44 protein-coding genes, 1 pseudogene and 1 other annotated feature are annotated in these 48,447 nt (G+C 71.1%); of the genes and pseudogenes, 19 read left to right on the top strand and 26 right to left on the bottom strand.

Annotated features, from left to right (window positions below; all coding sequences use genetic code 11):
• The 6 genes from HCU73_RS15320 to HCU73_RS15295 form a co-directional block, all read right to left on the bottom strand.
• Nucleotides 1-160, bottom strand: a 160-nt coding sequence (locus HCU73_RS15320; RefSeq protein WP_210730675.1) for a transposase, incomplete at its 3' end; no start/stop codon positions are given.
• A 74-nt stretch (nt 161-234) separates the two neighbouring features.
• Nucleotides 235-2,124 (bottom strand): bifunctional sugar phosphate isomerase/epimerase/4-hydroxyphenylpyruvate dioxygenase family protein, encoded by a 1,890-nt coding sequence (locus HCU73_RS15315; protein ID WP_168624332.1) that lies wholly within the window; start codon nt 2,122-2,124, stop codon nt 235-237.
• Between the two features lie 4 nt (nt 2,125-2,128).
• On the bottom strand, nt 2,129-3,403 hold the full coding sequence (locus tag HCU73_RS15310) for a TRAP transporter large permease (RefSeq protein WP_210730664.1): 1,275 nt from the start codon (nt 3,401-3,403) through the stop codon (nt 2,129-2,131).
• A gap of 4 nt (nt 3,404-3,407) precedes the next feature.
• Nucleotides 3,408-3,926 (bottom strand): TRAP transporter small permease, encoded by a 519-nt coding sequence (locus HCU73_RS15305; RefSeq protein ID WP_168624331.1) that lies wholly within the window; start codon nt 3,924-3,926, stop codon nt 3,408-3,410.
• A 71-nt stretch (nt 3,927-3,997) separates the two neighbouring features.
• Nucleotides 3,998-5,011, bottom strand: a complete 1,014-nt coding sequence (gene dctP, locus HCU73_RS15300) for a TRAP transporter substrate-binding protein DctP (protein ID WP_168624330.1) — start codon at nt 5,009-5,011, stop codon at nt 3,998-4,000.
• 52 nt (nt 5,012-5,063) lie between these two features.
• Entirely contained in the window at nt 5,064-5,927 is an 864-nt protein-coding gene (locus HCU73_RS15295; protein ID WP_168624329.1) for a shikimate dehydrogenase, read from the bottom strand.
• A gap of 150 nt (nt 5,928-6,077) precedes the next feature.
• On the opposite strand from HCU73_RS15295, the gene HCU73_RS15290 reads away from it, so the two are divergent.
• Nucleotides 6,078-6,749 carry a TetR/AcrR family transcriptional regulator gene (locus HCU73_RS15290; RefSeq protein WP_168624328.1) on the top strand — a complete coding sequence of 224 codons (672 nt, stop codon included), beginning with the start codon at nt 6,078-6,080 and terminating at the stop codon, nt 6,747-6,749.
• Nucleotides 6,750-7,020: 271 nt separating this feature from the next.
• Here the strand turns inward: HCU73_RS15290 and HCU73_RS15285 are convergent, their stop codons facing one another.
• Nucleotides 7,021-9,513: a glycosyltransferase gene (locus tag HCU73_RS15285; RefSeq protein WP_168624327.1), complete on the bottom strand. Its 2,493-nt coding sequence runs from the start codon at nt 9,511-9,513 to the stop codon at nt 7,021-7,023.
• Nucleotides 9,514-9,785: 272 nt separating this feature from the next.
• On the opposite strand from HCU73_RS15285, the gene HCU73_RS15280 reads away from it, so the two are divergent.
• Entirely contained in the window at nt 9,786-10,151 is a 366-nt protein-coding gene (locus HCU73_RS15280) for a hypothetical protein (RefSeq protein WP_168624326.1), read from the top strand.
• A gap of 33 nt (nt 10,152-10,184) precedes the next feature.
• Complete coding sequence (locus HCU73_RS15275; RefSeq protein ID WP_168624325.1) at nt 10,185-11,414, top strand: glycosyltransferase; 1,230 nt, start codon at nt 10,185-10,187, stop codon at nt 11,412-11,414.
• 397 nt (nt 11,415-11,811) lie between these two features.
• Here HCU73_RS15275 and HCU73_RS15270 read toward each other — a convergent pair whose 3' ends face one another.
• The 4 genes from HCU73_RS15270 to dctP (HCU73_RS15255) form a co-directional block, all read right to left on the bottom strand.
• The gene (locus HCU73_RS15270; RefSeq protein WP_168624324.1) at nt 11,812-12,588 is read right to left on the bottom strand and encodes an alpha/beta fold hydrolase; all 777 of its coding nucleotides are present in this window, start codon (nt 12,586-12,588) and stop codon (nt 11,812-11,814) included.
• The gene (locus HCU73_RS15265; protein WP_168624323.1) at nt 12,585-13,886 is read right to left on the bottom strand and encodes a TRAP transporter large permease; all 1,302 of its coding nucleotides are present in this window, start codon (nt 13,884-13,886) and stop codon (nt 12,585-12,587) included. Before HCU73_RS15265 ends, HCU73_RS15270 begins: the two co-directional genes overlap by 4 nt.
• 3 nt (nt 13,887-13,889) lie before the next feature.
• On the bottom strand, nt 13,890-14,390 hold the full coding sequence (locus HCU73_RS15260; protein ID WP_239025590.1) for a TRAP transporter small permease: 501 nt from the start codon (nt 14,388-14,390) through the stop codon (nt 13,890-13,892).
• Nucleotides 14,391-14,479: 89 nt separating this feature from the next.
• Nucleotides 14,480-15,469, bottom strand: a complete 990-nt coding sequence (gene dctP / locus HCU73_RS15255; RefSeq protein WP_168624322.1) for a TRAP transporter substrate-binding protein DctP — start codon at nt 15,467-15,469, stop codon at nt 14,480-14,482.
• A 211-nt stretch (nt 15,470-15,680) separates the two neighbouring features.
• Between dctP (HCU73_RS15255) and HCU73_RS15250 the strand changes: the two genes are divergently transcribed.
• On the top strand, nt 15,681-16,565 hold the full coding sequence (locus tag HCU73_RS15250; protein ID WP_168624321.1) for a LysR substrate-binding domain-containing protein: 885 nt from the start codon (nt 15,681-15,683) through the stop codon (nt 16,563-16,565).
• On the opposite strand, the gene HCU73_RS15245 is transcribed toward HCU73_RS15250, so the two are convergent.
• Nucleotides 16,548-17,441, bottom strand: a complete 894-nt coding sequence (locus tag HCU73_RS15245; protein WP_168624320.1) for a LysR family transcriptional regulator — start codon at nt 17,439-17,441, stop codon at nt 16,548-16,550. The two genes, HCU73_RS15250 and HCU73_RS15245, sit on opposite strands and share 18 nt — an antisense overlap.
• Nucleotides 17,442-17,552: 111 nt before the next feature.
• Between HCU73_RS15245 and cuyA the strand changes: the two genes are divergently transcribed.
• The 3 genes and pseudogenes from cuyA (at nt 17,553) to HCU73_RS15230 (ending at nt 20,669) form a co-directional block, all read left to right on the top strand.
• Complete coding sequence (gene cuyA / locus HCU73_RS15240; protein WP_168624319.1) at nt 17,553-18,554, top strand: D-cysteate sulfo-lyase; 1,002 nt, start codon at nt 17,553-17,555, stop codon at nt 18,552-18,554.
• Between the two features lie 60 nt (nt 18,555-18,614).
• Nucleotides 18,615-19,565 (top strand): YeiH family protein, encoded by a 951-nt coding sequence (locus HCU73_RS15235; protein WP_239025589.1) that lies wholly within the window; start codon nt 18,615-18,617, stop codon nt 19,563-19,565.
• A gap of 157 nt (nt 19,566-19,722) precedes the next feature.
• Nucleotides 19,723-20,669: pseudogene (locus HCU73_RS15230) on the top strand (DMT family transporter).
• A gap of 254 nt (nt 20,670-20,923) precedes the next feature.
• On the opposite strand, the gene HCU73_RS15225 reads toward HCU73_RS15230, so the two are convergent.
• The 3 genes from HCU73_RS15225 to HCU73_RS15215 form a co-directional block, all read right to left on the bottom strand.
• Nucleotides 20,924-21,700 (bottom strand): ATP-binding cassette domain-containing protein, encoded by a 777-nt coding sequence (locus HCU73_RS15225; RefSeq protein WP_168624318.1) that lies wholly within the window; start codon nt 21,698-21,700, stop codon nt 20,924-20,926.
• Nucleotides 21,697-22,773 carry an ABC transporter permease gene (locus tag HCU73_RS15220; protein ID WP_168624317.1) on the bottom strand — a complete coding sequence of 359 codons (1,077 nt, stop codon included), beginning with the start codon at nt 22,771-22,773 and terminating at the stop codon, nt 21,697-21,699. Before HCU73_RS15220 ends, HCU73_RS15225 begins: the two co-directional genes overlap by 4 nt.
• A 132-nt stretch (nt 22,774-22,905) precedes the next feature.
• Nucleotides 22,906-23,937: a substrate-binding domain-containing protein gene (locus HCU73_RS15215; protein ID WP_168624316.1), complete on the bottom strand. Its 1,032-nt coding sequence runs from the start codon at nt 23,935-23,937 to the stop codon at nt 22,906-22,908.
• A gap of 150 nt (nt 23,938-24,087) precedes the next feature.
• On the opposite strand from HCU73_RS15215, the gene HCU73_RS15210 reads away from it, so the two are divergent.
• From HCU73_RS15210 to HCU73_RS15200, 3 genes are all read left to right on the top strand, one after another.
• Nucleotides 24,088-25,290 (top strand): ROK family transcriptional regulator, encoded by a 1,203-nt coding sequence (locus tag HCU73_RS15210; RefSeq protein WP_168624315.1) that lies wholly within the window; start codon nt 24,088-24,090, stop codon nt 25,288-25,290.
• 382 nt (nt 25,291-25,672) lie between these two features.
• Entirely contained in the window at nt 25,673-27,697 is a 2,025-nt protein-coding gene (locus HCU73_RS15205; protein ID WP_168624314.1) for an OmpA family protein, read from the top strand.
• A gap of 319 nt (nt 27,698-28,016) precedes the next feature.
• Nucleotides 28,017-28,544 carry a LuxR C-terminal-related transcriptional regulator gene (locus tag HCU73_RS15200; RefSeq protein WP_168624313.1) on the top strand — a complete coding sequence of 176 codons (528 nt, stop codon included), beginning with the start codon at nt 28,017-28,019 and terminating at the stop codon, nt 28,542-28,544.
• 19 nt (nt 28,545-28,563) lie between these two features.
• Here HCU73_RS15200 and HCU73_RS15195 read toward each other — a convergent pair whose 3' ends face one another.
• The 10 genes from HCU73_RS15195 to HCU73_RS15150 form a co-directional block, all read right to left on the bottom strand.
• Entirely contained in the window at nt 28,564-30,342 is a 1,779-nt protein-coding gene (locus tag HCU73_RS15195) for a TadG family pilus assembly protein (protein ID WP_168624312.1), read from the bottom strand.
• Nucleotides 30,332-30,769: a TadE/TadG family type IV pilus assembly protein gene (locus HCU73_RS15190; protein ID WP_168624311.1), complete on the bottom strand. Its 438-nt coding sequence runs from the start codon at nt 30,767-30,769 to the stop codon at nt 30,332-30,334. Before HCU73_RS15190 ends, HCU73_RS15195 begins: the two co-directional genes overlap by 11 nt.
• Before the next feature lies 1 nt (nt 30,770).
• The gene (locus HCU73_RS15185; protein ID WP_168624310.1) at nt 30,771-31,781 is read right to left on the bottom strand and encodes a type II secretion system F family protein; all 1,011 of its coding nucleotides are present in this window, start codon (nt 31,779-31,781) and stop codon (nt 30,771-30,773) included.
• The gene (locus HCU73_RS15180; protein ID WP_168624309.1) at nt 31,774-32,751 is read right to left on the bottom strand and encodes a type II secretion system F family protein; all 978 of its coding nucleotides are present in this window, start codon (nt 32,749-32,751) and stop codon (nt 31,774-31,776) included. Before HCU73_RS15180 ends, HCU73_RS15185 begins: the two co-directional genes overlap by 8 nt.
• Nucleotides 32,752-32,754: 3 nt before the next feature.
• Nucleotides 32,755-34,287, bottom strand: coding sequence for a TadA family conjugal transfer-associated ATPase (locus HCU73_RS15175; RefSeq protein ID WP_239025588.1), 1,533 nt, complete (start codon nt 34,285-34,287; stop codon nt 32,755-32,757).
• Nucleotides 34,284-35,498: a CpaE/TadZ family protein gene (locus HCU73_RS15170; protein ID WP_168624308.1), complete on the bottom strand. Its 1,215-nt coding sequence runs from the start codon at nt 35,496-35,498 to the stop codon at nt 34,284-34,286. The genes HCU73_RS15175 and HCU73_RS15170 overlap by 4 nt, the downstream gene beginning before the upstream one ends.
• 89 nt (nt 35,499-35,587) lie before the next feature.
• Nucleotides 35,588-35,794, bottom strand: a complete 207-nt coding sequence (locus HCU73_RS15165; RefSeq protein ID WP_168624307.1) for a Flp family type IVb pilin — start codon at nt 35,792-35,794, stop codon at nt 35,588-35,590.
• Between the two features lie 452 nt (nt 35,795-36,246).
• Nucleotides 36,247-37,101 (bottom strand): universal stress protein, encoded by an 855-nt coding sequence (locus HCU73_RS15160; protein WP_168624306.1) that lies wholly within the window; start codon nt 37,099-37,101, stop codon nt 36,247-36,249.
• Nucleotides 37,102-37,115: 14 nt separating this feature from the next.
• A complete protein-coding gene (locus tag HCU73_RS15155) occupies nt 37,116-38,606 on the bottom strand; it encodes a SulP family inorganic anion transporter (RefSeq protein ID WP_168624305.1) in 1,491 nt (496 codons plus the stop codon).
• Nucleotides 38,607-38,675: 69 nt separating this feature from the next.
• Nucleotides 38,676-38,732: a sequence feature (sul1 is cis-regulatory element that is thought to sense ions involved in sulfur or methionine metabolism; They are found in Alphaproteobacteria), on the bottom strand.
• Nucleotides 38,733-38,864: 132 nt separating this feature from the next.
• Complete coding sequence (locus HCU73_RS15150; RefSeq protein WP_168624304.1) at nt 38,865-39,353, bottom strand: Lrp/AsnC family transcriptional regulator; 489 nt, start codon at nt 39,351-39,353, stop codon at nt 38,865-38,867.
• A gap of 172 nt (nt 39,354-39,525) precedes the next feature.
• On the opposite strand from HCU73_RS15150, the gene HCU73_RS15145 reads away from it, so the two are divergent.
• The 6 genes from HCU73_RS15145 (at nt 39,526) to HCU73_RS15120 (ending at nt 44,421) form a co-directional block, all read left to right on the top strand.
• The gene (locus HCU73_RS15145) at nt 39,526-39,993 is read left to right on the top strand and encodes an RrF2 family transcriptional regulator (protein ID WP_168624303.1); all 468 of its coding nucleotides are present in this window, start codon (nt 39,526-39,528) and stop codon (nt 39,991-39,993) included.
• A gap of 413 nt (nt 39,994-40,406) precedes the next feature.
• Nucleotides 40,407-41,360 (top strand): sulfate ABC transporter substrate-binding protein, encoded by a 954-nt coding sequence (locus tag HCU73_RS15140; protein ID WP_239025602.1) that lies wholly within the window; start codon nt 40,407-40,409, stop codon nt 41,358-41,360.
• A gap of 3 nt (nt 41,361-41,363) precedes the next feature.
• Nucleotides 41,364-42,203, top strand: a complete 840-nt coding sequence (cysT, locus tag HCU73_RS15135) for a sulfate ABC transporter permease subunit CysT (RefSeq protein WP_168624301.1) — start codon at nt 41,364-41,366, stop codon at nt 42,201-42,203.
• Nucleotides 42,196-43,059, top strand: coding sequence for a sulfate ABC transporter permease subunit CysW (gene cysW / locus HCU73_RS15130; RefSeq protein WP_168624300.1), 864 nt, complete (start codon nt 42,196-42,198; stop codon nt 43,057-43,059). Before cysT ends, cysW begins: the two co-directional genes overlap by 8 nt.
• A 13-nt stretch (nt 43,060-43,072) precedes the next feature.
• A complete protein-coding gene (locus HCU73_RS15125; protein ID WP_168624299.1) occupies nt 43,073-43,792 on the top strand; it encodes a sulfate/molybdate ABC transporter ATP-binding protein in 720 nt (239 codons plus the stop codon).
• 221 nt (nt 43,793-44,013) lie between these two features.
• Complete coding sequence (locus tag HCU73_RS15120; RefSeq protein WP_168624298.1) at nt 44,014-44,421, top strand: response regulator; 408 nt, start codon at nt 44,014-44,016, stop codon at nt 44,419-44,421.
• Between the two features lie 281 nt (nt 44,422-44,702).
• On the opposite strand, the gene HCU73_RS15115 is transcribed toward HCU73_RS15120, so the two are convergent.
• Nucleotides 44,703-44,861 carry a hypothetical protein gene (locus HCU73_RS15115; RefSeq protein ID WP_168624297.1) on the bottom strand — a complete coding sequence of 53 codons (159 nt, stop codon included), beginning with the start codon at nt 44,859-44,861 and terminating at the stop codon, nt 44,703-44,705.
• Nucleotides 44,862-45,352: 491 nt separating this feature from the next.
• On the opposite strand from HCU73_RS15115, the gene HCU73_RS15110 reads away from it, so the two are divergent.
• The 3 genes from HCU73_RS15110 to HCU73_RS15100 all read left to right on the top strand — a co-directional run bounded on the left by HCU73_RS15110 (nt 45,353) and on the right by HCU73_RS15100 (nt 48,445).
• The gene (locus HCU73_RS15110; RefSeq protein WP_168624296.1) at nt 45,353-46,123 is read left to right on the top strand and encodes a class I SAM-dependent methyltransferase; all 771 of its coding nucleotides are present in this window, start codon (nt 45,353-45,355) and stop codon (nt 46,121-46,123) included.
• A gap of 24 nt (nt 46,124-46,147) precedes the next feature.
• Nucleotides 46,148-46,837 carry an N-acyl amino acid synthase FeeM domain-containing protein gene (locus HCU73_RS15105; RefSeq protein ID WP_168624295.1) on the top strand — a complete coding sequence of 230 codons (690 nt, stop codon included), beginning with the start codon at nt 46,148-46,150 and terminating at the stop codon, nt 46,835-46,837.
• A gap of 198 nt (nt 46,838-47,035) precedes the next feature.
• Nucleotides 47,036-48,445: a sensor histidine kinase gene (locus HCU73_RS15100; RefSeq protein WP_168624294.1), complete on the top strand. Its 1,410-nt coding sequence runs from the start codon at nt 47,036-47,038 to the stop codon at nt 48,443-48,445.
• Nucleotides 48,446-48,447 lie beyond the last annotated feature (2 nt).

The following is a 48,447-nucleotide window of genomic DNA, read 5'->3' as shown; positions in this document are numbered from 1 at the left end:
GCGGGCAGTCCCGCCAACGCGCCCCGGATCGGAGCATGTGGACGATGCCCGAGATCACACGGCGGTCATCGACCCGACGGGCCCCCTTCCGTCCCCGTGGCAGAAGCGGCTCGATCCGGGCCCGTTCCGCGTCGCTCATCCAGTAGTGCCCCTTGCCCATGATCCCCCTCCCGGATGGTCGCGGACACTGAATCACCACAGGAGATACTTGGGAATCCCTATTGAGTACGGAGGCTAACCCCGCGGCATCCCCTTGGGTCGCATGAGACGCTTCTGCGCCGCGATGCGGAACGGGGCGTTCGGGGCGCCGTAGCCCCCGTAGGCCCCCTCGCGCTCGAGGATCTCGAAGAACATGCCGCCCGCGAAGGGCCGGGAGTAGAGCTGGAAGAACGCGCCGCGCTCGTCGCGGTCGTAGAGGATGTTCGCCGCCCGCATCCGGTCGAGCAGCCCCGCGTCGAGGTCGAAGCGCGCGGCGAGATCGGCGTAGTAGTTGCTCGGGATCGGCAGCGCCTCGAAGCCGCGGGCCGAGAGTGCCCCGGCGGTGGCGAAGATGTCGTCGGTGGCAAGGGCGATGTGCTGCACCGAGGCGCCGAAGCTCTCGGCGAGGAACCCTCCGGCCAGCGTCCGGTGGGTTTCCGCGCCGTTCAGCGTGATGCGGAAGCGGCCGTCGGGCGTCGACAGGGCCTGGCTGCGGACCAGCCCGTCGGGGTCGATCACGTCGACCATCGGCGTTTTCCGCATCTCGAACAGGGTCGTGTAGAACAGCGACCAGCTGAGCATCTCGTCGTAGCCCATCGTCTGCGCGACGTGGTCGACGCGCAAAAGGCCCACATCGCCGGGCGCGCCGTCCGGCATCGCCTCGAACTCCACCGACCAGACATCGGCGAGGCCCGAGGCGCGGTCGAGGAAGTGCAGCACGCTGCCGCCGAGGCCGCGGATCGCGGGGATGTCGAGCTGCCCGGGGCCGAGCGGCTGGCGGAAGCTTTCGGCCCCGAGCGCCTGCGCGCGGGCCAGCGTGCCGGCGGCGGAGGACACGTCGAGACCGAGGTCGCAGACCGTGGTGCCGCGCGCGACCCAGGCGCTGTGGGCGTGGCCCGTCGTCTCGGCGTTGACGACGATGCGGATCTCGCCCTGCGTCCAGAGCGCCAGCGACTTCGAGACGTGGCTCGCGGTGCGCCGGAACCCCAGGGTGGCGAGCAGTCCTTCCAGCGCGGTCTTGTCCTCGCCCTGCGCGGCGAACTCGAGGAAGGCCGTGCCCTGCACCTCGGTGCGCGCCGGGAAGGCGGGCAGGTCGACGCGGGCCTCGGGCTCGGCGCGGAGCACGTCGTCCATCAGGGCGACAAGCGAGCGGTAGCCATCCCGCGCGATGGTACGGCTCGGCCCGCCGCGGAACTGGTCGTTGAAGATCTCGAGGCTGATCGGTCCGGCATAGCCCGTCGCCATCACCGCCCGCATGAAGCCGGTGACGTCGAGGTCGCCCTCGCCGGGCATGTTGCGGAAGTGGCGCGACCAGTAGAGCAGGTCCATCTCGATGGCGGGGGCGTCGGCGAGCTGGACGAAGAAGATCCGGTCGCCCGGAATGCGGCGGATCGTGTCGGGGTCGATGCGGCGCGCCAGCGTGTGGAAGCTGTCGAGGATCAGGCCGACCGACGGGTGATCGGCGCGGCGCACGACCTCCCAGGCGTCGCGGTGGTCGTTGACGTGGCGGCCCCAGGCCAGCGCCTCGTAGCCCACGCGCAGGCCGCGCTTGGCCGCCCTCTCGCCCAGCTCCGCGAAATCCTGCGCGGCGCGGTCGATCCCGCCGAGCGCCTCGGGATGGACGCTGGAGCAGACGAGCACGAGGTCGCAGCCCAGCTCCTGCATGAGGTCGAACTTGCGCTCGGCCCGGCCGAAGGCACGGGCGCGCAGGGGCCCCGGCAGCCCCTCGAAATCCCGGAAGGGCTGGAACAGCATAAGCTCGAGCCCTGCGTCGCGGATCCGCGCGCCGACCTCGCGCGGGCTGCGCGCGTCGGCGATGAAATCCTGCTCGAAGATTTCGATGCCGGAGAACCCGGCGGCGGCGATCGCCTCGATCTTTTCCTCGAGGGTGCCCGAGATGGAGACGGTGGCGATCGACGTTTTCATGGCGTCAGAACCCTAACAGGCGCGGCAGGAAGGTCACGATCTGGGGCACGAAGGTGAGGATCACCAGCACCAGCACCTCGACGAGGAAGAAGGGCAGGATCGCGCGGGTCAGCCGCGCCATGCCGACCTTGGCGATGCCCTCGGCCACGAAGAGGCACAGGCCGAGCGGCGGGGTGATCAGGCCGATCATCAGGTTGAAGATCACGATGATCCCGAAATGCACCGGGTCCACGCCGAGCGAGACGGCGATGGGGTGCAGGATCGGCACCAGCACCAGCATCGCGGCGATCCCTTCCAGGAACAGGCCCACGAAGAGGAACAGGAGGATCACCGCGATCAGGAACATGGTCTGGCTGTCGACGGCACCCAGCACCCAGTCGGTCAGCATGTTGGGCACGCGGTTGTAGGTCAGCACCCAGTTCGCGGCGGCGACGGCGGCGATGATGACGAGGATCACCGCGCTGTCGCGCATCGCGTCGCCGAAGATGCGCGGCAGGCTGGCAAGCGTGATCTTGCGGTAGACGACCATCCCCAGCACCAGCGCGTAGGCGACGGCGAAGCTTGCGGCCTCGGTCGGGGTGACCACCCCGAGCAGGATGGACCCCACGACGAACACCGGCATCAGCAGCGGCAGGATGCCGCCCAGAAGCGCCTCGCGCGGGCTGGGGCCGGACAGGTCGGGGTCGGGGGTGATGTGCTCGACCTTCACGGTCAGCGCGACATAGGCCGACAGGAACACGGCCAGCATGAGCCCCGGAATGATGCCGGCGAGGAACAGCGCGGGCACCGACACGCCCGACACGATCAGCGCGTAGATGATCACCGGGATCGAGGGCGGGATGATCGGCCCGATCACCGAGGAGGCGGCCGTCAGCGCGGCGGCGAAGCTGCGGTCGTAGCCGTGCTTCTCCATCTCGGGGATGAAGACGCGACCGAGGGCCGAGGTGTCGGCCACGGCCGAGCCCGACAGCCCCGCGAAGATCACGGACGCCCAGATGTTGACGTGGGCGAGGCCCGCGCGGAGGCCGCCCACCAGCACGTTGGCGAAGGCGATGATGCGGCGGGTGATGCCGCTTTCGTTCATCAGCTCGCCCGCGAGGATGAACAGCGGGATGGCGAGCAGCGCATAGGAGCCGAGGCCCGAGAACATCTCGGTAGCAACGATGCGGATGTGATAGGGCGCCTCGCCCGTGGCCATGAACCACCCCATCGCCGCGAGGATTGCAAAGGCGATGGGCAGCCCGAGAAGGAGACCCGCGATCAGGATGAGGTAGACCAAGATCTCAGACCTCCCGCAGGCGCAGGGCGAAGCGGATCAGCGCCGCGACCACGAGGATGGCGCCGCCGACGGCGATGGCCGCCTGCCAGGTGCCCATCCGCCCCAGCCATTCGAGGGCGGGCAGGCCCGTGGCCTCGGCGAGATCCCGGGCCGAGCCGATCAGCCCCGAGGCGGTGCGGTCGGGGCGGCGCGCGGCGAAGGCGATGCCGGACCACAACAGCATCGCGCCCGTCGCCGCCGTGGCGAGGTCCATCGCCGCGAACAGGCGGCCGCGCAGCCGCTCGGTCACGAGGTCGGTCAGCACGGTGAAGCGGATGTGGCGGTCCTGCAGGTAGGCGAGGCCCGTGCCGAACATCACGCCGTAGATGGCGAGGTAGACCGGCGCCTCCTCGCCCCAGGGGATCGACTCGCCGGTCGTGTAGCGGCGTACCGAGTTCACGAAGATGATCAGGAACACGAGCGCCATCATGGTCGCCGCCGCGGCGGCGAGGACGGCTTGCGCGATCCGGTCGATCCTGGCCATGGGCGGCCTCCTGTGGCAACGCGCCGGGGGGGTGGGCAGGCGGCGCCACGGGGCGCCGCCTGCCGCGGGTCTTACTCGCTGGCGGAGGCGACGGCGGCCTCGAGGCGCTCGATCCAGACCGCCTCGTCGCCCAGTTCGCCGGCCAGCCACTCGCGCACGGCCGGCTGGGCCGCGTCACGGAACATCGCCAGTTCCTCGGAGGTCGGCGAATACACCTGCATGCCCTCGGCCTGCACCGCGTTCACGCCCTGCGCGGTCGACCACTGCTGGATCGATCGGCCCATGTTGCCGGCGATGATCGCGGCGCGGCTGACCACCTCCTGCTCGGCCGGGGTCAGCGACTGGAAGAAGTCCTCGTTGATGACGAGGAAGTCGGCGGCATACACGTGCCCGTCGAGGATCATGTATTGCTGCAGCTGGTGCAGACCGTTGTTGTAGATCACGCCGACCGGGTTTTCCTGCCCGTCGACCACGCCGGTGGCCAGCGCATTCGGCAGCTCGGTCCAGGCGATCGGGGTCGGCTCGCCCCCCAGCGCCTCGACCATCTCGACGTAGAGCGGGATCGGTTGCACGCGGAAGCGCAGGCCCGCCATGTCGGCCGGCGTGCGGATCTCGCGGACGCTGTTGGTGAAGTTGCGGAAGCCGGTCTCGCCATAGGCCAGCGTGCGCAGCCCGGTCTGCTCCAGGCAGTGCTCGGCCAGCGCCTCGCCGAAGGGCCCGTCCAGCACCTCCCACGCCACCGGCGCCGAGGGGAAGCTGTAGGGAATGTCGAGCACCGAGGCCGCCGCGCAGGCCCGCGACATGGCGCCCGAGACCATGACCACCTGGGTGATCCCGTCCTGCGCCTGCGCGACCAGGTCGTCCTCGTTGCCAAGCGCGCCGGCGGGGAAGATCTCGACCGTCAGGTCGGTCTCGCCCTCGACGATGGCGCGGAAGATCTCGGCCGCGGCGCCCTTCTTGGAGCTCTGCCAGTCGGCGGGGTCGACATGGGCGAAGCGGATGGTCTGCTGCGCCGAGGCGGCCGTCGCGGTCAGGGCTGCCGCCGTCGCGGCGGCGGTGGCCAGGGCCTTCAGTGTGATACGCATGGTGTCCTCCCTTTGCGTTCGGTCTTCTGGATCGGGTCAGCCCCCGGTGCGGTCATGGCCCGAGGGATTCGAAGGTCGCCCGCATCCGGTCGGGATCGGGCGCGAGGCCGGTGAGAAGCTCGAAGGCCCGCACGGCCTGGAACACGGCCATGCCGGAACCGGGCAGCACCCGGCAGCCGGCGGCGCGGGCGGCGGCCAGCAGCGCGGTTTCGAGCGGGAAATAGACGATGTCCGCGACCCAGAGATCGGGCCGCAGCAGGGCAGGGGGAAAGGCGCAGCCCGGCAGCTTGTCCATGCCCACGGGCGTGGCGTTCACGACGCCGTCAAGGCCGGGGGCAAGACCGGCGAGGTCGGGGGCGACCCGTGCCCGGCCGGCGCCGAAACGGGCCGCGAGGTCGCCGGCCAGCGCCTCGGCCCGGGCCCCGTCGGTGTCATGGATCCAGAGCGTCCCGGTGCCGACCGACATCAGCGCATGCCCGACCGCCATGCCGGCCCCACCCGCGCCAAGCAGCAGCACGTCGCCGGTGGGCGCGTCGGCCATGCCGCGGCGAAAGCTTTCGGCGAAGCCCCACATGTCGGTGTTGTGCCCGTGCCGCCGCCCGTCGCGGAACACGACCGTGTTCGCGGCGCCGAGCGCGCGGGCGTTGTCCGACAGCGCATCGAGCAGGCCGATCACCTCGACCTTGTAGGGGAAGGTCACGTTCAGCCCCGCGAACCCCTCGGCCTCCGCTTGCGCCAAGACCTCGGCCAGCGTGGCCGGCCGCTCGTCCATGTCGAAGCGCGTGTAGTCGTAGGCGATCCCCAGCGCGGCGCCCTCGGCCATGTGCATGGCCGGCGTGCGCGACCCGCCGATCCCGCGACCGACAAGCCCGGCCCGGACGACGCGCTGCCTCGGCGGCACGGGGTCGTGCTGCATGGGGTCCCTCCCGACGCGGCAGGGGCTCCTCTTCCCCGGCCGACTCATCCCTTGGGGGCGGATAATGTTCGTCGTGGTTAATTCGGTCAAGGAAATTGAACCGCCCGGTTAATTGTATAGGATCGGCCCTGCGACGAGGCGGGGACCCCGATGGAGAACGCAGCAAAGACCAAGGAAGACAGGCCGCGCCGCTCGGGCTGGAAACAGAACCCCGAGGCGGTGCAGGCCGATATCCTGCGCGTGGCGCTGGAGGTGTTCGCGCGCAACGGCCTGTCGGGCGCGCGGGTCGAGGAGATCGCGGCGCGGACCCGGACGTCCAAGCGGATGATCTACTACTACTTCGGCGACAAGGAGGGGCTGTACCTGCGCAGCCTCGAGGAAGCCTACCGCAGCGTCCGCGCGCAGGAGGCGGCGCTGGACCTCGAGGGGCTCGGCCCGGTGGATGCGCTCCGGCGGCTGGTCGAGTTCACCTTCGACCACCACCGCCAGAACGAGGATTTCATCCGCCTCGTCATGATCGAGAACATCCACAAGGCCCGGTTCCTCGAGAACTCCAAGGCGATCCGCGATCTCAACAAGGGCGTGATCGCCAGCCTCGAACGGGTCATCGCCCGCGGCAAGGCCGAGGGGCTGTTCCGCGCCGATGTCGACCCGCTGGCGGTGCACTGGCAGATCAGCGCGCTCAGCTTCTTCAACGTCTCGAACCGCTCCACCTTCACCAAGGTGTTCGGGGACCGGCTGTCCGACGATGCGGGGCAGGCGATGCTGAAGGAACAGGCCGTGCGGGCGGTGCTGGGGGCCGTGACGGTCGCGGAGCGGTAGACCCCGCGGCCCTGCCGGCAGGGGCCACGACCCTGCCGGGACCGGGGTGATGCCGGGCCCATGGGGCGTCGCCTGCAAACCGCCAAACACCCGCGCTGACTGGCGCCCATGCTGGTCTTAGACGGTCTCGCCTCGTTCGCGGATTTCCGGCAGGGGCGCGGGCCCCCCGTCGATGACCTGCCCAAGAAATGCCCTTCTGCCAATGCCGCGGTCCGGGGGCGTCGATGATCTGCGCCGCCAGTGCCGTCCCTGTGCCCGCGAAACCCCGGTGTCAGTTCGGGCTCCCGCCCGCCGCCCTGTCCGCCAGCCTTCGGGCCGCGAGGTCGCGGAACATCGCCGGCAGGGGCGTGCCGGCCGCCTCGTGCAGCCGGGCGAGGCGCGCGTGGGCCGCCGGCGTCGCGAGGCCGAGGGCGAGGGCCCGCCGTCCATGGGCGATGGCGAGGCGGGGTTGGTCCGCCGCCAGGGCCATTTCGGCGGCCAGGGTCCAATGGCTGCGGAAGCTTGGCGCGGCGAGCGCGGCCCGCTGCGCCTCGGCGAGCGCCGCGCATGGGCCTGCCCGGTCCCTGAGCGCGAGGACCAGCGCCTTGAGCGGCTTGCTTGCCCCCGGCGACAGGGCCAGCGCGTCGCGCCACGCCGTTTCCGCCCCGGGGTGGCCGGCGGCGGCGAGCAATTCCCCGAGGCGGTGCGCCTTGCGCCAGTCCTGCGGGTCGATCTGCGCGGCGGCGCGGGCGGCGGCAAGCGCGGCCCCGGGGTCGGTCGCGGCGAGCCGGTCGGCCTCCGCCAGCAGCGCGTCGGCGCGGGCAAGCTCGCCGAGCCTGCGCGCCGCCGCCCGGCGGTCGGAGATCCGGGCCAGGCCCTGCAACAGCTTGACCATGCGCCGGCGCAGGGGGCCCAGCGCCGGATCGCGGTCCACCGCGGCCCGGCCCGCGGCGGACCAGCGCGCCATCTCGGCCGCAATCGCCCGGTCCACGTCCGGCCGGCCGGCCATGGCCCGCAGCGGCGCGTGGTCGGCCCGGCGGCGGCCCCGCGCCCGCGCGTCGCGCCAGAGGCCGAGAAGCCCCGTCGGATCGACGTGCGCGGTGTGCACCTCGGGGGCCCAGACCGGCGCCGCGATCCGATCGACGCGGGTGTTGAACACGTCGTCCTCGGAGACCCGGAGACCGGGCGGAAAGTTGCCCGCCGCCCAGAACAGGCGGCGGTCGTAGGAGCGCCCGAAATGCAGCACGTCGGCCGGGTGGGTGCCGGGGCTGCGCGCCCAGTAGCGCATCCGGTTGACCGCGAGTGCCACGAGGTTCCCGCGGGCCAGCGGCAGCACCGGAGAGGAGACCGACAGCGCCCCGGCCCGGTGCCGCGCCAGCCGCCCCGCGACCCAGCCGGGCCCGGCCCGGCAATCGCCCGCAAGGAAGCCGACGATGCCCGCCCGCGAGGCATCGATCCCGATGTTGCGCGCGGCGCCCACCATCAGACGGTCGCGGACCTCGATCAGGCGGATCGCGTCGAGATGGGCCGCCAGCACCGCTTCGGCCCGCCCGCCGCCGGAATTGACGACGACGATCTCGGCGGCGTCCTCCTGCGCGCGCAGCGACGCGACGGCATCGGCCAGCTCGGCGGGGGCGCCGAGGCCGATGACGACGACCGCGAGATCGGAGCGGGCCACGCCGGCGCCTTCGCGGCAGGTGGCCGGGCCCGCGACCCGGCGCCGCCAGAGCGCATCGGGCGCGGTGAAGTCGGCCACGGGCCGCGCGATCTCGGCCGCCAGGTCCAGCGTGACGAGGCTGTCGGGCGCGATCCGCCGCAGATCCGCAAGATCGGCCCCGGCCGCGTCGCGCTGTCCGTCGAGCAACCGGGCCCGGGCCCTCAGCTCGATGGCCAGGAGATCGTCGCGGTCGCGGTCGATCAGCCGGGTGGTGATCGCCGTCACCGCGTCGTGCAGCCCCGCCTGCAGGGCGAGGGTCGCGGCGGCATGGGCCAGATCCGCGTCGCCGGGGCTTGCCGCGCAGAGGTCATCCAGAACGTGGTAGGCGGCCGCCGCGCCGCGGGATTGCGCCGACCTTGCGGCGAAGGCCAGCCGGGCCTCCATGGTGTCGGGGCGGACCTGACCGATGGCGGCCGGGTCGGGCGACCAGAGCCCGCCATCCTCCTCGAACGGCGGCGAGAACCGGCGCTGCTCGGGAACCGGCTCCAGCACGAGACCGCGCTCGTCGTCGAGGTAGTCGTATCCGATCTCCTGGTGCAGCCGGTCGGGGTCCGCCGCGGCGTAGAGCTCCCGCCGCAGGCGTCTGCGCGCGGGCAGCGCCATGCGGAAGTGGTAGATGTTGACGCGGGCGCGGCGCGCCGTGAAGCCGGAGGTGTCGGCGATCCAGTTTCCGTGCAGCGGCACGGTCAGGTCGGCCCCCACGGCCCGCATCGGAAACAGGCGCATGTGCGCCTTGCCGCCCCAGACGCCATCGCACCGGTAGCTGTCGGGCGTGAACATCTCGCGGATGTCGAAGTACCACAGGTTGCCATCGCCGGCCGCAAGCATCTCGGGCATCCGCTGCGCCAGCCGGTCCTCGAACCGCTCGTCGGGGTCGGCGGCCAGGATCCAGTCGGCGCCGAGCCGCCGCGCCTCGTCCAGCAGCAGGGTGCGCCGGGTGGTCTCGGCCGAGAGCGGAACCGTGGCGGCACGGTCGTCCCAGCCGACGAACCCATGCACGCAAGGAGACAGGTTCGCGATCAGGCCGGGGACCTGGGCCGCGTCGTGGCGATAGGAGAACAGCGCCAAAACCCGCGGCGCGCCGCGTTTCGGAGACCGGACAATCTGGCGTTCAAGCATCGCTGTCGGACCAGGTGGCGCCCGGTCGGCACGGCATCGCGCCTGCCCCGGACGCAGGCGGACGGTAGGGCCGCGCGCGCCCCACCGGCAAGTGGGTATTTCCCGCGTTGACAGCTTGGCGGGGCGCATGATTGCATCCCGGGCAGGGAGGTGACGCACCGCGCGCCACACCCGGCCCGGACCCGCCTCCGGCGGCGCCAGGCAACCTTGGTGCAAACGCCATGTCTGTCTCCACCGACTTCCGAAAAACCACTGCGCTCGTCGGCGTCATCCTCGTGGCAACGACGCTCGGGGCGGATGCCTACACCGTCTCGCGGTGCAGCGCCCTGCAGGACGGTGCCTACCGCACCGTGTTGCTGATCGAGGCGAACGGCCGGCAACACATGCATTTCGTCGGCCAGGACGGTCTCACCCGCAGCATCGCCTACGACGAGGGCCGCGCCCTGTCCTGGGCGGCGGAGCGCTACGGCGCCTCGTCCTCCTGGGCGATGGCCAGCGACTGCGTGCTGCGCGCGGTCCGCGGGCCCGCGGGGGCGGGCACCGATCTCGACGATGACGACAGCGGCTCGGGCTACATGGGCGGCTGACCGCCCCGGCCCGCCCCGAGAGGCCGCGCGACCGTGATCCACCCCCGGGTCCTCCTCGCCAACGAGGCCGGCGCCGGCCGCGGACATCTGCTCAAGCTGGCCGCGGTGGCGCGGGCCCTGGGGCCCGGCCCGGAGATCGTCGCCGCGATCGCGGACCTTCGGCACGCCGCAGCCCTCGGCGGCGTCGCGGCGCGGGTGCTGGCCGCTCCTCCGCTGCGCTATACCCGCGCCGCGCGCGAGGACCCGACGCTCGAGGGCAACGCCACCTGGGGCGACTACCTCGCCGGCATCGGCCTGGTGCGCGCGGACGTGGTGCGGCGCGGGCTGGCGTGGTGGCGCAAGGCGATCGTCGACGAGGATGCCTCGCTCCTGGTGGCCGATTACGCGCCGCTGGCGATCCTTGCGGCACAGGGCCTGAAGGCCGACGGCTGGCGGATCGAGATCGTCGCCGTCGGCACCGGCTACGGCACGCCCCCCGCAACGCTTGCGCGGTTCCCCCGCCTTCTCCCCGACTTCGCGCGCAGCCTGCATTCCGAGGAGGCGATCCTGTCCGTCGTGAACCGGGTCGCCGGCGAGACGGGCCTCGACCCGTTGCCGCGCCTGCCCGCAATCGGCGCCGCCGACCTGACGCTGCCGATGACCCTGCCGTTTCTCGACCCCTACGCCGGCGGCCGGGCGGCGGGCGAGTTGCTGGCGCCCCTCGTCGACATGCCGGGTCCGACCCTGCCGCCGGCCGGCGACGAGCTGTTCGTCTATGCCGCCGCCGGCGAGCTGAAGGCGGGGGGGCTTGTCGATGCCCTGTCCGCCCTGCCGATGCGACGGCGCGGGTTCCTGCCGGGGGTCTCTCCCGAGACCGCCGCACGGCTCGTCGCGTCCGGAATGGTCCTCGAACCCGCGCCGCTCGCGGCCGAGGTCATCGCCCGCCGCACGCGGCTGTGGTTGCACGCCGCCCAGCACGGGTCGCTGTGCACGGCCGCGGTCTGGGGCATCCCGCAGGTCGCGATCCCCCAGCAGCTCGAACAACTCTGTCACGGCCGGCGGATGGAGGCCGCCGGCGGTCTGCACCTGCTGCCCCTGCGGGAATCGACGCCCGAGGCGATCCGGGCCGCGGTGTTGACCGCGTGGTCGGACGGGGCGCTTGCAAGACAGGCCCGCGACTTGTCCCGCGCCCTCCGTGCGGCTCAGCCCGCCCGGCCGATGGACCAGCTCGCGGAGCGGCTCGCCCCGGTCCTCGCCCGCATCCACGCCGACCCGTCCCGATAGCGGGTGCCGCAGGACGGCCCGCGCCTTCCGCGTCCCGGGCCGCAGGCCCGGCGTAGGACGGCCGTGCCGGCAGCAGCGTGAACGAAGGTCCCATCATCATCGCCGTCAGTCCGGGAGTTTGATACATGCAGTCCGGGCAGCCTCAGACCGATCAACGGGTCTCACCCTGCCCAGAATCCCTGAACACCAGCTCGGGCACCACCACCTCCCATTCGTCCCGCTGGAGAAGCGGGCGATAGACCTCGTCGCTGTCCTCTGCCCGCCAGCCCAGGATCGCCGCGACCCGACCCTCCCGGACCGCGGCGCCCTCCGGCGGTTGGAACGCCCGCGACATGCGGCCGAGGGTCTTGCCTGTCTGGATCCGGGAGCGAGCGGCCCATCGCCATCGCGTGCGAGATCAGGCCAAGAGGAAATCCTCAAGGATCAGCCGGAAGATCTGTGGCTTCTCCGCATGTGCAGCATGTGAGGCGCCGGGGATCACCGCGAGGGATGCGGCGGGCAGGTTCGTCCACAGCTGCTCGACCTGTGCCCATCTGTAGGATCGGTCCCGGTCACCCCAGATCACCAGCGACGGCATCGTCAGCATCGGCAGCCCGGCGCGACCGTCCCAGGCGGCCATCGCCGTCAGCGCGGTCTGCGCGGCCCAGGGGTCGGCCTGGGCCCCGATCGCCGACAGGGTTGCGAAAGCAGGGTGGGCCTCGCCGTGCAGGAGCCAGGTGGCCGCGATGCGACGGGCGGTCACGGCAACGCCGTCCTGCAGAAGCCGGTCGAGCGAGACGCCGATTGGCTCGAACCGGTCCGGCATCGACCCGATCGGGCCGGTGCCGTAGAGCACCAGCCGGCCGATGCGGGGGGCGATGCGGCGGGCGATCTCCTGCGCGATCATGCCGCCCATGGAATGGCCAACAAGGTTGAACCGGTCGATGCCCATCGCGTCCAGATCCGCGATCACGTGCTCCGCGAAGCCTTCGATCGACGTCGGCGGCGAGATCCGGCTGGCGCGGCCGAAACCGGGCAGGTCGATCGCCACGGTGCGAAAGCGCCCGGCGAGAGCCGCCTCGAGGTCGGACCATTGTGCCGATCCGCCGAGATAGCCGTGGACCAGAACCACCGGCAGGGCCTCGGCCCCCGACGTGGCGGCCGGACGCAGGTGAACGTCACGCGACACGGTCATTGCATCTGCTCGGGCAGCCACAGCGCCAGTTGCGGGAAGGCGACCAGGAGCCCGATCAGCAGTACCAGCGCCCCGATGAAGGGCAGGCAGCCGCGGATCACCTGGCCGATGCTGACCTGCCCCCGGCTGATCCCCTGGATCACGTAAAGGTTGAGACCCACCGGAGGCGTCAGCACCGCGATTTCCATGGTCACCGTGTAGACCACGCCGAACCAGATCAGGTCGAACCCCGCCGCCGCCATCAGCGGGAAGATCGTGGGCAGGGTGATGAAGGTCATCGAGACCGGCTCGAGGAACATCCCCAGCACAATATAGAACAGCAGCACGATGGCCAGCACCGTGTAGGGCGACAGGTCGAAGCTGAGGAACAGCTCGGTGAATTCCTGCGGCACCCGGTAGTAGGTCAGCACGAAGCCGAACAGCGTGCCCGCCGACAGGAGCAGCCCGAGGTAGCCCATTGTGCGCATCGTCGAGAACAGGGCCTCCTTGAAGCCCTCCCAACGCAGGCCCCCGACGCCGAAGGCGAGGATCACGGTCAGAAGCGCCGCAACCGCCGCTGCCTCGGTCGGCGTGGCGATGCCGCCGTAGATCGCCACCACGATGACGAGACCGATGAGCGCGATGGGCCCGACGGTCGCCGCGATCTGGAACAGGGTCATGCGCGCGGCCTGCTCGCTGTCGGGGATGTCGTCGGGGTGGATGACGCCCCAGATCATCACCACGACCGAGAACAGGGTGGCCAGCAGCAAACCGGGAATGACGCCCGCGATGAACAGGTCGCCGATGCTCTGGTCGGTGACGATGCCATAGAACAGCAGGATCAGGCTGGGCGGCAGCAGCACCGACAGGGTGCCCCCCGCCGCCAGCACGCCCGAGGACAGTTCCTTGCCGTAGCCCAGCCGCAGCATCTCGGGCAGGGCGACGCCGCCGATGGTGAGCGAGCCCACCATGGACGAGCCCGAGACCGCGCCGAAGCCCGCGCAGGCGCCGATCGAGCCGTATGCCGCCGAGCCGCGCACCCGCACGCCCTGGTGCAGGAACTGGTAGAGCCGCGGACCGATGTGGGACCGCCCGATCAGTTCGCCGAGGAACACGAACAACGGTACGGCGAGCAGGATGTAGTTGATCCAGACGCTCCACAGCTTCAGCTGCGAGGACACCAGCGAGGTCTGGAAGCTCTGGATCTGCCACAGGAAGGGCAGGGAGGCCGCGGCCAGCGCGAAGGGGATGGGCAGGCCGATCCCGATCAGCAGCACCAGAAGGCCAAGGAGGCCGAGCCCGACTTCATACCATTCCATCGCTCAAAGCTCCCGCGACGGGGTCAGGGCGACCCGCGCGAGGCGCAGGGCGGCATAGACCGTGAACAACACCAGCGAGACGGCCCCCGGCGCCCAGAACACCCAGCGCGGCCAGAGCAGGATCTCGGACGAGGAGCCCGAGTTGAAGGCGCGGATCGTGGCGTTGACCGCCGCCATGGCGAAGAACAGCCCCACGCCCGTCATCAGCGCCAGGTTCAGCAGTGTGACCAGCTTGCGCCCCCGCGCCGGCAGCCGGTCGGTCAGCATGGTGACCCGCGGGTAGGCGTCCTCGCGCAACGCATAGGCGAGGCCTGCGAAGGCCACCGGGAACAGCAGCAGCGCCGTCGCCTCGGTGACCATGCGGTCGGGCGCGTTCAGCGCGTAGCGGGTGAAGACGCCGTAGCTGATCCACAGCATCTGCACGATGATGATACCGGCCCCGGCCGCGGCGAGCCAGACGACCAGTCTCTCGGTCTGGCGGATGAGCTTATCGAGATGTGCCAAGAGACCCTCCTGCGGGGGCTGTTCCGGGGTCGGATTGCAGGCGCCGCGGGGCCGGTCTGACCCCGCGGCGACGAAGGGTTGCCCCTGGTTTACGGGGCGTTGGCCGCGAAGAGCTCGAGGATCTGGCCGGCCAGCTCGGGGCCGCAGGCGGCCTCGACCTCGGCGTTCCAGGTCGCCTGAACGGTCTCCAGCAGCGCCGCGCGCTCCTCGACCGACAGGGACACGGCCGCGCCGCCGCCCGCCATCACGGCGTTGCCGACCCGCTGGTCGACCCACGCCTCGTAGCGCGGCTGCAGCCACGCCTCGGTGTCGGCCGCGGCCTGCATCACGATGGCCTGCTCCTCGGGGGTCAGCCGGTTGTAGGCGCCTTCGCTCATCATGTAGATGATATTGCCGTAGAACAGGCTTGCGTTGACCATGTAGGGCATCACGTCCCACAGCTGCCAGCTGGAATAGGTGGCCACGCCCATGTTGATCCCGTCGACCACGCCGCGCTCGGCCGACTGGAACACCTCGCTCGGGGCCACGAAGACCGGCGCGCCGCCCCAGGTCTCGATCATCATGCTGACCAGCGGGCCGATCGACCGCACCTGTCGGCCCTCGAGGTTGCCGAGGCTGTCGATCGGCTCCTCGAACCACCATTCCTGGTCGTAGGAATAGTTCGAGTTGAACAGGGGCACGAGGCCCACCTCGGCCGCCTCGGCGCGGATCAGGTCGGCATAGGCCGCGTCCATCGCCGTCTGGTTCTCGAGGTCGATCATGGCCGGGTAGAGCGACGTGACCCGGTAGCAGGGCAGGCGCTCGTCGGCGGGGATCCAGCTGATGTCCGACACGCCGCCCTGCAGCGCATCGACGCCCTCGGACCAGCCATGCAGGGTCGAGGACGGGAAGATCTGGATCTCCACGGTGCCGCCCGTGCGCTCGGCCACGAGGTCGGCGAAATGCTGGAAGCCTTCATGGCGGATGTCGATCTCGTTCACGTAGGTCGAAAGGCGGATGGTGGTTTCCGCCGCAGCCGGCAGGGCGAGGCCCGCCGTCAGGACCGTGGTCGAAAGCGCCGTCGTGATCGTCTTTTTCATCTGATGATCCCCGTTGTGATGGTTCGATGTCGCCCGAAATTCGCTCCCGGTGCCATGTCTTGGCCGCGCGCTGGGCGGGCTGATGGCTCGACGGTAGGCGAGTCGCTCGGCCCCGCGCCAATGCTTATCGTTCAATTAACTATTCCGATCTTGCATGACCGTTCCGGGGCCATAGACTGCGGCGCCGGGATCGACGCAGGAGAGATGCACGGTGGACATCAACTGGCTGATCGATTTCGTCTGCCTCGGCCGCACGCTGAACTTTTCCCGCGCGGCGGAGGAGCGGAACGTCACCCAGTCGGCCTTCAGCCGTCGCATCCGGTCGCTGGAATCCTGGGTCGGCACGACGTTGGTGGACCGATCGAGCTACCCCGTGCAGCTGACGCCGGCGGGCCGGCAATTCCTGTCCACGGCGCAGGTGACGCTGGCCCAGCTGACCGATGCGCGGCAGGCGATCCGGGCGGCCGAGCGCAACAAGCTCCCCCTTCAGCGGATCGCGGCGCTGCATGCGATCTCGGTGAATTTCCTGCAGCCCCGTCTCACCGAGTTTGCAAAGACGATGCCCGACCTTCGCACCCGCGTGGTGTCGGACACCATGGCCGCCTGCTGCCAGCTGCTGACCGATGGCGGCTGCGAGTTCCTGCTCTACTACCGCCACCAGCATGTCGAGCCGATCCTCGACGAGACCCGCTTCGCCCGCAAGGACATCTGCACCGAGGACCTTATCCCGGTGGCCCAGCAGGCGGCGGCGCTGCGCCACGGCTGGACGCTCGGGGGGCCCAGCCGCACGTCGGTGCCCTACCTCAGCTACGACCCCGACACCTTTCTCGGCAGCGTGGTCGACCGCACCATCGGCCAGCGCCAGACGCCGCTCGACATCCGTTACATGGACGCCCTGGCCGAGGCGCTAAAACGGCAGGCGGTGGCCGGCGCCGGCGTGGCGTGGCTACCCGCCTTTTCCATCGCCGAGGAACTGGCCGATGGGCGGCTGGTGCGCATGGGCGGGCCATCCTGGACCGCGCGGCTGACGATCTCGCTGTTCTGCTCGCCCGACCGGCTCGACAAGGTCGGCCGCGCCCTATGGGATGCCTTCTGAGACACACTTCAGGCTGGCCCGGATCACGTCCCAGCCCCGAAAGGCCCGTTCGCGCCCCGACCCGGCCAGCCGCAGCATCCGGATGTCGAGCGGCAGCTCCAGCCCTGCCTCCGCGACCCGCTGCAGCCGCCCGCCATCGAGATCGGGTTGCACGAGCGCCTGCGGCAGCCACGCCACGGCGAGCCCCTCCATCGCATAGCGATAGGCCGCCAGCGTCAGCGCGGTCTCGATCCGCCGATGCAGGGCGACGCCCTCGGGCAGGTTGCGCCACAGCCCGGCGACGAGGCCGCCGAAGAAGACGTCCGACGGGTAGGCCACGACGGGCAGGGCGCCGTCCACGCGCCGCTCCAGCCCCGGGGCGGCAACGGGGATCAGCCGGTCCTGCCCGATCCTGCAGTCCTCGAAGGCCGATCCGGTCTCGGGCACGGCCTCCGAGGCGGCGTAGCTGATCACGAGGTCGGCTGCGCCTGAGAGGAGCATCAGCAGGCATTCGTCCCGGTTGCCGGACCGGATGCGCACGGGGTCGAACCCTGCCCCGGACAGGGTGCGCACGATGCCCGGCGACACTGTCGCGCTGATCGCATGTTGGCAGGCCAGCGTGATCGCGCCGCCTCCGGCCGCGACCTCGGCCACCTCGCGCAGGAGGGTGGACTGCTGCTGCAGGCCGGCGCGCAGGGTCGGCTCCAGCGCATGGGCGGCCGGCAGGAGCGCGACGGGCTTGCGCCGCCGGTCGAACAAGGGGCCGCCCAGCTGCGCCTCGATCGCGTCGATGCGGCGAGTGAAGGCCGATTGAGTGATGTGGCGCGCCTCCGCGGCCCGCGCGAAGGAGCCCGTGTCGATCACGGCGAGGATGTCGGCGATCCAGTCATGGCGCATCGGCGCGGACCCCAAGTTGCGTGTTCTGCATGATACCATGCAAAGCATCCGTTGGTTTTTCAATGCCGGTCCTGCTAACTGGCGATTTGCTCAAATCAGGGAGACGCCGCCATGAACCTCGCCCGCTTTCCGCGCCATTTCCTCGCGCATCTGCCGACACCGCTGGAGCGGCTCGACCGGCTGTCGGCGGAACTCGGTGGTCCCGAGATCTGGATCAAGCGCGACGACTGCACCGGCCTGTCGACCGGCGGCAACAAGACCCGCAAGCTGGAATTCCTGATGGCCGAGGCGCTGCTGCAGGGCGCCGACATGGTGATGACGCAGGGCGCGACCCAGTCGAACCACGCCCGCCAGACCGCCGCCTTCGCCGCCAAGCTGGGGCTCGGCTGCCACCTGCTGCTCGAGGACCGGACCGGGTCGAACGATCCGAACTACAAGGGCAACGGCAATGTCCTGCTCGACCACCTGCACGGCGCGACCACCGAGACGCGGCCGGGCGGGGTCGACATGAACGCCGAGATGGAGGCCGTGGCCGACCGGTTCCGCGCCGAGGGCCGCAAGGTCTACACCATCCCCGGCGGCGGGTCGAACCCCACTGGCGCGCTCGGCTACGTCAACTGCGCCTTCGAGCTTCTCGGCCAGCTGAACGACCGGGCGCTGGTCGTCGACCACATCGTCACCGCCACCGGCAGCGCGGGCACGCAGGCCGGCCTGATCACCGGGCTCAAGGCCTGCAACGCGCAGATCCCGCTCCTCGGCATCGGCGTGCGCGCGCCGCAGCCGGTGCAGGAGGGCAACGTCTACGCACTGGCCTGCAAGACCGCTGAAAAGCTCGGCTGCCCCGGCATTGTCGCCCGCGAGGACGTGGTCGCGGACACCGGCTATGTCGGCGCGGGTTACGGCATTCCGACCGAGGGCGGGCTCGAGGCGATCCGCATGTTCGCCCAGCTCGAGGGCATCCTGCTCGACCCGGTCTATTCGGCCAAGGGCGCGGCGGGGATGATCGACCTGGTCCGCAAGGGCCGGTTCCGCAAGGGCGAGCGCATCGTGTTCCTGCACACCGGAGGCGCGGCGGCGCTGTTCGGGTACGACCAGGCCCTGGCCGCTGCCTGAGCGGTGCGGCTCGGCGCGCGCCTCTTGCCGGCGGGATCGGCCGGCGCGTGGGCCCCGGCGTTGCGCGGGCTCCTTCTGGCCGGGATGGTCGCGGCCGCCGCGACCTTCCTTGCCGACAGCTACGGCGCCCCGGTGATGCTGTTCGCGCTGCTCATCGGCATGGCCCTGCACGCGGTCGCCGAACAGCCGGCCTGTGCCAGCGGGGTCAGGATCGCGTCGCAGACCCTGCTGCGCTGGGGCGTGGCGCTGATGGGCCTGCGCCTCGGTCTCGAGGATGTCGCGGGGCTCGGTTGGCAACCGGTGGCGGGTGTCCTGCTGCTGGTGGGGGCGACGCTCGGGGCAGGGGTGTTCCTGTCCTACGCCTTCGGGCGGCAAAAGGCCTTCGGTCTCCTCGCGGGCGGCTCCGTCGCGATCTGCGGCGCCTCGGCGGCGCTGGCCATCGCCAGCGTCCTGCCCCGCCGCGAGGGGCGCGAGGCCGACACGCTCCTCGTGATCACCGCCGTGACCGTCCTGTCGACCTTCGCCATGGTGGCCTATCCCGTCCTCTTCCGGGCGCTGGGCTTCGGCCCGACCGAAACCGCCTTCCTGATCGGCGCCACCATCCACGACGTCGCACAGGTCGCGGGGGCGGGGCATTCCATCAGCGAGGAGGTCGGCGTGATGGCGACCTTCGTGAAGATGCTTCGCGTGGCGCTGCTGCCCGGGGTGCTGCTGCTCGTCGTCATCCTGATGCGGGAGCCCGGCGGCGGCCGGGCTGGGCTGCCCTGGTTCGTCGTGCTCTTCGTGGTCCTCGCGGTTGTCGGCAACGCGGGGGTCCTGCCGGAAGCGGCCGTTGCGCAGCTCGTGGCCCTGTCCCAGGGCTGCCTCGTGATGGCGATCGCCGCGCTCGGCCTGCGGACGAACCTCGGGCGCATCCTCGAGGTCGACCGCCGCTATACGGCGATGCTGGTGCTCCTGACGGTGTTCCTCCTCGGAGCGGCGCTGATTCTCGTGGTGGCGCTCGGGCTCTGATCCGTGCCCGACCCAACGCGGTCGCTTGGGGCTGGCGGGCGAGGATCTGCACGGGCATGCCCCGTCCCGTCCCCCCGGCGCGCGAAGTCGCTGCGGGGCCGGGTGCGTGGTCGCAAACGGGATGGACGCACGCGGTGTGACGGCCTACCGGAGCATCATGTCCACCGCAGCCTCCGCCTCCCCGTCGTCCGACCGCGTCCTTGCCGGCGTAGCCCTGATGCTGGGGTTCTGCGTGACCGCGCCCCTGCTGGACGTGGCGGCCAAGCTGGCGTCGGCCACCGTGCCGGTCGGACAGATCACGGCCGCCCGCTTCGTGGTCCAATGCGCGCTGATGGCGCCGCTGGTCTGGGCCATGGGGCTGTCGGTGCAGGTGCCGCGGGGGCAGTGGCTGGCGCTCATGGCGCGGGCGGTGTTCCTGCTGGTCTCGACCTTCTGCTTCATCGCCGCGCTGCGCGTGATGCCGCTGGCCGATACGCTGGCGATCGTGTTCGTGGCGCCCTTCATCGTGCTGCTGGTGGGCAAGTTCCACCTCGGCGAAGAGGTCGGCCCGCGCCGCGTCGGGGCGGCGATCGTGGGCTTCGTCGGGGTGCTCTTCGTGATCCAGCCCAGTTTCGCGGCCTTCGGCGCGGTGGCGTTCCTGCCGCTGGGCTCGGCGGTGGGGTTCGCCTTCTACATCCTGGTGACGCGATGCCTGTCGCGGCAGGTGCACCCCGTCATCCTGCAGTTCCACACCGGCCTTCTGGCCAGTCTCGTCTGCGTGCCGTTCTCGGGCTGGCCGAGGGCACGGGGTCGGGGCTCCTCGATCCGGTCTGGCCCGACGGCCTCGCCTGGGTCTGGCTGCTGGGGGTCGGCTTCTTCGCCGCGCTCAGCCACATGATGATGACCTACGCGCTGTCGATGGCGCCCTCGGCCACGCTGGCGCCGATGCAGTATCTCGAACTGCCTGTGGCGGCGCTGATGGGGTATCTCGTGTTCGGCGACTTCCCCAACGCGCTATCGCTGACCGGCATCTTCATCATCATCGCCGCGGGGCTCTACATGATCCACCGGGAACGGGTCACGGCCCGCCGTCTGATGACCGAACGCGCGGCCCCGCCGATCTGACGCCGGCGACGGCGAGCAGCGCGGACCGACCCCTTGCCGGCGCAGAGCCTGTCTGTTGCTCGCAGGCGTCGTCGCCGACGCTGACTGCGTCGAACGGGGCGGGCGGGACGAGGGAGGTGACGGCGACCGCGCCCCGGCGCGCCCGATCTCGATCGTGCCGTTCACGTTGGCGCCGCCGGCGCGTGGTAGGGCCGTCGGTCCTCCGGCACCGCGGCCGGTGGCGCGACCCGGCCGGGCCGCCACCGGCCGTGGTGTCAGGCGGCCGCGATGTCGTCGGGCCTCATGGCGCCGGTCATCAGGGCCACCGCGTCGGACATGCTGATGCTCTTGGGGTCAACCACGCACAGACGCCGGCCGAGTCGGTGGATGTGGATGCGGTCGGCCACCTCGAAGACATGCGGCATGTTGTGGCTGATGAGCACCACCGGCGTGCCGCGCCCGCGCACGTCCTGGATCAGGTCGAGCACCTTGCGGCTTTCCTTGACCCCGAGCGCCGCGGTGGGTTCGTCGAGGATGATGACCTTGGACCCGAAGGCCGCCGCGCGGGCGACCGCAACCCCCTGGCGTTGGCCGCCCGATAGGGTCTCGACCGGCTGGTTGATGTTCTGGATCGTCATCAGGCCGAGTTCCGAGAGCTTCTCGCGCGCGAATTTCTCCATCGCCTTCTGGTCGAGCATCCCGAACCACTTGCCGAGGAGGCCCGGTTTGCGCAGTTCCCGCCCGCAGAACATGTTGTCGGTGATCGACAGGGCAGGGCTCAGCGCAAGCGTCTGGTAGACGCATTCGATGCCGGCCTCGCGCGCCTGCAGCGGCGAGGCATAGCTGACCTCGCGGCCGTCCAGCGTGATTGTTCCCTCGTCGGGCAGCGTCGCGCCCGAGATCGCCTTGATGAGCGAGGACTTGCCCGCGCCGTTGTCGCCGATCACGGCCAGGATCTCGCCGGGCATCAGGTCGAAATCGGCGTGATCGAGGGCGGTGACGCGGCCATAGCGCTTGACCAGGCCGCGGGCCTTGAGAAGGGGCTCCGTCATGCCGACACCTTTCTGATCCATTGGTCGATGGCGACCGCGATAATGATGAGCCAGCCGATGGCGAAGACCTGCCAGAGCACGTCCACCCCGGCGAGCCGGAGGCCCGACTGGAAGACGCCCACGATCAGGGCGCCGAACAACGCGCCCATGATCGAGCCGCGCCCGCCGAAGAGCGAGATGCCCCCGATCACCACGGCCGTGATGCTTTCGAGGTTGCCCTCGTAGAAGCTCTGCGGCGAGATCGAGCCGACCCGTCCGATCGAGGCCCAGGCCGCCAGGGCGCAGATAAAGCCGGCCAGCATGTAGACCTGCCGCAGGGTACGGTCGGTCTGGATGCCGGCAAGTTCCGCGGCCTCCTTGTCGTCGCCGATCATGTAGACGTGGCGGCCCCAGGCGGTCTTGTTCAGGACATACCAGAGCACGACGAAGACCGCGATCATCAGAAGCGTCCCGTAGGTCAGCCGCGCCGACCCGATGGCGATGCTCTGGCCGAAGAATTTCAGGAGCGGCGCCACCTCGTCGATGTCCGAGCCGCGGATCGACTGCGCACCGGACAGGTAGAGGTTGAGCGCGAAGAACACGTTCCACGTGCCCAGCGTGGCGATGAAGGGCGGCAGTTTGACCCGTGTCACTAGCCAGCCGTTCAGGTAGCCCGCCGCGATGCCGCCGATGAAGCTGATCACGATGGCGATGGGGGCGGGCACGCCGAATTCGACGGCCAGCTTGCCCGAGATCACGCTCATCAGCACCATGATCGCGGCGACAGACAGGTCGATGCCTGCCGTCAGGATGATCAGCGTCTGCGCTGCGGCGAGGATGCCGATGATCGAGACCTGCTGCATGATCAGCGACAGGTTGAACGGGGTGAAGAAGCGCTCGCCGGCGACGACGCCGAACACGGCGATCGAGGCCAGCAGCACGATGACGGGCACGAAGGTTGGGTTGGCGTGCAGCACGTGCTGAATCGCGCCGACCATCCCGCGCGGGGCATGATCGAAATCCGCGACGGCGGTGTCGCTGTCCTTGAGGCGCGCCTCGAAGTCCTCGTTGCTGCGGGTGGGTGTGTCCGACATCTTGTGCGCTCCGTCCGACAGGATGGCGGGATGGCCCGGCAAACGGTGGTGCGGGTCATCCGGATGGGGATGTATGGTGCCGGGCGGCACGCGGACCGGGGTCGCGGCATGCCGCCCGGGATCGGGCAGGGTTCAGCCCCAGCAGAGCTCCAGCGCCTCGTCCGAGGTAATCGACTCGATGCCCTCGACCGGCTGGTCGGTGACCAGCATCACGCCGGTGTTGTAGAAATCCAGTCCCTCGGAGTTCTGCGGCATGGTGCCGTTGGTGGCATGGGCGACGATCGCCTCGATGCCCAGCGACGCCATGCGCAGCGGGAACTGCATCGAGGTCGCCCCGATGATTCCGGCGGCCACGTCCCGCACGCCGGGGCAGCCACCGTCGACCGACACGATCAGCGCCTGGTCGGCAAGCCCGAAGGCATTGAGCGCCTCGTAGGCCCCCGCGGCCGCGGGCTCGTTGATCGTATAGACCACGTTGATGCCCGGGTTGATCTGCAACAGGTTCTCCATCGCCGTGCGGCCGCCTTCGGCGTTGCCGTTGGTCACGTCGCTGCCGACGATGCGCGGATCGTCCTCGTCGCCGATGTCGGTCGGGTCGTTCACCTCGATGCCGAAGCCGGTCAGGAAACCCTGGTTGCGGAGGTAGTCGACCGAGACCTCCGACGCGTTCAGGTCGAGCGTCGCGATCAGGGCGTCCGCCGCCGCGTCGCCGAGCGTCGCCGCCGCCCAGGCGCCGATGAGGCGCCCGGCCTCGAAGTTGTCGGTGGCGAAGGTCGCATCGGCCGTGTCGGCGGGTTCGAAGGGGGTGTCGAGCGCGATGACGAGAAGCCCCGCCTCGCGGGCTTGGGTTATGACGGGGGCCAGCGCGCGGCTGTCGGACGGGGTGATGAGGATGCCCGAGGCACCTGCCGCGATGCAGGTCTCGACCGCCGCGACCTGGCTCTCGACATCGCCGTCGATGGCGCCGGCGTAGGTCTGCAGGGTGATTCCGGCGGCTTCGGCCGCGGCGACGGCCCCTTCGCGCATCTTCACGAAGAAGGGGTTGGTGTCGGTCTTGGTGATCAGGCACGCGGTGATGCCGCTGTGCGCGTCGGCATGGGCAAAGCCGGTGAAGGCCGCGATGGCGGCGCCGCTCAGCATGAGCGTCTTGAGTGTCTTGGTCATGGTTTCCTCCCAGATTGCGCTTGGGCGTTCTTGGCGCCCTCGCCCCACCAGCATGCGTCCGGCGGGGTACCGTGTCAATAAATAAATCACTTTGAATTATTAATTGACAGGCTTCTACGACCTGCCAAGATGGAGCATGGGAGGACGACGATGAGAGCGGCAATCGACACAGTCCGCAGCGGGGTGCCCTTGGAACCACTGGGAACGAACCAATCCGGCATGCGGGCGCATAACGAGCGTCTCGTCCTGACCCTGATCCGGCGCCACGGCGCCTTGCCCAAGTCCGAGATCGCGCGGCTGACCGGGCTGTCGGCCCAGACGGTGTCGGTCATCATGCGGGCGCTCGAGGAGGACGGGCTGATCCTGCGCGGCGAGCCGCAGCGCGGCCGCGTCGGCCAGCCGTCGGTGCCGATGCGTCTGAACCCCCGCGGGGCGTTTTTCCTCGGGCTCAAGATCGGGCGTCGATCGGTCGAGATGGTGCTGACCGATTTCATGGGCACGATCATCGCCCGGCAGATGCGCCTCCACCAGTACCCGGACTATGACGCCGTGCTCGACTTCGTGGTCGCGTCGGCGGCCCAGCATGTCGAGGCTCTCGCCCCGCGCGAGCGCGCCCGCCTCGCGGGGCTGGGGATCGCCATGCCCTTCCAGATCTGGGGCTGGGCGCCGGTGATCGGCATGGACCCCGCCCTGATGACCCCGTGGACACAGCGCGATATCCGCCAGGACCTTGCCGAGCGACTGACCTTGCCCGTGTTCCTGCAGAACGACGCCACCGCGGCCTGCAGCGCCGAACTGGTCTTCGGCCTGAACGAGCAGCCCGCGAACTACCTGCATTTCTACGTCGCCTTCTTCATCGGGGGCGGTGTCGTGCTCGAGGGGCGGCTGTTCCAGGGTCCGACTGGAAATGCCGGTGCGGTTGGGTCGATGCCCGTGCCCGACAGCGCCGGCCGCATACGTCAGCTGATCGACCTCGCCTCGCTGGCGACGCTTGAGGCGCGGCTCCGCGCGGCGGGTCTGGATTCGGACGGGTTGTGGACCTCCCCGGTGCACTGGGACCTGCCGCCGGACATCCTGTCGGCCTGGGTCGACGAGGCGGCCGATGCCATCGCCCACGCCATCCACGCCGCGCTCGCCGTGCTCGATTTCTCGGCGGTCAAGATCGATGGCTGGATGCCGGCGGCCTTGCGCAGGGACCTGACCCGCAGGATCGCAGCGCGCCTTGCGGAACGCGACCTGACCGGCCTCGACATGCCCGACGTGCAGGAGGGCAGCATCGGCCCCGACGCGCGCGCCCTCGGGGCGGCCAGCCAACCCCTGCTCGCGCGCTTCCTCGTGGGCTACGTGAGATGAGCGATCCGCGCACGGGGCGGGCCGGTCGCGCAGCGGCCCAAGGCCACCTGGCGTGGATAGACCCATAAGGTGATCGGGCAGGCGCTCGACGATACGGGCGTGAGCAGCGCGACGGACAGGCCCGGGACCGCCAACGGCGTCCGCGCGCTGTTTCGTCCATCGTAACGCAGAAGGCCCGTCGCGGACCGTCGCCGGCGCATCCCGGGGCAGGGGGGGCGCCTTGTCGGGCAGGCCCTTTTCCCCGGGGCCGCCAGCCCCTCCCGACCGATCCAAGGGGCGAGAGCCCGCCGGTTATCGGATAACAGGGGGCCTGCGATTGCGGGCTCGGGGGGCGAGGCGTATGTCCTTGTCCATTGCGTCGCCCCCAACTGGACCCGAACACATGCGCAGCACCCTCCGCACCTCCACCGCCCTGATCGCCAGCCTGTCGATCGCGCTCGGCCATGTGCCCGTCGCGGCGATCGCCCAGGAGTTCGACGCCACCCGCTGCGCCGCCGGCGAGGACGAGGCCGCGTGCCGCACCCGCCTGCTGGAGGAAGCGCTCGCCGCAGAGGCCGAGGCGGCCCGGATCGCCGCCGAGCAGGCCGCCGCAGCCGAGGCTGCCCGGATCGCGGCGGAGCAGGCCGCGGCGGAGGAGGCGGCGCGTCTCGCCGCTGAGCAGGCCGCGGCGGAGGAAGCGGCGCGTCTCGCCGCTGAGGAGGCTGCGCGCCTTGCCGCTGAGGAAGCTGCGCGCGTGGCGGCGGAGCAGGCCGCCGCGGACGAGGCGGCCCGGCTCGCTGCCGAAGCGGAGGCCGCGCGTCTGGCCGCGGAACAGGCCGCCGCCGAGGAAGCCGCCCGCATCGCCGCCGAGCAGGCTGCGGCGGATGACGCGGCCCGTATCGCCGCCGAACAGGCTGCGGCCGATGACGCGGCCCGGATCGCCTCGGAACAAGCCGCCGCAGAGGAGGCAGCGCGCCTCGCCGCGGAACAAGCCGCCGCGGAGGAGGCCGCGCGCCTTGCCGCGGAGCAAGCCGCCGCGGAGGCCGCCGCCGCCGCCGAAGGCGAGACGACCACCGAACCCGAGGCGCCCGCCACGGGCGAGACCGCGACAAGTGAACCCGTCAGCGACGAGGCCGCCCTTGCCGCTGCGCTGGCAGCCGCGGCCGCCGCGGCGGAGGGTGCGACGGAGACCTCGGGCGAGACCGCCGACACGGGCCTCGTCCAGCCTCTGCCCCCGGCCGAGGTTGACGCGGCCGCACTCGCCGCCGCGCAGGAGGCCGCCGACGCCGCCGAGCTGGCCGCGCCCGAGGACGTCGACCCCGTGGCGGAAACCGAGACCGAGATCGCCATCGCCGAGACCGAGGCCGTCGAAACCCTGCAGTCGCTCGCCCTGCAGGAGGAGGCCGCCCCCGTCGTCGTCGGCGTCGAGGAGGTCATCACCGAGGAGAGCGCCCGCCGCCCGGACGAGGATTTCGACCGGCTGCTGACCGCCACCACCGAGGGTTCGGCCCCGCCGCCGTCCAACCGGGGCGGGCTGAGCGGGACCGAGGGCCTGATCCTCGGCGCGCTGGCGGGCCTGGCCATCGGCACGGTCATCGCGGGCAACCGGCAGGTGGTGAACCGGGCCGACGACCGCATCGTCGTGCTGCGCCCCGAGGGCGATTACCAGGTGATCCGCGACGACGACACGCTGCTGCGCCGGCCCGGGTCGCGCGTGTTCACCGACCAGTTCGCCGACGGGTCCTCGCGCACCGTGATCGTGCAGCCGGACGGCACGCAGGTCATCACCGTGCGCGACCGTGACCTGCGCATCCTGCGCCGCACCGTGGTGGCGCCCGACGGCACGCGGACCGTGCTGATCGACGACATCGCGGTCTACCAGCCCGTCGTGGTGTCCGAGCTGCCGCAGGTGCGGCCCGGTTCGGCGCTGGTGACCGGGGCCGCCACCGGCGACACCGCCGCGCTGGCCCGCGCGCTCGAGGGGCAGGCGTCGGTGGACCGCGGCTTCAGCCTGGCGCAGATCCGGTCGATCCGGGCGGTGCGCGACCTTGCCCCGGCGGTGAACCTCGAAAGCGTCACCTTCGCCACCGGCTCGGCCGCGATCACGCCCGACCAGGCGGCGCAGCTCCTGGCGCTGGGCCGCTACATGTCCGACGCCATCGCCCGCAACCCGCGCGAGGTGTTCCTGATCGAGGGCCACACCGACGCCACCGGCAGCGCGTCGTTCAACCTCGGCCTGTCGGACCGCCGCGCCGAGACCGTGGCGCTGGCCCTGACCGAGTATTTCGGCGTGCCGGCGCAGAACATGGTGATCCAGGGCTATGGCGAGGAATTCCTGCTGATCCCCACGCTGGAGAACGAGCGGCTGAACCGCCGCGTCGCGGTGCGGCGGATCACCGACCTGCTGCGGGTCGCGGCGGCGCAGTGACGCGCGCCCCCCGGGCGGCCCCGCCACGGGCCCGCGCCACGCCCGAAGGTCGCCAAATACCCTCTCCGCCGGCCGCCCTGCGCCGGCGGAGATGCCGCATGTCCTGATGCGCGGCCGGAGGGTCGTCGCCGCGATGCCCCCCGGCCGGGCCGCCCCGCCCGTGCCCGGGACCGTGGCGCCGCCTGCGCAACGCGCCGTTTTCGCTTCATAGTTTTGCCCCACTCGCCCCCTAACCGAACCCAAGGGACAAAAACGCGAGGTAGGAACGATGAACAGGACCTGGGGTTTGGCCGCGGCCGGCGTCTTGGCGGTTGCGGCGGTGAAGACCGCTCTTGTCGTGCAGGTCCTGATGGACCCCGCGCAGGTGGATCCAGTGACCGTCTCGGGCCTTTTTGCCGGCTTCACGGTGATGACGGCCGGCGTCGCCTACGTCACCTTCACCCGCATCCGCGCCCATCTCGAGGCGCTGCGCCGGAGCCGCGTGGCGGCCGGGCTGGACGAGGGCGCCTCGAAGGAGACCGTCATCGCCCAACATGCCGTCGAGTGGGGCCTGTCGCAGGCCGAGACGGAGGTCGCGCTGTTCGTGGCCAAGGGCTTCTCCAACGCCGAGATCGCCTCCATGCGCGGCTGTGCCATCGCCACGGTGAAATCGCAGCTGGGCAGCATCTATCAGAAATCGGGCCTCGAAACCCGCTACCAGCTGATGGCCTTCGTCACCGACGAGGTCTGCGCGCTGGCCCAGGACACCACGGTTGCGGCCGACGCCGCGCCGGCCCGCGTCGCCCCGGCCGCGCAGCCGGTCGCCCCCTTCCGCCGCCTGCGCCAGTCGCTGCCGCCGGCGGCCTGACGCGCCCCGGCCCGGCGCGCTATTCGACCAGCGCCGGCGGCTCGCAGTGGCGCGCCAGCAGCGTCAGCGCGCCAGAGCCCGGCGTCAGCCCCGCCGCCGCCAGGCTCGCGTCCACCGCCGCGTCGAGCGGACCGGCCAGCGCCAGCATCAGCTGGTCGGGCAGCGCCGCCAGCAGGCCCGCCACGACCGGCGCGGCCGGGCCCGACACGAGGCCCTGGTGCTCCGGCTTCACCCGCAGTTCCAGCCCGCCCGGCCCCAGCGCCGTGGCGATGGCGCTGCCGATCAGCGCGTCCGACCCGAACGTCCGCCTGTGCGCGCCCCGCTGCCACTGGTCGAGCGTGAAGGCGACCTCGGCCCGGTCCGGCTGGCCGACCCGCGCCGCGCCACGCACCTGCAGGGTCAGCCGCTCGATCACCAGGTCCGGCAGCAGCGGCAGGTCGATGCGGATCGACACGTCCAGCAGATCGGCAAAGCCCAGGCTCGCGGGGTCGATCGGCCCCGCGGCGGCCCCGTCCGGCAGCGTGCCGATGTAGACGGCCGCCACGGCGCCGCCCGCCGCCGGCGCGAGGGGCGCGCGCGCCGTGGCGAAGCGGGCGACGATGTCGGCGGGGTCCCGCGCCGAGCAGGTCCGATCCAGAAGGGTAGCGGTCACCCCGCCCAGTTCCGCCGTGACGGGCAGGCGCAGCCGGGTCGCCACGACGGCGGCCCCGAGCGGCCCGAGGCGCGCGGGGTCGATCTCGATGGCGGCGGTCACGGTGCCGGCGGCGGCGTGGAGCGTGTCGCCGGGTTCCGCGACCCGGGCGACGGCGGTGGCCCCCGTCGCGGGGCCGAGGCGCAGGGCGGCATCGACCGCGAGGACGCCGGGGATCACGGTGTCGACCGCCAGGTCCACCTCGGCGGCGCGGGCCGCCGCGTCGGCCAGCGCCCCGAGGAGGCCCAGGACCGGCAGGCGCGTGTCGTCGAGAAAGCCCGTGAGCGTCAGGCCCAGGCCGGCATCGCCCGCCACGAGGCCGGCCACGGGCAGGCGCGGCAGGCCGGGCGGGTCCGGCAACCGGCCGAGGACCGGCCCGAGCGCGGTGGGCGCGACCGCCCGCAGCGCCCGCATCACCTGCGCGCCCGTCGCCTCCTGCACCAGCAGATCGGCCGGGTTCGCCCCGGAAAACCCGGTCTCGACCGCGAGCGCGGCGAGGAGGGCGCCCGCGTCGACCTCGGCCGAGGCAAGCAGGCCGTCCTCGGCCGGGGTGAGGGGCAGGGCGACGCCGAAGCCGGCCGACAGCGCCCGCGCCCGCGCCTGCGGCGACAGCCGCGCAAGCCGCGCCTCCAGCGAGAAACCGACAGCCTCGGTGCGGGTGGCCGTGGCCGCGCCGGCGATGCGCGTCGCCTCGGCCGCGGCGAGGACGCTGGCGAAGTAGAGCGGCGCCTCGGCGTCGAGGCGCAGCGCGACCGCGTTGATGCGGGGGTCGCCCGGGTCGAGCGGCGTGAAGCGCGCGTCCCGCGGCAGGGCCGGGTTGCGCAGGTAGCGGCCGTAGGTCACGTCGCCCACGGCCCCGGCCGGCAGCCCGTTGCGGTCGAGCATCACGGCCAGCCGCTCCTCGGGCGCCCGGAGCCCGGCGGCGACACCCAGCGCCACGAGATCGCTGCGCGCCTGCAGCTGCGCCCGTTCGCGCGCCAGCGCGGCGATGTCGACGCCGAGCGCCACGAAGCCGAACAGCACGGTCAGGCACAGGGCCACCACCACGGCGGCCGCGCCGTCCTCGGCGGCGCCGAACCGGCGCCGGGTCGCGGGATCAGTAGGCAAGATAGGCGCTCCCCTGCAGGGTGGTGACGTCGAGCCCGAGAAACCCGTTGGCGATGTCGAGAACCGAGCCGCGGGTGTCGTAGAGGATGCGGACGCTGATCGCCTCGGACGGGCTGTCCTCGAACAGGATCTCGGCCCGGATCATCGCGGGGTCCAGGAGCACGAAGCGGCCGTGCGCGGCGGCGACGTAGTCCTGGGCGATGGCGGCGCGTTCCGCCTCGGTGATGCCGCCCACGCTGGCGCGGGCGGTGCCGGCGGCCAGTTGCTGGACGGAATGGCTGAGCGCCATGGCGTAGCCCGCGCAGATGGTCCCGAACAGGAGCGAGATCAGCAGCGGCGCCAGAAGGACAGTCTCGACCGCCACGGCGCCGCTGTCGCAGCGGAGCCAGCGCCGGGCGAGGGGGGGCAGGCGGGTCGGGCGCGTCATCTCAGGCCCCCGTCAGGATGTTGTCGAGGATGCGCAGGACCGCCGGGCCGACCAGCACGATGAAGACCGAGGGCATGATGCAGAAGATCAGCGGCACGGTCATCAGGACCGGCAGGCGCGAGGCCTGTTCCTCGATCCGGTGCAGGCGGTCGCCGCGCAGCTCGGCGGTCAGGGTGCGCATGGCGCGCGAGAACGGCGTGCCGTAGGTGTCGGACTGGTGCAGCGCCTGCGTGAAGGTGGCGATCTCGGGCAGGGGCACGCGGTCGCACAGGTGGGCGTAGGCCGACTGCCGGTCGTTGGTGAGCCGGGTCTCCGAGACCATCTTGAGGATCTCGCGCGACAGGTCGGGGTGCGCGGGGGCCAGTTCGCGGGCGACGCGGTGCAGGGCGGGTTGGGGGCCGAGCCCGGCCTCGCTGGTGATGACGAGCAGCTCCAGCAGGTCCGGCAGGCCGCGGCGCAGCTGGTCGAGCCGGCGCTTGCGCAGCACGTCGAGCGCGATGTCGAGCCCCTTGGATACCGCCAGCGCCAGCGCCAGCACCGTGGCCGCGGGGATGGCGAGCCCGGCCCAGCCGCGCTCCGACCCCGTGGCGAGGATCGCGCCGGCGGCGACGATGGACACGGGCAGCACGGTCTTGAGGATGGCGTAGACCACCAGCGCGTCGCGGCCGTGGAACCCCGCCGCCTCGAGGTCGCGGGCGGTGGCCGCCCCCTCGCCGCCGAGCAGCACGTCGATCCGGTCGCCGATGCGCGCCAAGATCCGCGCCGTCGCCCGGGTGCCGGCCGCGGCCAGCGAGTGGCGGGGGGACAGCGGCGCCGCCCCGGGTCCGCCCGCCCCGAGACGGGACACCGCGCGCTGCAGCCGCAGCTGCCGCAGCTCCTGCATCCGCGCCTCGGCCAGCAGGCACAGCAGCGCCAGCAGCGCCAGCACGAGGCTTGCAAATCCGATCCAGACCATGGCGGTCTCGAACTCCGCCGTCAGCCATCCGGTCACGCGGTTCAGTATCTCAGACATCCAGCTTGCCCATCTTCGTCATCATCAGGATCCCGAGGCCGATCAGGGCCAGCCCGATGATCAGCATGGCGCGGCCGCGCGGGTCAGTCAGGAGCGGCTCGAGGTAGCCCGGGTTCAGCACCCACAGCACCACGCCCACCGCGAAGGGCAGCGCGGCCAGGATCGCGGCGCTGGCGCGGGCCTCGGCCGACAGGGCGCGGGCCTTCTGGCGCAGCTTGCGGCGGTCGCGCAGCTGCGCGGCGAGGTTCTCGGTCGTCTCGACGAGGTTGCCCCCCGTTTCGGCCTGCAGCGCGACGGCCACGCCGAAGAACCGGGCCTCGGGCGTCGGCATCCGGGCGGCCAGCTCGTCGAAGGCGGCGGTCAGGGTGGCGCCCATGCGGATCCGGTCGCGGCAGCGGGCCAGTTCCCCGCGCAGGGGGTCGCGGGCCGAGGCCACCACGATTCCCAGCCCGTCGGCCACGGGCCGCCCCGCCTTGAGGCTGCGCGCGAAGATGTCGAGCGCGTCGGGCAGGGCGGCGGTAAAGGCCGCCAGCCGGCGGCGGGTGGCGATGGCCAGCGCGGCGGCCAGCCCTGCCGGCGGCAGGGCCAGCGCCAGGGCCAGGGCGACGGCCGGCGAAAGCCCGATCGCCAGGGTACCCGCCGCGTAGACGCCAAGCGCCGCCAGCGACATCTGCACCGTCAGCTCGGCGCCGGACAGCTGCAGGCCGGCGCGGTCGATCCGCTGATCGAGCCAGGCCAGCGCCCGCGCCGCCGGACCCTGCCGCCCGAAGCGGCGCGCCCGGCGCAGGCCCCTGTCGCGCGCCGCGCCGGGCAGCGGCCGGTCGGCCGGCCGCGCCTCGGCCCCCGCCCGCCGCAGCCGCAGCCGGTGGCGCTGCAGGCCCCGGTCGCGCAGTACGAGGGCGATGCCGCCGAGGCCGCACAGGCCCGCGACGCCGCCGGCGAGGATCAGGATCTGGGGGTCGGGCAACATGGGTCAGGCTCCGAGAATGCGGTCGAGGTCGTCGGCGAGGCCGTAGTCGGCCGCCCGGGTGGCGAAGGCCGGCCGGTAGCCGGAATGGACGAAGCTGCCGCGCACGGTGTCGCGGGTGCTGTCGGGGCTGACGCGGAAGGTGAAGATGTCCTGCAGGGTGATCGCCTCGTCCGCGCGGCCCACGATCTCGGACACCGAGGTGACCCGACGGCGGCCGTCGCGCATCCGGCTGACCTGCACGACCAGCTGCACCGCGTCGGCCAGCTGCCGCCGCACCACCGCCGGTCCGGCGGCGAAGCCGGCCAGCGCGGCCATGTTCTCGATCCGGGTCAGGGCCTCGCGGGGGGAATTGGCGTGCAGCGTGGACATCGACCCGTCATGGCCGGTGTTCATCGCCTGCAGGAGATCGAGCACCTCCTCGCCGCGGATCTCGCCGATGATGATGCGGTCGGGGCGCATCCGCAGCGCGTTGCGCATCAGGGTGCGGATGGTGACCTCGCCGGTGCCCTCGACGTTGGGCGGGCGGGTCTCGAAGCGGACGACATGGGGCTGCAGCAGCCGCAGCTCGGCCGCGTCCTCGATGGTGACGACGCGCTCGTTCTGGGGAATGAACTCGGACAGCGCGTTCAGCAGCGTCGTCTTGCCCGAGCCGGTGCCGCCGGCGATCAGGATGTTGAGGCGCAGCACCGAGGCGAGGCCCAGGAACGCGGCCATCTGCGCCGACAGGCTGCCCTTTTCGACCAGCGTGTCCAGCCGCACGGGCGACTTGGGGAACTTGCGGATGGTGATGGCCGGCCCGTCGATGGCCAAGGGCGGCACCGCCACGTTCACGCGGCTGCCGTCCTTGAGGCGGGCGTCGACCATCGGCTGGGCCTCGTCGATGCGGCGCCCGACCTCGCCGACGATCCGGCTGGCCACGGCCATGACATGATCGTTGTCGCGGAACCGGACCGGGCAGAGCTCCAGCTTGCCGCCGCGCTCGACGTAGACCCGGTCGGCGCCGTTCACCATGATGTCGGTGATGCTGTCGTCGGCCATCAGCGCCTCGAGCGGGCCGAGGCCCAGCATGTCGGCCAGGATGGTCGCCACCAGCCCGTCGATCTCGGCGCGGTTGAGCTGCAGGCGGCGGGTCTCGCACAGGCCGTGGACCGCCTCGCGGATCGTGGTCTGCTGCTCGGCCGGCGACTGCGCGGCGAGGGCGGAGAAATCCAGCACCTGCGCCAGGTCGCGCGGGATGTCCTGCCAGGCGGGGCGGGCCGCCGGCTCCGGCGGCGGGGCGGCGTCGGCGGCGGGCGCGGGGTCGGCGTCGCGCGCCGGGGCCGGCGCTGGGGCGATGGCCAGGCTCTGGACCGCCGCCTCCAGCAGCTGGCGTTGCCGGTCCAGCGGCCAGGCGTGGCCGTCGCGTTCCAGCACGTAGGTCAGCGCGGCGTTCGCGCGGGACAGGGGCGTCATGCCGGCGGCGTCGATCCTCCGCGCCACGGCGACGATGCGCTGCACCGCCTGCGCGGCGGCTGTATCGGGCAGGGCGGCGGTCATCCCGCGCTCCGGCCGAGCAGGCCGCGCAGGAACCGCGCGCCGGGCTTGCCGCGCCGCGCCCCGGCGTCTGCCGGCGCCGACAGCTCGGCCCAGAGGCGCAGCACGGCGCGGGCGTAGGCCCCGTTCGGCGCCTGGGTGACGGCGGGCTGGCCGCGGCGGTGGGCGCGCATCAGCGCGGCATCGCTGCGCGGCAGGACGTGGCGGATGTCGATCTCGAGCGCGGCACTCAGGTCGGCGCGGGACAGGGCGGCGTCTGCCCTGAGCTCGGACAGGACCGGCACCACCTGCAGGTGCGGGGCGGCGTCCCGCAGATGGGCCAGCGCCCGCGCGGCGGCCTGCACGCCCGAATAGCCCGCCGGCACGACCAGCACGAGGCTGCGCAGCGCGGCGAGAAGGCCCGGCTGGTCGAACAGCAGCTCGCGCGGCAGGTCGACCACCGTGGTCTCGAAATGCTGGGCGACGCCGTGCACGACGCGTCCGATGCGTCCCTGCAGGGCCCGCACGTCGGCCAGGCCCGCGGCGGCGCTGGAATAGAGCGCCAGCCGGTCGCCGAGGTGGTCCATGGAATTGCGCAGGAAGGTCTCGTCGATCCGGTCGGGGGCGGACAGCGCCTCGATCAGTCCGCGGCTGTGGTCGCGGTTCAGGTCGCAGCCGATGCTGCCGAAACGCAGGTCGCCGTCGATCAGCGCGGTCTGCCGCCGGGTGCGGGCCGAGGCCGCCGACAGCGCCGCCAGGTTCTGCGCCAGCAGGCTTGCGCCCACGCCGCCGTTGCTGCCGGTCACGCCGATCCGCAGGGTCGGGTCGAGCGCCGGGGTGGGGGCGTTCGCCACGGTCTGCGCGAGGCTTTGCACGAGGTCGGCGACCTCGACCGGAAAGGCGAAGTAGTCGGTCGCGCCGGCCTTGCGGATGGCGCGGTAGGTGCCGAGGTCGGACTGCCGCCCGAAGGCGACGAGGCGGGCCCCGGCACGGCCGATGGCCGACACGCTTTCGCAGGCGAGGTCGAGCGGCAGGTTGCCGATCTCGGCCAGCACCGGCCCGGTGCCGACCTCGGGCCCGAGCCGGGCCGCGGCGCTGACGCCGCCGCCGTGCAGGGTCGGGGCCGGGGCGCCGATGTTGGCGGCCACCGCGCGGGCAAGATCGGCACCTTCCTCGGTGCAGACGAAGGCCACGATCGGGTCCGGTCGCGACCGGGACAGGGTCGGCTGTGCCATGGGGGTCTCCAGGGTGCGTCGTGTCGGGAGGGGAGGGGGCAGGCGCGGGCACGCGGGCCGGTGCCTGCCCCGTCCGGGGGGGCGGCGGCTTATTGAGCCGGCGGCGCCGTAATGCCGGAGTCGGCCAGCGCGGTGCTGACGGTGGTGAAGCCGCTGTTGGTCTGGCCGCCGAGGGTGGCGACGGTGCCGACGATGGCGGCGGCGATCAGGGCGGCGAACAGGCCGTACTCGATGGCGGTGGCGCCGTTCTCGTCGGAGAGGAAGGCGGTGATGCGGGTCTGGAACGTGCGGGTCATGGTGGTCTCCTGTGGTCGGGTTGGGTGGCGATCCCGTCGATCGCTCGGTGAGGCCGTTCTGCCGGCCAACCGCCTGTCCCGAAATCCAACAAGGGTCGTATTGCCGACCCACCAGACCATGGTCGGACGCGCATACGACCAAGGTATGAAGGGTATAAATATCTGATATTAAGGTAATTTACGGTTTTTCGACCCGATCCGGCGTTCCGGCGCCGGTCGACGCGGGTTGCGACCGGACCTTGGAGACAGGCCCCCCGGGCGCGACTCGGGCGCGCCGACGGCGGCGACTCGGCCGCGCCATGCGGGCCCCCTCCACGGGCAAGGGCCACGATTCGGGGACGCGCCGGCCGGCCGCGGACAGGCGCGCGGCGCGTTGCGCGGGCGATTCAGTGACGGGACCTGCGCGCAGGGCTGGTGTGGCGGCGTCCCGGCCGCGCGTCCGCCCGGCGCGGTCAGCGCATCAGCAGGACGGGCACCTTGCAGGACCGGACCATCTCGGTCGTGGTGGAGCCGATCACGAGGCTGCGGATGCGGCTGTGGCCGTAGGCGCCCATCACCACCATGCCGAACCCCTCGGCCTCCACCAGCTTGCCCAGCTCCGTCTCCGGCTGGCCCGGCACCACGCGGGTCGCCGCGTCGATCCCGGCGTCCGCGAGCTGCGCCCTGGCATCGGCCAGCGCCCTGGCGATCTCGGGCGTCTCGTGGCCGACGGTCACCAGCGTGACGGCGAGCCCCGCGAACAGCGGGCTGCGCGCGATGTGGTCGACCGCCTTCATCGCCGAGGCCCCGCCGTCATGGGCCACCAGCACGCTGGTGACGGGCCGGAAGGCGCGGGCGGCGACCAGCACCGGACGATGCGCCGCGCGCACGATCCGTTCGAGGTTCGAGCCGAGGTGCCCCCTGGCGAAATCCGCCGCCTCGCCGCGCTTGCCGATCACGATGACGCGGGCCGCGCCCTCGACCTCGGCGATGGTCTCGACGATGTCGCCATGGCGCAGGCGGGTGGTGATGCCGGTCACGCCGTCCTGGTCGACGATGGCGCGGGCGTCCTCGAGGATCGCGCGGCCGCGCTGGCCGATCAGCTTGGCGCGCTCGGCGTCGAGCGCGGCCAGCTCCTCCATCAGCCGCGTGCGCGCGCCCAGCCGGATCGTGCCGGACAGGTCGTTGGTCGCGGGCGCCTCGCGCCGGCCGAGCACATGGATCAGCTCGACGGGCGCCTCCGTGCGCTGGGCGATCCAGGCGGCGTGGTGGCACACGCTTTCCGAATAGATCGACCCGTCGACCAGGGCGATGATCTTGTCCGACATGGGCTTCCCCTCCCTCAATGCGCCGACAGCTGGTCGAGGGCGCCCGGCTTGTCATGGATCGCCAGCCGGTCGACCAGGGTTTCGGTGGCGGCGTTCATGCCCACCACCTCGACCTCGGCGCCCTCGCGGCGGAATTTCAGGATCGCCATGTCGAGCGCCTGCACGCTGGAAATGTCCCAGATATGCGCGCGGCTGACGTCGATCACCACGCGCTCGGGCGCCTCGCGGAAGTCGAAGGCGGCCATGAAATCCTCGACCGAGCCGTAGAACAGCTGACCCTCGACGCGGTAGCTGCGCACGCGCCCGTCGGGGCTGATGTCGCTGGTCACGCGGAACAGCTGCGCGATCTTGCCGGCAAAGAAGATGCCCGACAGCAGCACGCCCACCAGCACCCCGATGGCGAGGTTGTGGGTCCAGACCACGGTCGCCACCGTCGCCAGCATCACGATCGAGGACGACCGCGGGTGCACCGCGAGGTTGCGGATCGACGACCACGAGAAGGTGCCGATCGACACCATGATCATGATCGCCACCAGAGCGGGCATGGGGATGATGCTGACCAAATCGCCGAGGCCGACGACGAGGATCAGCAGGAACACCCCCGCGACGAAGCACGACAGCCGCCCGCGCCCGCCCGATTTCACGTTGATGATCGACTGCCCGATCATCGCGCAGCCCGCCATGCCGCCGATAAAGCCGGTCGCGGTGTTGGCGAGGCCCTGGCCGATGCATTCCTGGTTGCGGTCGGATTTCGTGTCGGTCAGGTCGTCGACGATGTTCTGGGTCATCAGGCTTTCCAGCAGGCCCACGACGGCCACGGCCATCGCGTAGGGAAAGATGATCGCCAGCGTCTCGAGGTTCAGCGGAATGTCGGGGATCAGGAACACCGGCAGCGTGTCGGGCAGTTCGCCCATGTCGCCCACGCTGCGCACGTCCAGCCCCAGCGCCCAGACCAGCGCCGTCAGCACGATGATCGTCACCAGCGGCGACGGCACGGCCCGGGTGATCCGGGGAAACAGGTAGATGATCGCCAGCCCCGCCGCGACCAGCAGGTAGGTCAGCCACGTGACCTCGCGCGGGTCGAGCTCGGGCAGCTGCGCCATGAAGATCAGGATCGCCAGCGCGTTGACGAAGCCGGTCATCACCGATTTCGAGACGTAGCGCATGACGAAGCCCAGCTTGAGCAAGCCCATAACGATCTGCAGCAGCCCCGCCAGCACGGTGGCGGCCAGCAGGTATTGCAGCCCGTGGTCGCGCACCAGCGTGACCATCAGCACCGCCGTCGCGGCGGTGGCGGCCGAGATCATGCCGGGCCGGCCGCCGGCGATGCCGGTAATGACGGCGATCGAGAAACTGGCGTAGAGCCCCACCTTGGGGTCGACGCCCGCGATGATGGAAAAGGCGATGGCCTCGGGGATGAGGGCCAGCGCCACGACCAGCCCGGACAGCAGGTCGGCGCGGATGTTGCCGAACCATTCGGCCCGGTAGGCATCAAGTGACATCATATCAAATCGGGTCCTGACCGAGGGGCACGGGGGCGCGCCCGCATCGGTCGCCTTGTCTGGGTGTGTTCGGGTTGTCCGGCGGATCGGCGGCCGGAAGAGCCACCCGGGGCAGGGCCCGGGTCCATGTTCGCTGCGTTGCGGCATAAACCTTGGGCGTCCAAAAGGCAACCGCGGATCGGGGCAGGGGGCGGCGGGCCGCCCGTGTCGCGGCCCCGGCACGGCGTCCTTGCGCCCGGCCCGGCCCCCTTGTGCGGCCCCTCAGGCCGTCGGTCCCGGAGCGGGGTTCACCACGGACAGGGGCAGCGCCGTGCTGGCCCGCACGCGCTCCAGCGCGAAGGTCGCCTTGACGCTGCGCAGCCGGACGGCGCCGGTCAGCGCCGCGTGGAACCTGTCGTAGGCGGCCAGGTCCGGCACCACCACCCGCAACAGGAAATCGTGGTCCCCCGCGACCCGGTAGACGTCCCGCACGGGGGGCAGCGCGTCGATGGCGGCAAGAAAGCCCGCGCGCCACTCCGCCGTGTGCTCCGGCGCCTCGACCGTGACGAAGGCGGTCAGCGACAGCCCCAGCGCATCCGCATCCAGCAGCGCCACGCGCGCGCGGATCACGCCCGCCTCCTCGTGCTTCTGGATGCGCTTCCAGCAGGGCGTCTGCGACAGGCCGACCCGGTCGGCGATGCGGGCGACCGGGACGGTCGCGTCGCGCTGAAGGATGTCGAGGATCCCGAGGTCGATCCGGTCGAAGGTCATCGCGTTTCCTTCCGGCCGCGGGCGGCCCAATGTGTCGAGTCGGGGCGAGAATGCCACGTTTCCGCAAAAAGTCGATCATCTTTATCGTGTTTATGCGGAAGGGCTCGCTTTCGATGCCGTTCCTGATACTGTCGCCCCTGTTGGACGCAGTTTCCGGGGCCGGGGTCGGCGGATGATCACCCACAAGACGAAATACGCGCTCAAGGCGCTGATGGTGCTCGCCGACGAAAAGGCCGGGGAGGGGTTGGCGTTGCGGATCGAGGAGATCGCGGATCGGTCGGGCGCGCCCAAGCGGTTCCTCGAACACATCTTGCTCGACCTCAAGCGCGCCGGCCTGATCGGGAGCCGCCGGGGCCGCAAGGGCGGCTACGAGCTGATCAAGGAGCCGCGCCGGGTCTCGCTGGCCGAGGTGCTACGCCTGATCGACGGGCCGCTCGCGCCGCTGCCCTGCCTGTCCCGCCGGGCCTACCAGCGCTGCGAGGATTGCACCGACGAACAGAGCTGCCGCGTGCGGGCCGTCTTTGGCGGCTTCTACGCGGCCTACATCCTGATGATCGAGTCGCTGACGCTGGCCGATCTGCAGGAGGACGCCCGCCCGCTCGAGCGCTTTGCCATCCCCGAGCCGGCCACCGGAGAATGATCTTCCAAAATCACGACTGAAAAGAGCGTGAATCCTCCTTTGCTAATCACGATTAAGTCTGTCGATATTTAGGTGTCAGACGGCGCAGGCAGGGCGATGGGGCAAGGGGCTTCCCCGCTTCGGCCCCGCCCCGGCCCGCCGGACACCGGAATGCGACAGGGGTCAGCAAGGGATCGGCCATGTATCACACCATCCAGATCGGCGCGCACACGCTCGCCCAGGGCACCTTCATCCGCAGCCTCGGCGATGGCCGGATCGAGATCGACGCAGGCCACGCGCGCCTGTCCGGCCGCCCCGTCGCCGACCCGAAACCGCCCGCGGCCGGCGGTGTCCTCGGCGCGCTGCGCACGGCCTTGACGGCCGCGCCCCTGCGCGGCGGCATCCTGGCCGCCGTCGCGGCCCTGGGGCTGGTCATGGCGGGCCCGACGCCCGCGGCCGCGCAGGACAGCGTCGAGATCCTCAACGTCTCCTACGACCCGACGCGCGAATTCTACCGGGATTACAACGCGCTCTTCACCGCGTGGTGGACGGCGCAGGGCAACGCCCCCGTCACCATCCGGCAATCCCACGGCGGCGCGGGCGCACAGGCGCGGGCGGTCATCGACGGGCTCGCCGCGACGGTGGTGACGCTGGCGCTGTCGGCCGACATCGACCAGATCGCCGAACGCACGGGCCGCATCCCGGCCGACTGGCAATCGCGCCTGCCGCACAACGCCGCGCCCTATGCCTCGACCATCGTGTTCCTGGTGCGCGAGGGCAATCCGCGCGGCATCGCGGACTGGGACGACCTCGTCGCGGAGGGCGTGCAGGTCATCACCCCGAACCCCAAGACCTCGGGCGGCGCGCGCTGGAACTTCCTCGCCGCCTGGGCCTATGCCGACCGGAACGGGCTCGACCCGCGCGAGTTCGTGGGCGCGCTCTACCGCAACGTCCCCGTCCTCGACACCGGCGCGCGCGGGGCGACCACCACCTTCACCCAGCGCGGCATCGGCCACGTGCTGCTGGCCTGGGAGAACGAGGCGTTCCTCGCGCTCGCCGAACTGGGCGAGGACGCCTTCGACATCGTCGTCCCCTCGGTCTCGATCCTGGCCGAGCCGCCGGTCAGCCTGGTCGACGGCAACATCACCTCGGACGCGCAGCGCGCCGCGGCCGAGGCCTATCTCGCGCATCTCTACAGCCCCGAGGCGCAGGCGCTGGCGCTGCGCCACCACTACCGCGCCCGGGACACCTCGCTGGCCGCGCCGGATGACGTGGCGCGGTTCCCCGAGCTCGAGCTTGTCACCATCGCCGAGTTCGGCGGCTGGTCCGTCGTCCAGCCCGCGTTCTTCGGCGATGGCGGCATCTTCGACCAGATCTACGAGGAGTAGGCGATGCGGCCGGGCCTCCTGCGCACGCCCTCGCCCCTGCCGGGCTTCGGGCTGAGCTTCGGGATCATGATGACGATGCTGTCCCTCGTGGTCCTCCTTCCCCTCGCGGCGCTTCTGGGCCGGGGCCTGGCGATCGGCCCGGCGGAGCTGTGGGACATGGTCAATTCGCGCCGGATCTGGGCGGCGCTGACGCTGTCCTTCCGCGCGGCGCTGGTCGCCTCGCTGGTCAACCTCGTCTTCGGGCTGCTCTTGGCGTGGGTGCTGGTGCGCTACCGCTTCTGGGGCCGGCGCCTGATCGACGCGGCGGTGGACCTGCCCTTCGCGCTGCCCACCGCCGTCGCGGGCATCGCGCTGACGGCGCTCTACGCGCCGAACGGCGTGTTCGGGCAGGCGCTGGCGCCGCTCGGCCTGCAGGTCGCCTATACCGAGCTGGGCATCTGGCTGGCGCTGGTGTTCATCGGGCTGCCCTTCGTGGTGCGCACCGTCCAGCCGGTGATCGAGGAGCTGGAGCCCGACCTCGAGGAGGTCAGCGCCACCCTCGGCGCGCGCCGCACCACCACGCTGTGCCGGGTGATCCTGCCCGCGCTGACGCCCGCGCTGCTGACCGGCTTCGCCCTCGCGCTGGCGCGGTCGGTCGGCGAATACGGCTCGGTCATCTTCATCGCGGGCAACATCCCCGGTCTGACCGAGATCGCGCCGCTCCTGATCGTGATCCGGCTCGAGGAATACAACTATGATGCCGCCGCCGCGATCGGGATCGCGATGCTGGTCATCTCCTTCGCGCTGCTGCTTGCCATCAACGCCATCCAGATCTGGAGCAGACGGAGGATCGGCCTTGTCTGACATCGCCCCCACCCGCCCGGTGCCCGTCACCACCGAGCCGCCGCTGGTCCGCGCCCTGCTGATCGGCCTCGCCGTGGCCTTCGTCGCGCTCTTCCTGTTCGCGCCGCTGGTGACGGTCTTTGCCGAGGCGCTGGCCGAGGGCGGGCGCGGCGTGATCGCCGCCCTGTCGCTGCCCGACGCGCGGGCGGCCATCGCCATGACGCTGACCATCGCCGCCATCGCGGTGCCCCTGAACGCGGTCTTCGGCATCGCGGCGGCCTGGGCCATCGCCAAGTTCGACTTCCGCGGCAAGGCGGTCCTGATCACCCTGATCGACCTGCCGTTCTCGGTCTCGCCGGTGGTGGCGGGCCTGACGCTGGTGCTTCTGTTCGGGGCCAATTCGGCGCTGGGGGCCTGGCTCATGGCCAACGACATCCGCATCGTGTTCGCCTTGCCGGGCATCGTGCTGGCCACGCTGTTCGTGACCTTTCCCTTCGTCGCGCGCGAGCTGATCCCGGTGATGATCGAACAGGGCCGCGCCGAGGAGGAGGCCGCCCTGACGCTGGGCGCCCCGGGCTGGCGCATCTTCTTGACGGTGACGCTGCCCAACACCCGCTGGGCGCTGCTCTACGGCGTGCTGCTGAGCAACGCGCGCGCGATGGGCGAGTTCGGCGCGGTGGCCGTCGTTTCGGGCAAGATCCGGGGCGAGACGGCGACCATGCCCACCATGGTCGAGATGTTCTACAACGAATACCTCTCAGTCGCGGCCTTCTCGCTGGCCGCCGTGCTGGCGCTGCTGGCGCTGCTGACGCTCCTCCTGAAATCCCTGCTCGAATGGCGCCATGCGGACCTGCTGGCGGCCACGCGGCGTCATTAGGAAAGGAACCGCCATGAACATCGAGATCGAGGACATCGCCAAGGACTTCGGCACCGGACGGGCCCTGTACGCGGTGTCGCTGTCGATCCCGTCGGGGGCGCTGATCGCGCTCCTGGGGCCGTCGGGGTCGGGCAAGACCACGCTCCTGCGCATCCTCGCGGGGCTCGAATACCCCACCTCCGGGCGCGTGCGCTTCGACGGGGCCGACGCGACGGGCCTGTCGGTGCAGGACCGCCGCGCGGGCTTCGTGTTCCAGTCCTACGCGCTGTTCCGGCACATGACGGTGTTCGAGAACGTGGCCTACGGCCTGCGGGCGCGGCCCCGCCGGACGCGCCCGCCCGAGGCCGAGATCGCCCGCCGCGTGACCCGGCTGCTGGAGCTGATCCAGCTGCCCGACATCGGCCCGCGCTATCCCAACCAGCTGTCGGGCGGGCAGCGGCAGCGCGTGGCGCTGGCCCGCGCGCTGGCCATCGAACCGCGGATGCTGCTCCTCGACGAGCCCTTCGGCGCGCTCGACGCCCGGGTGCGCAAGGATCTGTGCCAGGGCCTGCGCGAGATCCACGACCGCACCGGCCTGACCACCGTCTTCGTGACCCACGACCAGGACGAGGCGATGGCGCTGGCCGACCTCGTCGTCGTCATGTCGATGGGGCGCATCGAACAGGTCGGACGGCCCGCCGAGATCCGCGCCCGGCCCGCGACCGATTTCGTGCGTGCCTTCACCGCGGCCTGACCGCCGCGCGGGGACGGGGGTGCCCGGCGGCCCGGGGCAGGGCACTGCCCGCGAATGACCAAGGTCTCAGCCCAGAAGTGCCACAGTCCGGCGTCATGGTCGGCATGTTCCAGGTGACCTGAAGGTCATGGACATCCGGCGCGTCCAAGGTGTGCGTCCCGGGCGCCGGTTGCCCGCGACAGTGACCCCCTTGTCCGAACCGAAACAGATAAGAGGCTACCATGAGCGACAAGACCCCATTGATTTTGCACGCGGATGACGAGGAAGACATCCTTGCCATCGCCAAGCTTGCGCTCGAAGTCGTCGGCGGGCTGTCGATCGTTCAGTGCAGCTCGGGCCACCAGGCGATCGAGCTGGCGCAACGGCACAAGCCCGATTTCCTGCTGCTGGACGTGATGATGCCCGGCATCGACGGGGTGGAGACCCTGCGGCGGATCCGGCAGATCGAGGGCTGCCACCGGACGCCGGCCGTGTTCATGACCGCGAAGGTGCTGAACGACGACCGGGCGCGCCTGTTGGCCAGCGGGGCCGAGGCCGTCATCGCCAAGCCCTTCGACCCGATGACGCTGGCTTCCCAGATCGTCGAGATCTGGCGCAAGTCGATCGAAAAGGAATGCCTGCCCGGCTAGCGGCGCCCGCGCCAAGCCCGCCCGACGACTCCCATGACCCGCGACCGGTGCACCGGCCGCGGCGTTTTCGCGCGTCTGGTCGGGATGTGACGGGCCGGCCGTTGCGCCGGGACGGGCCCGGCGGCCCCCAACCTGCGATCATCGTGACGCGAGGGCGGCCCGGCCGTGCCGGTCCGGGCGCGCCTGGGATTGGATAGGGGGAAGGCCGACGGTGCCGGTCACGGGCTGTGCGAGACGGGTCCGTGCGGCGTGAGTGGCGCCCGGCGCCGGTGTCGGGCCGGTCAGCGGGACGGGGTGCCGGTCTCGCCCGACGGGGCGACGACGGTCAGCGTCAGGCGGGGCGACGGGGCCGCGTTGATGTTGTGGTGGACCGCGATCCCGAGGAAATGCGCCACCAGATCGAGCGTCGCCAGATCGTTTTCTACTGCGAATACCTGCATCACACCTCCAGGGCCTTGTCTGCGACCGATTCGTCCCTGTGTCGCCCAGAATTGGGGCTCGACTGTGTCGGATCCATGGAAACAGGCGGTGAATCGGGGCAGCCCCGTCTTCGTCCTGCCACATTTTTTCGCTTGGGCGCCGCGCGGGAGGCATTGCCCCCGCCACCCCGCGCCACCGCCGTCCGGGGCGGGGCGCGGCGGCCAGAGGGGGGCGGGGCCCGTCGGGGCACACTCCAAATGGACGCGTGGGGGCGGTCAGAACCCAGATGTGGTGGAGATGCCGAGGGCGGCTGTCACGCCTGCCGGACCCGGCCCGCGGACCAACCGGATTGGCCCCGCAGAGTCGGCTTGTTGCCGTACTGGAAACGGTTAGCGCAAAAAAGCCACACTGTGGATAAGAACTGGACGAACTTCAACAACCCGGTACAACACGTTGTAATGTAAAGCTCTCGTCGCAGGACGCAACATCCACAATCTGGAGTTTCGCTGTCATGCCGTTGAACACCAGTGCCCCTGTTTCGTCCCAACTCGACCCGGTCTGGCCCGCCCCGGCGGCCCGGTCGTCGCGCCCCGACTGGAGCGCCTACGCGACCGCCTACGACCTGCTGTCCGAGCACAATCCGGCCTACCAGGCCATCTTGCGCGACTTCGAGGCGTTCCTCGCCACGATCGACGTGCCGCGGGTGATCTACGACGTCGGCGGGGGGAGCGGGAACTACACCCGCATCGCCGCCGAGGCCTGCCCGGACAGCGAGATCTGCCTGGTCGAGCCCGACCCGGGCATGATCCGGCTCGCGCAGGCCAAGCTGGCCCGCCATCGCCATGTCCGCTACGACCCCCGCCCGCTGGAGCAGATCGAGGCGCAGGGCAGCGCGGACCTCATCGTGTGCGTGCACGCGCTCTACGCGATGCCCGATCCCGGGCAGCGCCTCGACGACCTGCGCCGGCTGCTGCGTCCGGGCGGGTTGCTCTACCTCGTCGACCTCGGCCGGCTGATGAACGTGACGGACTGGCGGTCCTACCTGTTCGCGCACCTCAGGCGCGAGCACGGTCTGCTGGGCGCGCTGCGCATCTTCTGGCAGGGCCGCGAGATCGCCCGGCAGAACCAGGCCATCCTCAAGGCGCAGAAGGCCGGCGTCTACTGGACGCACAGCGCCGACGAGATGGCCGAGGCCGTCCGTGCCGCCGGGTTCGAGGTGCTCAGGCAGCAGACCGTCTACCGGGATTACAGTGACCTGCTTGTCTGCCGGGCAAGGCCGTAGACTATCGAGGGGTGGGAAAAACACATGAACGAGCAAGTTATCGAGGCGCTGAAGCGCGCCAGGTATCGGGTTTTGACCGAGGGTCCGGATCTCGAACAGCTCTACCGCTTGCGCTACGCCTGTTACCGGGCCGAGGACTCGATCGCCGCCAACGAGCGCGCGATCATGACCGACGCCTTCGACGAGACCCCGAACTGCGTCCATGTCGCGGTCGAGATGGAGGGGCAGATGCAGGCGGCCCTGCGCCTGCACCTGGTGTCGCCGCTGTGCTTCGCATCGCCCACGCTGGAGGTGTTCCCCGAGGTTCTCGAGGGGCTCCAGCCCGGGCAGACGATCCTCGATCCGACCCGCTTCGTGATCGACCCGTCGGCCCGCAAGCAGCGCCTGCCGCTGCATTTCCTGGCGCTGCGCATCCCGTTCCTGGCCACGCTGTTCTATGACGTCGACCTGGCGCTTGCGCCCGTGCGGGTGGAGCACACCGCGTTCTACCGCCGCTACCTCGGCTACGAACCGGCGATGAACCCGCGCAGCTACCCGGGGCTGAAGAAGCCGATCCAGCTTCTGACCGCCAATGTTCGCGAACAGCGGCAGGCCGTGCTGGCCCGCACGCCGGTGTTCGGGCCGGTCGAGGGCATCCCGCAGGCCAGCATCGACTTCCCGCCACTGACGGGGGTCTACATCAGCGCCCGGCGGGGGCGGTCCGCGGCCGCCTGACGCGCGCCGGGGCGCAGGCCCCGCAAGGCCCGGGCGCGATCGGCGCCCGGGTGCGGTCCGACCGGGGCGAGGGGTGCCCGCGGTCGGGCCTCTGGCCAAAGTTTTCTTGGGCAACTGTCGAGGAACGCCAGACGAACGCCGGATTTTCAACACATTGGTTCGTTAACAAATGAAGAGGTCATACTGACGGAGGCAGGCATGCGCAGCCTGAACGCGTTGTGGGCGGGCCGGCGTGATTGGTTCAACCCGGTCGGTCGAGAGCAACGGATCAAGGACTACATTGCCCTTGCCAACCAGCTGGTTTGGCAACGTCAGGCGAGCTTTCTCTCGGCGGCCGTGCTGGCCGCGTTCTACTTCGATCCCTATGCCACGCTTGCCTGCTACGCCGTCGTCGTCCTGACCGAGATCCTCGATCAGCTCCTCGCCCGCCAGTCCCGGGCCTGGGACGGCAAGGACCCGGTGGCGGGCCGCCGGATCCTCCAGCGCATCGCGCGCAACACCGCCGTCAGCGCCACGGCGATCAGCCTGTTCATCATCAGCATGGCGGTCCAGCAGACCTCGGGCGGCCACTTCACGCCGCTGTTCTTCCTGTTCTCCGCGGCGCTCTTCGCGGCGATGCACAACAGCCAGATGGTCGGCATCCTGCTGCTGCGGCTGTCGATCTACGCCGCCGCCTTCCTGTTCATCGCGCTGCTCGACCTGGTGCGCTACATGCCGCCCCTCGGCTCGCAGGTCTGGCTGGAATTCTTCACGATCATCTTTGTGCTGTATTTCATCGTCGACACCTCGGTGCACTTCTACCTCAACTACCAGGAACGCATCGCGCACATGAGGCGGATCGAGGAAGAGAACGAGCGCACCAAGGCCGCCTACGAGGTCAAGTCGCAGTTCCTGTCCACGGTCAGCCACGAGCTGCGCACGCCGCTGACCTCGATCAAGGCGTCGCTGGACCTGGCCAACAACGGCGTGCTCGGCGCGGTCCCCGACGGGCTCAAGCCGGCCATCGGCATCGCGGCCAAGAACGCGCAGCGGCTTGCGGCCCTGATCGACGACCTGCTCGACCTGCAGAAGATCGAGGCCGGCGAGATGGTCTTCAATTTCGAGCCGGTCGACGTGAACACCCTCGTGAAGGAGGCCGTCGAGGCCACCTCGGGCTTCGCCACCAAGCTCGGCATCCAGGTCTCCACCGTCCCCTGCGCCGAGGCGTGCCACGTCCGGGGCGACCACAGCCGCCTGATCCAGGTGATGAACAACCTGCTGTCGAACGCGGTGAAGTTCTCCGAGGACGGCGGCGCGGTGAAGGTCATCGTCGAGACGGACGGCGCCCGCGTGCGGATCTCGGTCCATGACGAGGGCGTTGGCATCCCGCAGGACGCCCAGGACCGGGTCTTCGGCAAGTTCAGCCAGGTCGATTCCTCGGACATCCGCAAGGTCGGCGGCACCGGCCTCGGCCTCAACATCAGCAAGCAGATCATCGAGCGCCACGACGCCACCATCGACTACGTCAGCGAGCTGGGCGTCGGATCGACCTTCTTCCTGGAATTCGACCGCCTCGAGGGTGCCGACACCTCCCGCGCCGACGACCGCCCCATCGCCAAGGTCGCCTGAGG

Source organism: Roseicyclus persicicus (assembly GCF_012395815.1).
GTDB lineage: Bacteria > Pseudomonadota > Alphaproteobacteria > Rhodobacterales > Rhodobacteraceae > Roseicyclus > Roseicyclus persicicus.
The sequence above is the reverse complement of the archived record's forward strand: the minus strand, read 5'-3'. Positions and strand labels throughout refer to the sequence as shown.

Bases quoted from the DNA above. Each gene is read 5' to 3' on its own strand.
- HCU73_RS15315 (WP_168624332.1), bottom strand. From the start codon at position 2,124: ATGAAAACGTCGATCGCCACCGTCTCCATCTCGGGCACCCTCGAGGAA.
- HCU73_RS15305 (WP_168624331.1), bottom strand. From the start codon at position 3,926: ATGGCCAGGATCGACCGGATCGCGCAAGCCGTCCTCGCCGCCGCGGCG.
- dctP (WP_168624330.1), bottom strand. From the start codon at position 5,011: ATGCGTATCACACTGAAGGCCCTGGCCACCGCCGCCGCGACGGCGGCA.
- HCU73_RS15295 (WP_168624329.1), bottom strand. From the start codon at position 5,927: ATGCAGCACGACCCCGTGCCGCCGAGGCAGCGCGTCGTCCGGGCCGGG.
- HCU73_RS15290 (WP_168624328.1), top strand. From the start codon at position 6,078: ATGGAGAACGCAGCAAAGACCAAGGAAGACAGGCCGCGCCGCTCGGGC.
- HCU73_RS15280 (WP_168624326.1), top strand. From the start codon at position 9,786: ATGTCTGTCTCCACCGACTTCCGAAAAACCACTGCGCTCGTCGGCGTC.
- HCU73_RS15270 (WP_168624324.1), bottom strand. From the start codon at position 12,588: ATGACCGTGTCGCGTGACGTTCACCTGCGTCCGGCCGCCACGTCGGGG.
- HCU73_RS15265 (WP_168624323.1), bottom strand. From the start codon at position 13,886: ATGGAATGGTATGAAGTCGGGCTCGGCCTCCTTGGCCTTCTGGTGCTG.
- dctP (WP_168624322.1), bottom strand. From the start codon at position 15,469: ATGAAAAAGACGATCACGACGGCGCTTTCGACCACGGTCCTGACGGCG.
- HCU73_RS15245 (WP_168624320.1), bottom strand. From the start codon at position 17,441: ATGCGCCATGACTGGATCGCCGACATCCTCGCCGTGATCGACACGGGC.
- cuyA (WP_168624319.1), top strand. From the start codon at position 17,553: ATGAACCTCGCCCGCTTTCCGCGCCATTTCCTCGCGCATCTGCCGACA.
- HCU73_RS15225 (WP_168624318.1), bottom strand. From the start codon at position 21,700: ATGACGGAGCCCCTTCTCAAGGCCCGCGGCCTGGTCAAGCGCTATGGC.
- HCU73_RS15220 (WP_168624317.1), bottom strand. From the start codon at position 22,773: ATGTCGGACACACCCACCCGCAGCAACGAGGACTTCGAGGCGCGCCTC.
- HCU73_RS15215 (WP_168624316.1), bottom strand. From the start codon at position 23,937: ATGACCAAGACACTCAAGACGCTCATGCTGAGCGGCGCCGCCATCGCG.
- HCU73_RS15210 (WP_168624315.1), top strand. From the start codon at position 24,088: ATGAGAGCGGCAATCGACACAGTCCGCAGCGGGGTGCCCTTGGAACCA.
- HCU73_RS15205 (WP_168624314.1), top strand. From the start codon at position 25,673: ATGCGCAGCACCCTCCGCACCTCCACCGCCCTGATCGCCAGCCTGTCG.
- HCU73_RS15190 (WP_168624311.1), bottom strand. From the start codon at position 30,769: ATGACGCGCCCGACCCGCCTGCCCCCCCTCGCCCGGCGCTGGCTCCGC.
- HCU73_RS15185 (WP_168624310.1), bottom strand. From the start codon at position 31,781: ATGTCTGAGATACTGAACCGCGTGACCGGATGGCTGACGGCGGAGTTC.
- HCU73_RS15180 (WP_168624309.1), bottom strand. From the start codon at position 32,751: ATGTTGCCCGACCCCCAGATCCTGATCCTCGCCGGCGGCGTCGCGGGC.
- HCU73_RS15175 (WP_239025588.1), bottom strand. From the start codon at position 34,287: ATGACCGCCGCCCTGCCCGATACAGCCGCCGCGCAGGCGGTGCAGCGC.
- HCU73_RS15170 (WP_168624308.1), bottom strand. From the start codon at position 35,498: ATGGCACAGCCGACCCTGTCCCGGTCGCGACCGGACCCGATCGTGGCC.
- HCU73_RS15165 (WP_168624307.1), bottom strand. From the start codon at position 35,794: ATGACCCGCACGTTCCAGACCCGCATCACCGCCTTCCTCTCCGACGAG.
- HCU73_RS15160 (WP_168624306.1), bottom strand. From the start codon at position 37,101: ATGTCGGACAAGATCATCGCCCTGGTCGACGGGTCGATCTATTCGGAA.
- HCU73_RS15155 (WP_168624305.1), bottom strand. From the start codon at position 38,606: ATGATGTCACTTGATGCCTACCGGGCCGAATGGTTCGGCAACATCCGC.
- HCU73_RS15150 (WP_168624304.1), bottom strand. From the start codon at position 39,353: ATGACCTTCGACCGGATCGACCTCGGGATCCTCGACATCCTTCAGCGC.
- HCU73_RS15145 (WP_168624303.1), top strand. From the start codon at position 39,526: ATGATCACCCACAAGACGAAATACGCGCTCAAGGCGCTGATGGTGCTC.
- HCU73_RS15140 (WP_239025602.1), top strand. From the start codon at position 40,407: ATGGCGGGCCCGACGCCCGCGGCCGCGCAGGACAGCGTCGAGATCCTC.
- cysT (WP_168624301.1), top strand. From the start codon at position 41,364: ATGCGGCCGGGCCTCCTGCGCACGCCCTCGCCCCTGCCGGGCTTCGGG.
- HCU73_RS15125 (WP_168624299.1), top strand. From the start codon at position 43,073: ATGAACATCGAGATCGAGGACATCGCCAAGGACTTCGGCACCGGACGG.
- HCU73_RS15120 (WP_168624298.1), top strand. From the start codon at position 44,014: ATGAGCGACAAGACCCCATTGATTTTGCACGCGGATGACGAGGAAGAC.
- HCU73_RS15115 (WP_168624297.1), bottom strand. From the start codon at position 44,861: ATGCAGGTATTCGCAGTAGAAAACGATCTGGCGACGCTCGATCTGGTG.
- HCU73_RS15110 (WP_168624296.1), top strand. From the start codon at position 45,353: ATGCCGTTGAACACCAGTGCCCCTGTTTCGTCCCAACTCGACCCGGTC.
- HCU73_RS15105 (WP_168624295.1), top strand. From the start codon at position 46,148: ATGAACGAGCAAGTTATCGAGGCGCTGAAGCGCGCCAGGTATCGGGTT.
- HCU73_RS15100 (WP_168624294.1), top strand. From the start codon at position 47,036: ATGCGCAGCCTGAACGCGTTGTGGGCGGGCCGGCGTGATTGGTTCAAC.